We start from the raw sequence: 57671 nt of genomic DNA on the forward strand, positions 1-57671 counted from the left end.
TTAAATATGGTTTAAACATGGAACCGAATATTTCGCTTCCCGAGCATCCTATTGCCATTTTTACAGAATCCCATCATTCTTCAAAGACGAGGTCCATCATGTGTGCGTTATTCTTTTCACAGAAAAAAGGAGATAATGTTCGGATTACGATATATTTATCGATTACAACATTGATGTTAGATAGTTAGACGTATGATTATGGAACTAGCCATGATGTGAAGGAAAAACGAATATTTCGACCTTCTATGTCATATATATTAACACAATATAGCGGAATGGAATTGGTTTCATTAACAACTGAAAGAATTTTAAATAAATGATGTTAGTTATGTTGACACAAAAGGAAGAGCCACTCTATAATGAGATCACGAACATTGGAATGGTTTTACAAGGTAATGTTCGTCAATTCGATCGTATATTGGGGAGTGGGAGAATGAAGAAGAAAAAGAAAGCACCCATCTATCAGACAGCGATATTGCTTGTGGCCCTGTGCCTTGCATTAGCGGCATGTGGAAGTAAAGATGAGCCGGCTTCAACGGGATCAGGGAATGAATCGGCAGCAGGCAGTGGCGATACGATCAAGGTAGGCATTCTTCATTCACTAAGCGGTACGATGGCGATCAGTGAGGTTTCCGTGAAGGACGCGGAGATGATGGCGATTGATGAGATAAATGCGAAGGGCGGCGTGCTTGGCAAGAAAATCGAGCCGGTGATTGAGGATGGGGCATCCGACTGGCCGACTTTCGCCGAGAAAGCGCGCAAGCTCATTTCTGAAGATAAAGTTACGACCGTATTCGGTGGCTGGACATCGGCGAGCCGGAAGGCGATGCTTCCAGTGTTCGAGGAGCTTAACGGGTTGCTCTGGTACCCGGTGCAGTATGAAGGGCTGGAGCAATCGCCTAATATTTTCTATACAGGCGCAACGACAAACCAACAGATCGTGCCGGCTGTATCGTGGCTGCTCGAGAACCGCGGCAAGAAGTTCTACTTGCTCGGCTCGGACTATGTATTCCCGCGTACGGCGAACAAGATCATTAAAGAACAGTTGAAAGCCGAAGGCGGCGAGCTGGTGGGTGAAGAGTATACGCCGCTTGGCCATACCGATTACAGCACAATTATTACAAAAATCAAAGAAGCGAAGCCAGATGTCGTATTTAACACGATGAACGGCGACAGCAACGTAGCATTCTTCAAACAGTTGAAGGATGCAGGCATTACGTCGAAGGATCTGACTACGCTGTCGGTATCGGTAGCGGAGGAAGAAATTCGCGGTATCGGTGCAGATGTGTTAGCGGGCCATCTCGCGGCATGGAACTACTACCAAACGACGGATACGCCTCAAAATAAAACGTTTGTAGACAACTATAAGAAGAAATATGGCGCTGACCGTGTAACGGCTGACCCGATTGAAGCAGGTTACGATGCCGTTTACCTGTGGGCGGCTGCGGTTGAGAAAGCCGGTTCGACGGATGTCGATAAGGTTAAAGCAGCGGCGAAGGATCTCGAGTGGGATGCGCCAGAAGGCAAAGTGAAAATTGACGGGGAAACGCAGCACTTGTACAAAACGGTCCGCATTGGCGAAGTACAGGGCGATGGGCAGTTCAAGGAGCTGTGGGCTACGGGTGAGCCTGTGAAGCCAGACCCATATCTGAAAGGCTATGCGTGGGCCGCATCACTCAGCTCGGGCAACTAACATAAGAGTCGCAGCTTAATTGAGGGAAGTATTCGCTGCTCGGCTTCGAATGCTTCCCTTTCTCTGTTGTCCAAATGGGATTAGGTGGGGTGAGATTATGGAATTATACGTCACGCAGCTGTTTAATGGGCTCAGTGTTAGCTCGATTCTGCTGCTGATTGCACTAGGATTAGCGATTACATTCGGGCTCATGAACGTTATCAATATGGCGCACGGCGAGCTTATTATGATTGGGGCATATGCCACGTATGTGACGCAAAATATTTTCAAAAGTGCGCTGCCGGATTCGCTTTTTAATTGGTACTTCGTCTTAGCTATCCCGGTTAGTTTCGGCATTGCGTTCTTGTTTGGGCTATTGCTCGAAGCCTCGCTTATTCGGCATTTGTACGGGCGCCCGCTTGACAGCTTGCTCGCAACTTGGGGTGTAGGGCTCGCGCTGCAACAGCTCGCGCGCTCCATCTTCGGCGCGCCGAATGTCGGCGTGACTAGCCCGACTTGGCTCGATGGCGGGGTCACGATAATGGCGGGCGTGGTGCTGCCGTACAAACGGCTTTTTATCATCGGCCTAGTTATCATTTGCTTGTTTGCGATGTACCTGTACATTTATCGCAGCCATGCGGGACGCAATATGCGCGCCGTAATGCAAAATCGTGACATGGCCGCATGCCTCGGCATCTCGACCCGCCGGGTGGACGCGATGACGTTCGCCATTGGCTCGGGCATTGCTGGGATTGCAGGCTGCGCCCTGACGCTCATTGGCCCGATTGGCCCGTCGCTTGGCACTTATTATATCGTAGATGCCTTTATGGTCGTTGTTCTGGGCGGCGTAGGCAAGCTTGTCGGGACGTTGTTCGGAGCGCTCGGCATTGGCATGACGAATACGATGTTCGAGTATTGGACGAATGCCTCGCTAGGCAAGGTGCTTGTGTTCATCTGTATTGTTGCATTTCTGCAATGGCGGCCCAAAGGGTTCGTTGCCATGCGTTCACGTTCGTTGGATTAGGAGGGTGTTAAACGATGCTTACGCTTACGACGAAACAATGGACGCCAGCGCGTGTGTGGACACTCGTCGGCTATGCTGCTGCTTCGGCAGCGCTGTTCGCCGCACCGCTTTATTTAAGTGATTTTCGCCTAAACCTGCTTGCGAAGTTTCTCGCTTTCGCTATCGTGGCACTTGGCCTGGATCTCTTGTGGGGCTACACCGGCATTCTGAGCTTAGGCCATGGCGTCTTCTTCGGGTTAGGCGGCTATGCGATGGCAATGTACTTGAAGCTTGAGGCGAGTGGCGGCCGAATGCCGGATTTTATGGAATGGAGCGGTTTAACCGCACTGCCATGGTTTTGGAAGCCGTTCGAGTCACTAGGGTTCGCATTTGCCGCAGGCATTCTGCTGCCAGGTTTGCTCGCTTTGTTTCTAGGCTATGTAACGTTCCGTAACCGAATTCGCGGGGTTTACTTTACGATTCTGACACAGGCACTCGTTATCATAACAACGACACTGCTTATTGGGCAGCAAGCCTATACAGGCGGAACCAACGGCGTGACGGGCTATAGCCGCATTATGGGTTACTCCATTGCTAACCCTGATACGAAGCAAATGCTGTATTGGATAACGGCTGCTTTTCTGATCGTGGCATTCCTGCTGTGCCGATTTTTAGTTAAAAGCCGGTTCGGCAAGGTGTTGCGCGCGATTCGCGACGGTGAGAATCGCGTAAGGTTTATCGGATATAATCCTGCTTTTTATCAAATGACGGCTTTCGCAATTTCCGGTGCGCTTGCAGGCCTTGCAGGCATGCTGTTCGTGCTCCATGTGGGCATTATATCGCCTTCCATGATGGGGATTGTCCCATCGATTGAAATGGTATTGTGGGTCGCAATCGGCGGTCGCGGCACGATGGTCGGTGCAGCGATCGGCGCGGTGCTCATGAACTGGGGCAAAAGCGAAATCAGCGCGCAGTACCCAGATGCATGGCTGTTCTTTATGGGCGCTTTGTTTGTTGTTGTCGTCGTATTCCTGCCTAACGGCGTGGCCGGCTTGTTTGGCCGAATCAAAATTCGCAAGAGGAGGGTGACGGAACATGATCAAGATGCCGTCCGTAATCCTGCAGTGTGAAGGCATTACCGTCGAATTCGACGGGTTCAAGGCAGTTCAGGGCATGAATTTGACGCTGGAGCAAGGTGAGCTGCGGTTCCTAATTGGTCCCAATGGTGCGGGCAAAACGACCATGCTGGACGTTATTTGCGGCAAGACGCGGGCGACCTCGGGCAAGGTCATGTTTAACCGTGCGGATGGCATTATGGACATTACCCGAAAGAAGGAGCACCAGATTGCCGAGCTTGGCATCGGGCGCAAGTTCCAAGCTCCGTCTATTTTTCCGACGCTGACTGTATTCGAGAACTTAGAGATTGCTATGCGGCAGAAACGCAGTGTGTTCGCGACGCTGTTCGCGAAGATGGTGGTGGCGGACCGGGAGCGTATTGAGAAGCAAATGGCGTTAATTGGCCTGCAGGACAAAGCGTTATGGCGTGCCGGAGGCCTGTCGCACGGAGAGAAGCAGTGGCTGGAGATCGGCATTATGCTGATGCAGGAGCCGGATATTTTGCTGCTGGATGAGCCGGTCGCCGGCATGACTGACAAGGAAACGGATAAGACGGGCGAGCTGTTGAAGGAAATCGCCAAGTCCCGGACCATTGTCGTTGTGGAGCATGATATGGAGTTTGTCCGTAATTTCGCAAGCAAGGTTACCGTAATGCACGAGGGCAAGCTGCTCAAGGAAGGCACGATGGACGATGTGCAGAATGACGACCGCGTAGCGGAAGTTTATCTCGGAAAAAGGCGGGATGCTGATGTTAGCCGTTCAACAGCTTGAGGCAGGGTATGGCGAGAGCATTATTTTGCGCAATGTGTCGCTCAACGTTAAGCCAGGGCAGGTCGTCTGCTTGCTCGGGCGCAACGGTGTAGGAAAGACGACGCTGATGAAAAGCATTATGGGCGTATTGAAGGCCCGCCGGGGAGTGGTGTCGTACAATGGTGCAGATTTGACGAAGTCTGCGCCAGCGCGCCGGGCGAAGAGCGGTATCGGCTACGTGCCGCAGGGACGCGAAATATTCGGGCAGCTAACCGTGTATGAGAATATCTTGATCGGGTTGGAAGCGGCGCGGGAGAAGGTGCAAGAGGTCCCACCTGAGGCGATTGCGAAGTTCCCTGTGCTGCCTACAATGTATAAGCGCCGAGGCGGTGACCTCTCTGGTGGGCAGCAGCAGCAGTTGGCGTTCGCGCGGGCATTGGCGTCGGGGCCAGAGCTGCTCTTGCTTGATGAGCCGTGCGAGGGCATACAGCCGTCGATCGTCGATGACATTCGGGACGTAATCCGCTCCATTAAGGCGGATGGCAAGACGGCGATATTGCTCGTTGAGCAGAGCCTTGATTTTGTGAAAAGCGTCGGGGATTACTTCTACATTCTCGATAAGGGCGCTGTTGCTTGGGAGGGCGAACTGGAGAGCCTGAGCGACGAGGTTATCCGGAGGTATTTGACAGTGTAAGTGACGCAGTGGAATAGTTGTAAATGCATTATTGCATCATCTTATGCGAGGGGCACTCCCCCGTATTTGGTGGTGCTATTTTAATGCGGGGGGATATGATAAGATTTAACTTAACCGGTTAACCAAAATGGAGGTACATGTTGCGATGAGAATGCCCATCAAGTCTATTGCAGTTACAGGTTTTTTAATAACCGCGCTGCTCATAAGCGGATGCAGTGATAGCAAAGGTGAGCGTTCAGACGCAGATTTTTCTTCCGAAAGCTCGGTGTTGAACCTTGTATCCTATTATCATAGCCAGCCCAATGGCGCGGCGTTGCCGAACCACTGCAGCATTAAGACAACGGAGTATGAGGGGGAGACTAAGCTAGGCAATGGTGTTGTTTATATTTTAAATTGCGATTCAGAAGGCAATTCGACGTATGACAGGTTATTTGCATTAATTCCAATAGAGGGCGAAGATAAGGCGTATAGTTTGGATGTCCCCCTACTTCAAGAAGAGAACCGGGAGAATGATATAAAGAAAGTAATAAGCCTTCTAAAGTGAAAGCCTAAATAATAGGGTGAAGCACGGGAATAGCTATGCAGTGATGTATAAATTTGAGGTTAGCTAGCATGAACTAGGTGGCCTTTTTGTTGTGGTTTCGACAATAATAATCTAAAAATCTCCTAAAATATCATGAAAAGCTAGTCCTCGACAAGAAGTCATACTATAATTATCGTTATGGTTTACAAATGTAACCAACTAGAAGGGGGAAGTAGGAAGAAATGAGAAACAAAAAGAGTATTACAGCATTCATGCTAGCATTCATCATGCTCTTGACGATGCCGGTCTGGACGGCGAATGCTGAAGCAACAAGCGGTCCATCTGTATTTGTTAACGGCGTGAAGGTTAAATATGCGCAAGCCCCAGTTATCCGAGATGGCGCGACGCTCGTATCGGCGAAGGAAACGATCGAGAGCCTCGGGTTAAGCTTCACGTGGGATGCTTCCAATAAGCGAATTGTTGGATCAAACGGAGAGACGACGGTTACGTTCGTGGTTGGCCAGCTTTCGGCGACAATCAATGGCGTAACGGTATTCCTGAATACAGCGCCAGCGCAAGTTAACGGGCGTACGATGGTGCCGCTGAAGCCATTGCTGGATACGATGGGTGCAGTAGCGACTACGAAGACTGATTTGATCAGCATCAAAACCGGTGACCCGAGCAAAACGAAGTATTTCACAGGGCTGCCGCTCCAAGTTACGAATTCGTCGATTAAAAACCTCGGCGGCAATGCCGTTAATGTCGATTATGTGCAATACACTATGTATAACGGCGATGTGTACACAACTGACTATACGATGACGCTGGCAGCCGGCCAAAAAGGCGCTTTCGAGAACGCAACGAACGTGCCGGGCTATGCAATTGAAATTGACGGAGAAAACCATACGTTCCTCGGTCGTGCCATTCATGGCATGTCCAAGCAGGGCGAGGATATCCCAAGCAGAAGCTATCAGCTAACGGACCGGCTGTATGCGAGTGATGCATTCTACAAGGATATGTCCAACATGTGGAATAAAGTGTTGGCTGACTTCAAGAAACAATTGAAGCAAGAGCTTGTTAACAATAAGAACGTGCCAATTCAAATTCAAGCATCCGATATTTCTTACGATACAATGGGATATCCAGAAGCGAATATTCGCCTGAAAAACCTGACGGAAAAGAAAATCGTCGCATTCGAACTTTCCTTCAGCTGCTTCGATTCCTATGGTGATCCGGCAAAGGGTGGATACCCGTACAACAACCGTTTCTACGGCAAAGCTAACGATGCTGTAGGCTGGGGCGAGACGTATACGTTCACTTGGGACCTGTTTAGCTACTCGGACACGAGCAAGATTTCGAACATTACGATCGATAAAGTCGCGTTCTCCGACGGATCGGTATGGAAGCGCAAGAAATAAGAATGAAATAGGGGTGTCCCAAAGCCATAACGGCGGGGGACACCCCGTTGTTTTGCATATAAAAAGCTGTCCTAAAAGTCGATTGCAAATGCAATCACTTTTGAGACAGCTCTTTTTTTGGAACAATGCACGCTATGCTACGCCAAGCGCATCTTAAAATCTTCATAGCCGAATTCGCGAACAATCCGGCAATCGCCATTCTTATCTTGAACCGCAATGGCTGGCAGCGCCATGCCATTAAAGGTGTTGGTCTTCACCATGGAGTAGATGGCCATATCGCCGAACACGAGCCGATCGCCGCATTGTAACGGCTGGTCGAACGAATAATCACCGATGACATCGCCCGTTAAGCAAGTTTGGCCGGTCAGCCGATAGGTGAACGGTTTTTCCCCAGGCTCGCCCGTTTCCATAATAGGTGGGCGGTATGGCATTTCTAACACGTCCGGCATGTGGCATGTTGCGGAAGTATCCAGAATCGCGATATCGACGCCATTCTTATGGAGATCCAGAACGGATGCGATTAAGAAGCCTGCGTTGAGTGCAACGGCTTCTCCCGGTTCCAAGTAAACTTCTAAACCGTATTTGTCCTGCATGCTTTTAATGCAGGCTTCAAGGGTAGCGATATCATAATCATCCCGTGTGATATGATGGCCGCCGCCAAAATTGATCCATTCCATCTGTGGCAGCCACTCGCCGAACCGGGCTTCTACTGCCTGCAGCGTAGTCTCCAGGTCATCGGAGTTTTGCTGGCAGAGGGTGTGGAAGTGCAGGCCGGTTACGCCGTCGAGCAACTCCGGGCGGAAATCCTCTTGTTTGGCGCCAAATCTGGAGCCAGTCGAACAAGGGTCATAAATCTCATGCCCAACTTGCGTGGAGCATTCCGGGTTGACGCGAAGGCCAATCTTTCTGCCGGCTTGAAGCGCCCGGTCTTTAAACTTCTCGAGCTGCGAGAAGGAGTTAAAAATAATGTGATCGCAAATCGAGATGATTTCATCAATCTCATCTTCGCGGTAAGCAGGGGCAAAGACATGTGTTTCTTTGCCCATTTCTTCATAACCCAGCCGTGCTTCGAATAAGCCGCTGGCGGTCGTGCCGCTTAAATATTCACCAATGAGGGGGTACATGGTTGTCATGGAGAATGCTTTTTGGGCCAAAACAATCTTTGCTCCTGTACGTTGCATAACACCGCTTAGGATTTTAAGATTTTTCTCGATGAGTGCCTCATCGACGACAAAACATGGTGTAGGCAGTTCGTTGAAGCGCATCTTACCGAACCAATACCGGTTGTTTCTTCGTCGACGGCTTGCCGTCAACCAGTACTGGATTAAAATCTTCTACCCATGGAAGTCCCCATTTGTTCAACTCTTCCATGAACGGATCTGGATCAAACTCTTCAATGTTGTACACGCCAGCTTTATTCCATTTGCCAGTCAGGATCATAGCAGCGCCGATCATGGCAGGAACGCCAGTTGTGTAGGAAATAGCTTGGGAGCCTACTTCTTTATAGCACTCTTGGTGGTCGCAAACGTTGTATACATAGTACGTTTTATCTTGGCCGTCTTTTTTGCCTTGGAAAATGCAGCCGATATTCGTTTTGCCAACCGTACGCGGTCCGAGCGATGCTGGGTCAGGCAATACAGCTTTCAAGAATTGAAGCGGAATGATTTTTTTGCCTTCGAATTCAATCGGCTCAATGGAAGTCATTCCTACGTTCTCCAGCGCTCTGAGGTGAGTCAGGTAGCTTTGGCCGAACGTCATGAAGAAGCGGATACGCTTCAGCCCCGGCATGTTAACAGCAAGGGATTCCAGCTCTTCATGGTAGAGCAAGTACATATCTTTCTCGCCAACTTCAGCGAAGTTGTATACGCGTTTGATTTCCATCGGCTGCGTTTCGATCCATTCGCCGTTCTCCCAATATCTGCCGTTAGCAGAAACCTCGCGAATGTTGATTTCTGGGTTGAAGTTCGTTGCGAACGGATAGCCGTGATCTCCGCCATTGCAGTCCAGAATATCGATATATTCAATTTCGTCAAAATAATGCTTGAGTGCATAAGCGGAGAATACACCTGTTACGCCCGGGTCAAATCCACTGCCAAGAAGGGCCGTAATGCCGGCTTTCTCGAAACGCTCGCGGTATGCCCATTGCCAGCTGTACTCGAATTTTGCTGTATCTTCAGGCTCGTAATTTGCTGTATCCATGTAATGGGTTTTGGTCGCCAGGCAGGCATCCATGATCGTCAAATCTTGGTATGGAAGGGCTAAGTTCATGACGATATCCGGTTTCACTTCTTCAATTAAAGCGATGAGTTCGTCCACGTTATCGGCATCCACTTGCGCAGTCGTAATTTTTGTTTTGCCGCCGTCTAATTTTGCTTTTAATTCATCGCATTTGGATTTCGTGCGGCTTGCGATACAAATTTCTTCAAAAACCTCGCTATTTTGAACGCATTTGTGAATCGTAACAGATGCTACCCCGCCACAACCAATGATTAACGCTTTTCCCATTTCTCAATCTCCCTTACTTCTAAATTAGTTGATGTTCGCCGTGCTTTGTTGGGTCCAGATGATTGCGATCGGTTTTTGCGCACAAAAAAAACAAGTGAGCAAAAACGCATCATCGCGTATCACAACTTGTTTAGATATAATAAAGGAATATTAAAATGTCGCCATTAATATTCAAATATATCGATAACGAATCAGAGTCTATATAGCAAATAATCACTTTTACCACTCTTATTGATCGTTTCACAAGTTGATGTGCGATACAATGCACCGGTCGTAAAGAAACCAAACTTATAAAATTTGAGCTGTTAGCTCAATCAATAAGGCAACTAAAGTTGCCAGTCGGCATTTGACCCGGCTGTCCGTATGGCCTTTACTTCCTGAAGGTGGATGTGGTCAAAAATTATCTGCTTGGAAAGACTCTATATATATTTGAATTATTGCTTTCCAAAAGTAACGCATTCTTATACTATCATAAACTCTCCAAATATCAAGAAATTTATTTAAATTGTTAAGATGAATTTTGTTAGCAATTTCTACTAGGCAAATTGGCGGGTCTGGCAACCTGCTAGAAGGCCAATCAGATAAACCCTGCCTTCGTCTTTTTGTTCTTTCCTACGATGGAATAAGAACAAACCTCACATTTCGGTTCGCCTCTCCCTCTTTTTCCCCGACGAACTTATTGCGTTTATCCGGCTTTACTCCCCATCCTATTTCCGGACAATGTACGGATTTCATCAATTCCCCAATTATCTATGTAATAAAACCTAACATATATGTTGACACATCCGAACGTTCGCAATAAACTACAGGTAAACGTCAGGTTTCATAACAAAACAAAATATAGTTCTCATCTGGCAAAAATGAAAGTTGTTAGCAGATTGATGAACGAAAAAGCTGTCTAGGGTTCCGCTGGTTCAACCAAGAGCGACATCAATGCGCGTCGTGGGAGAGTCAGGCCAGGTCCGAGAGATGGCGTGCGATGCATCCATGCAGCTGCAGCAAGCGGCCAGCCGGACATGCGCATACACGGAAGGATAAAAGCCTGGGAGATTACTCTCCCGGGTTTTTTCTTATATTTTTTTACGAAAAAGAGGGAGTGGAGTCGATGAGAAATGTTCGCAAATCCTTGCTTATTCTCGTTCTTGTATTCGTATTTACGGTAGTTGCAGGCTGTGGCGGATCGTCCAAGGAGACCGCTGCGGGAGGGTCTGATGAACCGATTACAATCGCGCTCAGCCCTTGGCCTGGCTGGTATATGTGGTATCTCGTCGAGCAGCAAGGGCTGTTCGAGAAGCATGGCGTGAACGTCAAGCTAGAGTGGTTCCCGGTGTATAGCGATTCACTCCAAGCGCTGGCGACCGGCAAGGTGGATGCGAACTCGCAGACGCTCAGCGACACGCTCGCTCCAATCTCGAAAGGAATCGGGTTAAAGGCTGTTTTGGTGAATGACAACTCCAACGGAGGGGACGCGATTGTCGCCAAGCCAGACATTGCGAGCGTGAAGGACTTGAAGGGCAAGACGGTTGCAACGGAGCTAGGGACGGTCGACCATCTGCTGCTGCTCACGGCGCTCGATCAGAACGGGCTTAAGGAATCTGATGTTAACTTTGTGAACATGACCGTCAACGATGCCGGGCCAGCGTTCATCACAGGCAAGACGGATGCATCCGTACTGTGGGAGCCATTCCAGACGAAAGCTGTCACCGAGGGCAAAGGCAAAGTATTGTTCTCCTCCAAAGATACGCCGGGGCTCATTCCCGATCTGCTGGTGTTCCGCGATAGTGTCGTGAAAAACCGCAAGGGCGATGTGCAGAAGATCGTTGATGCATGGTTCGAAGGCTTGGAGTACTTCAAAGCGCATCCAGATGAGGCGATTAAGCTGCTGGCCCAGAAGGCAGAGACGACGCCGGCGGACTTCAAGCTTGGCTTGGATAGCATTAAGCTGTTTACCCGCGAGGATAACGTGACGGCGTTCGGCACTCGCGAGGATTACTCTTCGCTGGCCTACACGGCGCAGAAAACAGCGGAGTTTCTGCAGAAGCTCGATATGGTCGATGACATTGACGATTACAGCGTAATCTTCGATTCCTCGTTCGTAGCCGGGCATTAAAGTGGGGAGGCGAAGCGGATGAGCAGTATTCCACCAGCATCGGCACAGCAACAATCTTCGTCGGCTGCTCCACAGCAAGCAGCGCCCGAGGGCGGCGCCGTGACAATGGGGTCCGGCGGACTGGCGGCACGCCGCAGGCGGAAGCCGCATCGGCTTCAGATTTTTAAAGATATCGGAACAAAGCCATTCGCGTTGACGGCAGCCTCATCTTTCCTTCTCTTGCTGCTCGCCTGGTCGGCGCTCAGCTACACGGAGGCGGTGAATCCAATATTCCTGCCGAAGCCGCACGATGTGCTGGCTGAACTAATTCATTTGCTCGGAACGGCAGATTATTGGCATCACATCGGCGTCAGCATTTTCCGCGTAACAGGCGGCTTCTTGCTTGCTTGTGCCATCGGCATTCCGCTGGGCGTGCTTGCAGGGACGTTCAAGTTCGGTGAAGCGTTCATCGAGCCGCCAATGGAGTTTATCCGGTATATGCCGGCTGTTGCCTTCATTCCACTCATCATGGTGTGGGCAGGGATCGGCGAATGGGCCAAAATCATGCTGATCTTTCTCGGCTGCTTCTTCCAGCTCGTGTTGATGGTAGCCGATAACGTGCGGCGCGTGCCGCAGGATTTGCTGCAAGCTTCCTTCACGCTAGGCGCGAGCCGCTGGAAAGTAATCGAGACAGTGCTGCTGCCGGCCATCCAGCCGCAGCTGATGCATACTCTTCGCCTCATTCTTGGCTGGGCGTGGACGTATTTGGTTGTAGCAGAACTGGTCGCCGTGAACAGCGGGCTCGGCTACGCGATTATGAAAGCACAACGGTATCTAAACACAGACCAAATTTTTGTCGGCATTATCGTCATTGGGCTGCTCGGGCTGATCAGTGACCGCATCTTCGCATTCATGAACAAGCGGTTCTTCCCTTGGGCCTGATCCGGCCGTAGCCGCCGCCCGTGGCCAGCCAAAACATTTATTTTAATGGGGGTAACGAATATGAACGCAATTTGGAATACGGCAATTCGTCCGGGCGGCAAGTGGTCAGGGACGATAGGTCGAGGCAAGCTGATTCGGTTTACGGCATTGGAGGCGGGAGCGAATGTTTCTATTCAGCTGTTTCACGCCCGTGATTTGACGGAGCGCTACAACATGCCGGATACGCTGAAAGCGCAGCATACGGCGCATCTAACCCGCGGGAACGTGCTAATGAGCGATAACGGGCGTGCGCTGGCCAGCATTGTGCAAGACAGCCTCGGCTGGCATGATCCGCTTGGCGGATACACCTATCGAGAGGCTACGGACGAGAAGTATGGCCATACGAATTACCAAGAGCTGCGCAATGAGTGGCTGCGCAGCGGGCAAGAAAACTTTGCAGTGGAGCTGGTGCGCTGCGGGCTCGGCATGCGGGATATGATGCCGGTTGTGAATTTATTCTCAAAAATCGCGGTGGATGAAACAGGGCGCATGCATTATGACGTGGCGCATTGCCCGGCGAATGCGACGGTGACGCTTCGGACGGAGATGGATACGGTGCTGGTGCTGTCGAACACGCCGAATCCTCTCGACCCGCGGACGGAGTATCCGTCGGTGCCGGTCAAAATTGAAGTGTTTGAGGCGTCGCCGGTCGATTCGCTCGACTATTGCGTGAATTATCGGCCGGAGAACCGGCGCGCTTACGAGAATACATGGGACTATTACGCGCTCATGGGCGTGTAAAGGGAAATAGGTGGGCGGCCGCGAAGCGGCTGCCCGCACGTTGATCGAGATGATAAGAGCGGCGGGGCGAGCCGAGATATTAGCTCGGTGAGCCGGTGCCGCCTGATGGCCATAGATGAAGATTCAACCATTTTGAACGTTCAATTAGGGGGTTTTACTTGTGTCCGTATTTAACCGAGTGGAGAGCACGCGCGTTGCGTCGGAAGCGATATATGAGGAAGTGGTGGCAGCAGGGGACGGGTGGATGCGTGAGCTGGAGCCGGGGCAGGTGCTGCGAATTGTAGATTTGGAAGGCAATCAGGCAGCTGACACGTTGTTCTATGATGCTGACAATCCGGAGGATCACTACAGTGCAGTAGCGACCATCGCAGGGCAAGGCAACATCTATCTGACGACGGGCTCAATCTTGCGTTCGGAATCCAGCAAGCCGCTGGTGCAAATCGTTGCAGACACATGCGGCCGCCACGATACGGTGGGCGGAAGCTGCTCGGCTCAGAGCAACACGGTGCGGTATGCGCATGAGAAGCTGCACATGCACAACTGCCGCGACACGTTCATGCTGGAGCTTGCGAAGCAGCGGGATGCGCGGTATACGAAGCGGGATTTGGCGCCTAACGTGAACTTTTTCATGAATGTGCCAGTAACGGAGGATGGCGGCTTAACCTTCGCAGATGGCGTATCGTCGCCAGGCGCTTATGTGGAGATGCAGGCGATTGCGCGCACGATGATGCTGTTGAGCAATTGCCCGCAGTTGAACAATCCTTGCAACGCCTATAACCCGACGCCGGTTAAGGTGTTGATCTGGGAGCGATAAGCTGAAGCGTAGCGGCTGCAAGTTAGCGCGATAACGACGAGGACGGGTTCAATCGATCACGGGTGAGTGGGCACACGGTTTGATCGGAGCAGACAGGAAGATATCGGTAACGGGGAAACGAAACGTAGAATGGCAATCCGGGGAGGAAACCAAGATGTTCACTAAAGTACTAATCGCCAATCGCGGCGCAATTGCTGTTCGAATCGAGCGCACGCTGCGCAAGCTAGGCATTGCATCTGTAGCTGTATACACGCAGGCGGACCAAGATAGCCTTCACGTCGATCAAGCTGACGAAGCGGTATTGATCGGCGAGGGCGCAGCGAAGGACAGTTACTTGAACGCTGAGCTGATTTTGCAGATTGCAGAGGAGACGGGCGCGCAGGCAATCCATCCGGGCTATGGCTTCTTGAGCGAAAATGCGGGCTTCGCGCGCGCTTGCCGCGATCGCGGCATTACCTTCATCGGGCCGACACCAGAGCAGATGGAGATGTTCGGTTTGAAGCACTCGGCGCGTGAGCTCGCGGAGAAGGCTGGCGTTCCAATGCTGCCGGGCACGCCGCTTATTACGGAACTGGAGCAGGCGGTCAGTGCGGCAGCGGGCATCGGTTATCCGGTCATTCTAAAAAGTACCGCAGGCGGTGGCGGCATCGGCATGCGCGTATGCGAGGAGGAGCAGGAACTGCGCTCTGCCTTCGAATCGGTGCGGCATTTGGCGGAGACGAATTTCAAGAACGGCGGCGTTTTCTTGGAGAAGTACATTGCGAAGGCGCGTCACGTTGAGGTACAGATTTTCGGCAATGCCTTCGGGGAAGTCGTCGCGCTTGGCGAGCGGGATTGCTCCATTCAGCGCCGCAACCAGAAGGTTATCGAGGAAAGCCCAGCGCCGAAGTTCGAGCAAGCCGTTCGTGAGCGGATGTTCGCAGCTGCGCGTAGCTTGGCGGCGGAAGCGGGTTATCGAAGTGCCGGTACGGTCGAGTTTTTGTATGATCCCCAGTCGACGGAGTTTTACTTCCTTGAAGTGAACACGCGGCTGCAGGTGGAGCATGGCGTAACGGAAGAGGTGCTCGGCCTTGACCTCGTGGAGTGGATGGTGAAGGAAGCGGCGAATGAGCTGCACAATCTGGAATCATTTGTCCCTGCACCGCAAGGGCATAGCATTCAAGCGCGTATCTATGCAGAGGATTGCCATCACAATTTCCGCCCTAGTGCAGGCCAGCTTGACCATGCGGCATTCTCGGCAGATGCGCGCAATGAAACGTGGGTGCGCGATGGCATTACGGTAACTTCGCTATATGACCCTATGCTGGCAAAAATCATCGTCCATGGCCGCGATCGCGCCGACGCGATTGCGAAGCTTATTAAAGCTCTCTCGGAGACGCGGATGTATGGCATTACGACGAACTTATCCTATATTCAATCGTTGCTGCAAGACCAAGCGGTTGTAGAAGGCGATGTATATACGCGCATGTTGAACGGGTATAGCCCTTCTGAGCTTGCAATTGAGGTGCTGGACGGCGGCGTTCAATCGACCGTGCAGGACTATCCGGGCCGGACCGGGCACTGGGATGTCGGCGTGCCGCCATGCGGCCCGATGGACCCGTTGTCGTTCCGAATCGGCAATAAGCTGCTTGGCAACGCCGACGATGCAGCAGGCATTGAGCTGACGCTTCGTGGCGGTTCATATACGTTCCGCAGTGATATCTGGTTCTGCTTAACAGGTGCAGATATGCAAGCAAAGCTGGACCAGGATGACGTTCCAACCTATCAGCCTGTTCTTGGTCGCCGTGGCCAAGTGCTCAAGTTCGGGGAGGCGCAAGAAGGGTTGCGCACTTACCTGCTTATCGCAGGCGGGCTCGATATGCCGCGCATTCTCGATAGTGCAGCGACGTTTACGCTTGGCGGCTTCGGCGGCCATGGCGGGCGTGCGCTCCGTACGGGCGATGTGCTTGGCGTGCATGCGGGCTTGGGTTCAAATAGCGTGGCGCCGATCAATCGAGTTGAGCTCGCGCTATCGGAGCGTCCGGCGCTAACGCGCGAATGGACGATTGGCGTTATTCCGGGACCGCATTGCTCTGCTGAGTTCTTGCTCCCAGCGTTTCTGGAAGAGCTTGCGGCGACTAGCTATGAGGTGCACTTCAACAGCTCCCGCACAGGCGTGCGCTTGATTGGGCCAGCGCCGCGCTGGGCGCGAGAAGATGGCGGCGAAGCGGGCTTGCACCCATCAAACATTCACGACAATGCCTATGCGGTCGGCACGCTTGACCTGACGGGCGATATGCCGATTTTGCTCGGTCCTGATGGCCCTAGCTTGGGCGGATTTATTTGTCCGGTAACGACGGCGTCGGCGGAGTTTTGGAAAATCGGCCAGCTGCGCCCCGGCGATAAAGTGCGCTTCCGCCTCATTACGCTCGAAGAGGCTGATAGGCTGCGCGACCAACAGACGCAATGGCTGAATGCTGTTGGAGAAGGGGAACGCGAATTTATTGCCCGGGCAATGGAATTGCCTGGTGAGCGCCCATTTGATACGGATTATCCGATCTTGGCGAAGGAAACCGAAGGCCGCGCATTCCCGATTACGATCCGCTGCAGCGGCGATGAGAATCTGCTCGTGGAATACGGCCCGATGGAGCTTGATTTGAAGCTGCGTTTCCAAGCCCATGCGCTAATGCAAGCGATTCAAGAGAGCGGCGCTGTACCGGTGCTGGATTTGACGCCGGGCATTCGGTCGCTGCAAGTGCATATCGACCGGACGCGAATTACGGTTCGCGAAGCTTGCGCAAAGCTGCTGGAGCTGGATCGCCAGCTTCCGCCGCTGGAGTCGATCCGCGTGCCTTCCCGTATCGTTCGATTGCCGCTGTCTTGGGATGATCCTGCAACGCAGCTTGCGATTGACCGTTACCAGCAGGGGGTTCGCCCTGACGCGCCGTGGTGCCCGAGCAATCTGGAGTTTATTCGCCGCGTGAATGGCCTTGATTCGATCGAGGACGTAAGGCGAATTGTTTATGATGCGAGCTATCTTGTGATGGGGCTTGGCGATGTGTACTTAGGCGCGCCAGTGGCAACGCCGATCGATCCCCGCCACCGTCTTGTAACGACGAAATATAACCCTGCACGAACGTGGACACCGGAAAATGCAGTCGGCATCGGCGGTGCCTACATGTGCGTGTACGGCATGGAAGGGCCTGGCGGTTACCAGTTCGTCGGCCGGACGATTCAGATGTGGAATCGCCTCCGTTCATCGACCGATAGCTTCCAGAGCGGCAAGCCTTGGCTGCTGCGCTTCTTCGACCAGATTCAATTTTATCCGGTAGAAGCAGATGAGCTGCTCCAACTGCGGGAGGACTTCCCGCGTGGCCGTTATGAGGTAAGCATCACGGAAACGACGTTTGATCTGGGTGAATACCTCCGTTTCCTCAACGAGATTGAGGAAAGTGCAGGCGAGTTCCGTGACAAGCAGCAGGCTGCTTTCCAAGCGGAGCGGGAGAGCTGGAAGGCGCAAGGGCTGGCGGAGTATGTTTCGGAGCCGGAGCAGGCGAAGCCTGCGGGGGACGATGAGCTGCCAGAAGGTGCGGAGGCGGTGCGCTGCAACATGCCGGGCAGTGTATGGAAGGTGCTCGTGGAGCCTGGCCAGCAGGTGAAAAAGGGTGAAACGCTCATCATCGTTGAGAGCATGAAGATGGAATTCTCGCAGCAAGCGCCATGCGACGGCTATATCGTAAATGCCAATTACGTCAAACCAGGCGATTCGGTACATGCCGGCCAATTGATCGTTGCGATGGCGCCATCAGAAACGGGGGTGTCGGTGTAATGCAGAAGACAACACTGCCTTCTACATTTACGATTGCATGGCTACAAGGCCAGTATGCGGGCAATGCGGTAACGCCAGAGGAAGTTATAGGCGAGATTATTCGCCGTGCCGATGCAGCCGCTGCGATGAATATTTGGATTACGCCGCCTTCGGCGGAATTGGTTGCTCCTTACTTGGAGCGCTTGAAGACACTTGATCGGGCAAGCTCTCCGTTGTGGGGAATCCCATTCGCGATCAAGGATAATATTGACCTTGCAGGCGTGCCAACGACGGCAGCTTGCGCGGAGTATGCATACACGCCAACTGAGCATTCCGCCGTCGTCGAACGTTTAATCGCAGCTGGCGCGATCCCTGTTGGCAAAACAAATCTCGACCAATTCGCCACAGGTCTCGTCGGCACACGCAGCCCTTATGGCGAAACGCATAATGCGCTTCGCCCGGAGCTCATAAGCGGCGGGTCCAGCTCTGGCTCTGCTGTTGCGGTTGCCCAAGGGCAGGCAGCCTTCTCGCTTGGCACGGATACAGCCGGTTCTGGGCGCATCCCGGCAGCGCTGAATGGGCTTGTCGGCTACAAGCCAAGCGTTGGCGCGTGGCCGCTCAAGGGCGTCGTGCCTGCTTGCGAAAGCTTGGATTGCGTCACGGTGTTCGCTGCCGATCTAACGGATGCTTATACCGTTGATGCAGTTGCGCGTGGCGTTCATGCTGCCGATCCGTGGTCGCGCAGCATCCCTGCACCGCAGCCGGCGCTGCCTGCACGGATTGTGCTGCCAGACCAAACGCCATCATTCTATGGGCCGTATGCGGCAGAATATGAGGCGGCATGGCACGCGGCGGTGGCTCAATTCGCGGCGCTGGGCATCACCGTTGAATTTGTCGACACAGAACTATTCTCAGCAGCAGCAGCGCTCCTTTATGAGGGACCATGGGTTGCGGAACGATGGGCGGGCTTGGGCGGCTTCATTGAGGCTCACCCGGACACGGCATTCGCGGTAACAGAGCGCATCTTGCGCTCGGGCGCTGCCGAGCAGCATACGGCGGCCTCCTTATTCCAGGCTATGCATCAACTCCAACGCTACAGAAAGCAGGCGTGTGAGCTGCTTCAGGGCGCGGTGCTCGTGCTGCCGACAGCAGGCGGCACATGGACACGCGACCAAGTGCGCGACAATCCGGTCGAGACGAATCGCGACATGGGGCGGTACACGAACCATTGCAACTTGCTGGACTTATGCGCTGTGGCTGTTCCGGCAGGCATAGCGCTTGCGGATACGCCGTTCGGCATTACGCTGTTCGGTTTGGCAGGCGAGGAAAATTACGTTCGCGGCGTTGCCGAGCGATTTGCGGGATTGGCCCCGCAGCAATCAACGGCATCGTTAGAATCGCAAACTGTGCCTTCAGCGCCAGCGGTGCCGGCAGTGTCTGGAGTGCCAGCAAACGCATCCTCCACAGCAGTGGAAACGACCCTTGTCGCCGTATGCGGCCTGCATATGCGAGGCTATCCGTTTGAGAAGCAGATGCAAGGCTGCGGTGCACGGTTTATTGAAGAAACAAAAACGGCGGCCCGTTACAAGCTGCTGCGTTTGGCGACGGTGCCAGCGAAGCCGGGGCTCATCAAGCAATCGGCGGGCAACGGCGGCGCTGCCATTACGCTTGAAGTATGGGAGATGCCATTGTCCGCTTTCGGCGGCTTCACGGCATCCATCCCTTCTCCGCTCGGGATCGGCAAGGTTGAGCTGGCCGACGGCAGAGAGGTGCCGGGCTTTATTTGTGAAGGGTATGCCGAGCAAGGCGCGGAGGACATTACAGCCTTCGGCGGCTGGCGGAACTATTTAGGCAGCTTATAAACGCTTGTAAACCGGATCTATTTTGTCATCTAAGGAGGCAAGGGCGATGGAACCTGTTAGGAATGGGTGGGCGGGATCGGCGGCAGCATCTGGCAATGGCCAGGCAGGAGAAGCTGCCAGCGGCCAGAGCCAAGGAAGGATTGAAATTCGCGGCCTGCAGAAGGTGTATGCTTCCGCGAAAAACAATTCGTTTGAGGCGTTGCGTGACATTAACCTGACGATCGAAGAAAACGAGTTTCTTACTATCCTTGGACCGTCCGGATGCGGCAAGTCCACGCTGCTGCGCATTGTTGCGGGGTTGGAGGATCCGACAGGTGGGGAGTTGTCCGTCGATGGCGAAGAAATTATCGGGCCTGGCGCGGACCGCGGCATGGTGTTCCAAGGTTACACGCTGTTCCCTTGGCTGACTGTTCGGGAAAATATAGAGTACGGGCCGAAGCTTAAAGGTGTTCCTACGTTAGTGCGGCGGGGCATTTCGAACCATTGGCTAAAAATCATTCGGCTGGAATCGTTCGCAAAGTCGTATCCGAAGCAATTATCTGGCGGGATGAAGCAACGGGTTGCGATCGCAAGGGCGCTCGCTAACCGGCCGAAAGTATTGCTCATGGATGAGCCGTTCGGTGCATTGGATGCGCAGACGAAGCTTGAGATGCAAGAAATGCTGCTGGAAGTTTGGGAGAAAGAGAAAACGACGGTGCTATTTATTACGCATGATATCGACGAAGCGATATTTCTATCGCAACGGATTGTCGTCATGGGCGCCAATCCGGGGCGGATCATTCGGGAGTTCCGCGTGAACCTTCCTGCGCAGCGGACTGCGGCTATGCGGGAGGAGCCGAGCTTCCTGCAGCTGAAGCGGGAGCTGGCGCAGCTGCTCAAGCACGAATAGCTTGTTCAGTGGCCTAGCCTGAAAAGGTGCTCGCGAGCTGTACTGCTTTTATTGCTTCCCTGATTCAATGTTGGACCGGATCTGCACGATTGGCGGAGTCCGGTCTTTTTGTACAGAAGTGGTTAACAAAGCGTGTGAAAAAAGAAACGTGTATTGCAATTGTTAACGTCTTGACGAATAAGTGGGGATGCCCGATAATGGAAATAACGTATGTTAGATAACCTAACACGAAAGTGGGGCGCATATGCATATTCCAGACGGATTTCTAGACGCCAAGACGTGGGTAACGACGACAATCGCTGGTGCTGGCGCTGTCGGCTATAGCTTGCGCAGAACACGGCTTGCGATGGAACCGAAGCAAATTCCGTTAATCGCACTTATTGGCGCATTCGTATTCGCTGCACAGATGATTAATTTTCCGATTGCTGGCGCGACCTCTGGCCATTTCCTCGGCGGAACGATGACCGCAATCTTGTTTGGGCCATGGATTGCTTCGATTGTTATGGCGGCTGTTCTGATCGTGCAAGCTGTCGTGTTTCAGGATGGCGGAATTACGGTGCTCGGCGCAAACATATTGTGCACGGGATTTATCGGCAGTTTTGTTGGTTATGGCATATACATGTCAGGTATTCGGCTGTTTAAAGGAAAGGGCCGCGCCTTTATTGCATGGCTTGCGGCTTGGGCATCGATCGTTGCGGCTTCCGCAGGGGTATCGATCCTGTTAGCGGTATCCGGTACGTTCGAGCTAGCGACTGCGTTGAAAGCGATGGTCGGCTGGCATATGCTGATCGGCATTGGCGAAGGAACCATTACAGCGCTGGTTACGGGCTATCTGATGGAGCGAAGCGCTCTAACGGCAAGAGGGGGTATTGCGCATGAGCGAATTACGAGTCACCGGGCATAAGCGCAGGTGGATCGTGATGGGAATCATCACGGTTGCCGTAGCAGGCGTGATGTCGCCATGGGCATCGCCCTCCCCAGATGGGCTGGAGCGAGTGGCAGAAGATCATGGTTTTCTGCATCAGGCAGGCGCAGTGAACCAGCTTGCATTGGTTCCTGATTACGAAGTGGCAGGCATTCCTTGGACGGCTGTTCGCGTAGGGCTAGCAGGCGTATTGGGCATTGCGATCATGGCGGCTGTGTTGTGGGGATTAACCCGTACATTGGCGCGAGATGGAGGGGATCGGGATGAATCAGGATCAATTGAAGTGGATGGAGTCCAGCGCTGAGCATGATGCAGCGCCGGGCCACGAGCAAACAAGCCGGCCAGAGAACAATGCTAGTAGCCGGACCACCAAGCGGCTTCTTGCTGTATTAGGTTTATTAGCGACGATGATGTTCTTCCGACATCCTGCAGCTCTCATGGGAGCTGCAGGTTGTTTTTTATTTGGAATGTTGTTGGCCGGGTTGCCGTTGCTCCAGATTTTGCGCAGGTTGCTGCTCATTATTCCATTTGCGCTTGGCGCTATCGTATTCGTGCCGTTCCAGCATGCCCAGGGAGGGACGGAACTGTTCCGCCTATTCGGATGTGTGGCGACCGAGGAGGGGATGCGCCATTCTATCGTGCTGTTGCTCAAGGTCGTGAATGCGAACTTGCTTATTACTTATTTGCTGCTGTCCACACCGTTGTTTCAATTGATCAAAAGCTTGCGGGCCATCGGCATTCCCGCCGTGCTGCTTGAGATTATCGGGCTCATGCTTCGCTACCTCGCATTATTGAAGGAAGAGGCGCAGGGCATGGTGAAAGCACAGCGCTCACGGGGCTTGCGGCTAGAAGGATGGATGTGGAGCCGCAGTACATATCGAAGGTTTGGCGAGCTGCTGGGCGTTCTGTTTATTCGGGCTTATGCGCGCAGCACCAGAATTTATCAGTCCATTACGGCAAGAGGCGGATTCGGCGCTGGGATTGCGGGAGCACGGCGGCAGCAGACTATCGGACAGGAGGGTCCAAGCATGGCAATTGAGGTGCGAGGGGTAACTTATCAATATGGACAAATCCAAGCGCTTCGCGGCTTATCGTTCTCGATTAGGCAAGGGGCGAAGGTTGTCCTCATGGGACCAAATGGCGCGGGCAAATCGACGCTTATCTCGCTGCTCAATGGGCTCGAGCAACCGGCTTTGGGTGAGGTTAGGGTGTTTGGCGAGCGAATGGGGCGGGAAAATGCACTGCATTTGCGCCAGCGGATCGGCGTCGTTTATCAGGATCCTGACGATCAAATTTTCTCGACTACGGTCGAGGAGGATGTCGCTTTTGGCCCTCGTAACCTTGGCTTGGATGAGCTGGCTGTACAGGAACGTGTAACGGAAGCGCTGCGTGCGGTTGGAATGAGCGAGCTGCGCGGCCGTTCGCCTTTTGAACTGAGCTATGGGCAAAAGCGGCGTGTAGCGATAGCAGGCGTGCTCGCCATGAGGCCGGAGGTGGTCATTCTAGACGAACCGATGGCTTTCCTCGATCCGAAGAGCCGAGATGATTTGCAGACGTTGCTGGAGCGGATGCATGCGAGTGGCTTAACGCTTATCGTAGCGACGCATGATGTTGATTTTGCAGCAGAATGGGCGACAGATGTGCTTGTGTTGAAGGATGGCAAGCTGCTGGCTTCAGGAACAGCAGAGCTGTTGTTCGATGATCGCCTGCTTGAGCAAGCGGATTTGCATTTGCCCCGGCTTGTAAGGCCATTCCGGCTTTTGCAGAATGCGGCTGATACGCACCCACGTACAGTTCGGGAAGCGGCACAGGCGATCTGGCAGCTTATTATGAGAGGGCCAGATGATGCCCGCATGCGTTCGTCCAAAAGAATGGATGGAGAAACACGGAAACGGGAAGGATAAGTGCGCAGCCCACCGGGAGGCCAGAAACTTAGCTGCTACAGCGGAATTTGTTTCCTCCATGTTCGTCATTAGGGTGGCGTATAAGAAAATGGGAGGGGATGAATACTATGGTCAAGTTCCAAACAAACATCCCTTCTTCAATATAAGCGGACGTACGAATCACGCGGCGGTCTACAACGCTTATAGAGTTTTAACAAGAGCGGACGGCAGGAGCAATCCGGATGCCGATTCGCTGCTAAGCAACCTCCTTCACAATGCGATAACCGGCGGCAGGTATCCAGTGGACTTAAAATCTTCAGGGAAAGTGGGGCAACAAGACATGAAAGCAACTGGTATTGTGCGTCGCATCGACGATCTTGGCCGTGTAGTAATCCCGAAGGAAATCCGGAGAACGCTTCGTATTCGCGAAGGCGACCCGCTGGAAATTTTCGTGGATCGCGATGGCGAGGTCATCTTGAAGAAGTATTCCCCTATTGGCGAGCTCGGCGATTTTGCCAAAGAGTACGCTGAATCACTGTCCGAAAGCACAGGGCATGTGACGATTATCTCGGACCGAGATACGATCATTGCCGTCGCCGGCGCGTCCAAGAAGGAGTTTCTGGATAAGTCAGTCGGCTCTATTTTGGAAAATTGCATGGAGAATCGCAAGACGGTCATTGAAACCGGCGGCGGCTCTTATGAGCTCATTAAGGATGTCAGTGAACCATTCGCATCCTTCGTATCGGCTCCGATTATCGCTGGCGGCGATCCAATCGGCACGGTAGTGCTGCTCTCGAAGGAAGAGGGCTTGAAGATGGCCCAAATGGAACAGAAGATGGCGGAGACGGCAGCCGGTTTTCTGGCGAAGCAGATGGAGCAATAGAATTGAAAGCTGTTCGCAATTAATACAGGACAGCCTTCTCGTAACTGGAGCGATTGCGCTAGTTAAGTGAAGGCTGTTTGCTGTAGTGCTTCCTCTATGTATTGGCAATTGCAGAAGCGGGCAATGAAGAAGGGGCACAAAATAAAGAAGCCACACGCTTGAGGTGCGGCTTCTTTATTTTAAACATACATATACGCTGCCATCTATAATTTTGGGTGCGGATTTATCATACATTAGCTAGTTTTAATAGTATGATCCACCAAAAAAAGAATATGTTAGGCGGAGTTGCTGTTAAACTATTTAAATGTTCTGAACAACTAAAGCAATCGGAGTAGAGCGGCAGCCGCCTGCCGCAGAACTGGAGAGCGTAAACTCCCCAACTGAGACCTCGTTGCCAGTATGAGTGGCGTTAACCATCTCATATTAGTAAGGTGTAAATCATGGGTTGAAATACAACCCAAATCAAAAAATTATTTTTCTAATTTGTAACAACGTTTGTACCTTAAAATAAGAAAAACACCTCCAAGGAATCTTCCACATCTTACGATGCGGAGGCGTTCACTTGGAGGTGTTTCGATGACTTGTTTCATTAGCGTTCGTACTTAGGGTGTTTATGGGGACAACGTCCATAACCGCCACTGGCCCATCTGGACGAATACGATCCAGGCGAGGATGAATGTCAGGCCGATTGCCACCGTCTCAACGACGGCGGCGCTTGATTTGCCTGATCGCATGAGCGGAATGCATAGCTTCCACGGCAGCGGAGGCAGGAGCTGAACGCCTCGTTTGGACAAGGCGTCAGCGAGAAGGTGAAGCAAATACGATATCCCGCCGGCTTGCCAGACGCCGGGATTGTCATTCGCCATCCAGTAGAGGGCGAATGTCCATAAGCCTGTCGCATACAGCGTATGCGTGAAGCCGCGATGCGGCACTAGTGCGCATACGACGAGCGTCAGTCCAGCGGCGGCAAGCCGCGGATCATAGAGGACGCCGCCGACCGTTAAAGCCCCGCCGGTAATGAGCATCAGCAGCTGGCGCAGCCAGCGGGTGGAAGCGAAGGCAGCTAGCCCGACAACGGCGCCCGCCCCCCAGTTCCATGGGTACTGGGTACGCGTGAACCAGACTGCTGCTGCTGCTGCGAGCAGCAGGACGATCTGCAGCACGCGAATTGCGGGCTTCGGGAATGTCCGATTGGCGAGCAGGCCATTGGGCTCGTCGAGATCCGGCAGCAGGCTGCCAACCACAGCTGCAATAGCAGCTGCGGGCGTCAATGAAGTGTGAAGTAACGCGGTGACAGCCAGAGAGACGCCGGTGCTAATGACAAGATGCGAGGAACCCTTCAAACGGCGCACCGCCTTTCTAATTGTTACGAATAGAGTTGTTCTAATTGTAGAGCATTCTTAGTGAGTGTGCAAACATATGTTTGTATTTTGGTCAACTCGCTAAACCCAGGCGATGATGGGCGTGCCGAATCCTGAAGCTTTATGCGCCATGGCATTGGCCAATTTCCCCCGAAACTGAACAACCCAATCCGGCTCATGGTCCCACTTCTCTGCCGCAGTTCGCAGGCAACGCACATAGCTGTACAAGTTAGCGAAGCGGCGGCATTTTTTGAACGCAAAAAAAACCGCGAGGCTACGCCTGCGGTTTCTAAGTTCCTGTAGGAGCGCGGTCACCTTAATCGAATGAGTTGATTGATTAGCCCGGCGTTTCATGCCGATCACTCCCTCCGATTGTGCGTTGCCTTCATCATATACTAAAATGATAGAGTGTGGCATTAATTTCTATATATGGTTAGATGGATATAAGGTGTTTTCACTATCGCTATCGGAGGTCGACTATTCGTTGCCGGATTCAATTATATGGGTAGAGGATGAATTTAAGATATTAGAAGAAGGCAAGGCCATGCTTGAGAAAGAGGGGTTTGCCGTTCGAGGGTTTCAATCGTTTGAAGAAGCAAAGGATTCGCTGGCGGAAGGGAGTGCAGATATCGTAATTCTCGATTGGATGCTTCCTGGCATTTCTGGCTTGGACGCATGCAAGTGGATCGTGAATACGTTCGGCACTCCAGTCATTATGGTGACGGCAAGAAGCGATGAGTTCGACAAGGTGCTCGCGCTTGAAATCGGAGCCGACGATTACATGCCCAAGCCGTTCGGGATGCGGGAGCTAACCGCGCGCATACGGACCGTATTGCGGCGCAGCCGCAAGGCGCCGGTTGAGGCGGGCCCAAGCCCTGTCTTGTCGTTACGCGAGCTAACGATTGATACGGAAAAGCATGAGGTTCGGCTCCGGGGTGAGCTGGTGCCGCTCACGGCAACGGAATATAAGCTGCTTCTAGCGATGGCTTCCTGCCCCGGACGGGTGTTTACACGCAGCCAATTGGTTGAATCTTCAATGGGAGAAGCGTATTTTGGCTATGAGCGTACGCTCGACTCCCATATTCGCAACCTGCGGAAGAAGATTGAAGCGGATCCGAATAACCATGAATACATACTGACGGTCTATGCGGTAGGCTATAAATTTGGCGGGTCTGGGTTATGAAAGCCGAGTATCGAACAATTATCGCCCGGGCGCTGCTAGTTGCTGTCATCATTGCCTTCTTGGCTGGCGCAGCTGTATCTGTGCTGGTGCTCTATTTGAAACATCATGAACAAGCCAAGGAACAGGCGCTGCTTATCGCGCTTTGGCGCAATTATTTATATGCCTACTATAATGCTGCTGGCAATTGGAACAGCTTAGGGGATCAATTCGAGACCGTTATGGCCGGAGCGAATGCGATTCAGATTGCCCATTTTCATTTGGCTGATGCTGCCGGCCAATTGGTCTACAACTATGATCTTCGTGCCATTACCCCAACGTTACTGGCAACGCATGAGCCAATTCTCGTCCAAGGGCAGATTGTTGGTTATTTCGATCTAGCGTGGGCTTCCAAATCGGCCTATAGCGTGGCGATATGGATTTCATTGCTCGCAGTATTCATCGTATTCCTGCTCGCCTTTCCGCTTTTATACCGGTCTGCAAAACGCAGTTGGGCCCAGCACCAGCAGTTAACGCATATATTGGGCAAGCTGCAGCAGCCAGAGGCCGCATTTGATCTGGCTGCGGTAAACGCAATTCATAATGAAGCGTTGCAGAGCCGGCTAATCGAGGTTGGAAACTACATCCATAGGCTGGAAACGGTGAGAAGGCGGATGGTTGCAGACATCTCCCATGAGCTAAGAACGCCGATTAGCGTTATGAGGCTCGTCATCGAAGGTGGATTGGAGACGAATACTGCCATCTCTATCGAACAAGCCTGCAGCCTCCTCGAAGAACTCTATCGGATGTCGAGGCTTGTGCAGGATTTGCAGCAGCTGTCGTTGGCTGAGACGGGCAACTTAACCCTGCGCAAATCATGGATATCAATCAATGAGCTTATCGAAACAACGGTGAGTTCCCTGCTGCCGGGCATGGAAGAGCAACAGGTGATGGCATTTCGCAATCTTAGCAAAAACGTATCCGTGTATGTCGACCCGGACCGGCTCCAGCAGGCGTTAATTAATTTGCTCGGCAACGCGCTTCAGCACAGCAGGGGGACCATTGAGGTGCGCCACTCGCAGGACGAAGCGAACTTCTTTATTGAGATCGAAGATGACGGGATAGGGATAGAGGAAGATGAGCTTCCTTATCTATTTGAAAGGTTTTACCGCAGTTCAGGCACGGATAGGCATAACGGCTTCCGGGGCATGGGGCTTGGCCTCGCCATTACGAGAGGCATTGTGCAAGCGCATAAAGGCATGATCAGCGTGGAGAGCCGTTGGCAAGCAGGCACGACCTTCCGAATCTCGATGCCTATATTTACGGAATGATGAAAATCTGCTATCGTGCTAGCCTTAGGGCGAGCGAATGGCAGATTTTTTGCGTTAACATGCAATCTGCACAAGATCTGCAGAATTTGCTGATCAAATCTCGAGATTCGCTTGTTAAGATAAACGTGTTAAGTAATTGGGCAAATGATCCAATACATCAATGATGTTTGCGAAGGAGCGCTTCGATATGATAAACGTACGACAATTATGCAAAACACACGGGGCAGGGAATGCGGCGGTAAAGGCGTTGAAGGAGGTTAGCTTCTCCATCGAACAGGGTGAAATGGTGTCGATTATGGGAGCTTCCGGATCTGGCAAAACGACGCTGCTCCAAGTGCTATCTGGCATCGACCGTATGGATTCTGGAGAGATTTGGATCGGCGGCACGCCGATTCATGAACTAAAGGATAATCAGCTTTCGGAATTCCGCTTAAAACATATGGGCTTTATTTTTCAATCCTATCATCTCATTCCGGTGTTATCTGCAGCCGAGAATGTAGTCGTGCCGCTTCTCGCCAGAGGCGAGACGAGGAAGGCAGCGAAGGAAAAAGCGGCAATGGCGCTGCAGCAGGTCGGCCTTGGCGACAAATTGGACCGGCTGCCATCCGAGCTTTCTGGGGGGCAAAATCAACGGGTTGCGATTGCGCGCGCCATAGCCGGAAAACCAAGCGTCATTTGGGCAGATGAGCCGACCGGGGCGCTCGATAGTGAATCGTCAGCACAGATTATTGGGCTGCTCAGCATGTTGAATCAGTCGTTGAATACGACGGTTGTTATTGTGACGCATGATCCGAATGTGGCGAAAGCAACATCGCGGACAATCGTTATGAGCAATGGGAGAGTGATGGGTGGCGCCGGGCAGGAAGCAGGGGCTTTCCGCCATGCTTAGGTCAAGCCTAACGTGGAAGATGGCCGCCCTCCATCTGCGCAGGCAGTGGAAACAGGCGCTCCTTGCAATTATTGGCGGCAGCATTGGCGCGATTTTAATCGGACTATCTTTCTCCTTCTATTACTCGCTTGTCCATAGCGGCGACATGTACATAGAAGCACATTATGGCGCAATCGATTGGGAGCTGCAGCCGGACGGTTTGGGTTCGAACCAGCGGGAGGACCCCTTCTCGAACTCCTTCTCAAGCGAGCAAGCTGCCGAAATCGAAAAGCCATTGCATAACATGGCGTATGCGGTCCTTCCTATCGTCCGTTCTGACGTTCAAGCTAAGCTGGCCGCAGCGGGCGGCAATACAAAAGAGGGAATCGTTATTCCCCATTTACAGCTGCTCGGCTTTGACCCGGAGCGGGCGGCTGGGATGGAGCGAAACCAATTATTATGGTCGCTGCCGCTAAAGGATGATGACCTCATTATTGATCAGCCGACAGCGGATCAATACGGCATTGCGAATGGCCAGATTGTGCAGCTAACTGATAAAGGCGGAAAGCATTATTTGTTTCGTGTACACACGGCTAAGGAGCAGGGCTTAACGGGCTATCGCCAAGGAACGAACCAAGGGACGGCAATTGTTCAACTTAGCATGGCTAGGAAGCTTATTGGGCTGGCTGAGGGGAGATTTACTTCTGTTTTAGTTGCAGGGCCGCCTGTGGATGGGATCAATAGCGTGTATCCTGTGCCGCAATCAAAGAGAGACTTCTACCGGATGGAAAGCACGAAGCAAGATGCCTATAGCAAAATTCAAGATCTAAGAAGCTCTTACGGATTTATTTTTGTTTTGCTTGCTGGCGTTGCTAGCATTGGGGGCTTGTTGTTGCTCGTCCAGCTTTTAATGATGCAAGCAAGGTCACGCTCAGAAAACTATGGGATTTTGCGGGCAATCGGGTTATCACGGAACCAAGTAAGAGGACTATTTGTATCCGAATCATTCATGCTGACCGTACTCCAATCAATGGCGGGATCGCTAGTCGGCATAAGTGCAGGCTTAGTGCTTATTAAATGGTACGATGCCCGATATGGCGAAATGCTGGAGCACATCTCAGGCATTGTGGTTCCAATCCAGCCATACTTATCGTGGATAACCGTGCTTGAAGCGTTCGGCGCTATTATGTTCTTCCAATGCGCTGTTACGTTGATTGCGGCCTGGGTGGTTGGCAAGCAGGGCATCCTGCAGCTATTGGGCAAAGCTCCCGTATCCAAGCGGACGCACAGGTGGAGAAAAGGGTTGGATGCCGTCATAGTTGCTGTCTCGCTGCTCATTATCCTGCTGCACTTGTACTACGCGAACACGGATGCAGGCGTTAATTTGCTGCAAAGCCCCTCATTTATTTGGGTAAACTTAATCTGGTTGTTCGCTTGCTTTGCGCTCGTTCATCTAGCGATTCGATTCATGGCGTATTGGATACCCGCACTGGGAGCAGTGATGAGGCGGCTCGGTTGGCCGGAAACCGCCTTCTTCATGGCATCGCGTTATCCGAAACAAGAGCTGAAGCAGACGTATGCCGTAACCCTATTATTTAGCCTAATTGTATTGGCCATCACGTCGACCGTTATGATTACGGCCTATCAGAATCAATATAACGATGTGGATAAGACGAACCAGGCGATTCTGGGCTATGGGGGCCAATTGCCGTACAAGACGGAGCAAGAGAAGCAGCGGTATCTTGCTGTTGTCCAGCGAGATCCACTATTAGCTTCTTCTATAGCGAGTGTGGCCGACGTTGAAACCTATCAGCTTACGACAAGGGTGGGGGCAATTCCGAACGCAGTATTTCCGGTAACGGAGCAGCTGGTTAGGGAGGGGGATTTGCCGCTTGTTGCAAGGTCAACGGCGTACGCTAACGATCAAGAGGCTTGGACGGCAGTAAGCCGTGACAATTCTGCTATCATTTTGGATGAACGTTTCATGGAGAATAACACGGTTAATCTATATAAAAACGATCAGCGGAGGTATCATGTCGGGCAAAAAATAACGTTCCCGGTGTATGAAAACAAGCTGCGCAGCCTTACAGAAAAGCCGGTGCCCGTCACCCAAAAGACGTTTACGGTTATTGGGTTTGCCAGAGGAAACGCAGAGAAGTCGCTTTCCAACCAGTTTTATAACGCCACCTTCGTCAGCCGAAGCGTATTTGATGGATTAAAACCTTACGGATATAGCCATACAGAGAATAAGAACAAAGGTTATTTGCTGTTAAAGTTTGATTATAAAAATGTGGGGAAGGCACGAGCGATAGAGGGAGCATTGCTGAACCAGGGCATCAAGAATGGCATATTCCCGTACCTTCAAAACGGCTCCAAAAACGTGATGAACCAACAAATGGCCCATATTTTTATTGGGTTCATGGCCTTTACGGCGCTCATTGCGGTGTGTGGGCTAGCGATTATTCAAATGCGCGCGGTACAGGTTCGGTCGAAGCAGATTGCCATGCTGCGATGCATCGGCCTATCTAACAAGCTCTTGGTCCAAATGTTTCTGCTTGAAGGCTTCTTCATCAGTGCAGTAGGAATATCCATCGGTGCTGCGCTTGGCTCAACCGGCGGGTACATGTATCTTCGTGTCCTTAAGCTGAGTGCAATTTCGGCCCATCTGCAGGAAATGCCTTTCAACTATCCACAGGGCACTATTCTTGTGATCGTGGTTGGCATTGGCATGATCGCGGTGGCTATCAATTGGTTCCCAGCGAGAAAGGTGCTGGCCATCGCACCTGGTGAGGCTATGCGGGAAGCTGCTTAGCGAGGGCTCGTTTATTCGGCAGCGATAAGCTTTTCTTGATTACCGAGACCTGATCCTGCGGTATAATACACCATATCGTGTAACGGGGAAGGTAAGATTAGGTTGTATGAAGACGAATAGGGATGAGAAGGGCCGAAGCCGCAAAGCATGGAGCGGAGCACTCCTGTTGGCTGCTGCGATGGTAGTGTCGAAGCTAATCGGCGTATTGCAAAAAATACCGCTGCAAAACTTGGCTGGTGACCGGGTATTCGGCATTTATAATGCCGTTTATCCACTCTACCAACTGCTGCTAGTCGCAGCGACGGCCGGGCTGCCGCCGGCTGTAGCAATCGTCGTCGCCAGGCGGCTTGCCGATGGAGATCTTGCAGGCGCAAAGCATGCGAGGCACGCTGCGCTCTGGCTGCTTGGCGCCAGTGGCGCGGCTGGCTTTGCACTGCTTTGGCTCAGTGCGCCATGGCTTGCGGAAGCGATTGGCGATGAAGAGGCAAGGGGCGCGATTCGTTCAGTTGCTGTGGCGTTTTGGTTCGTGCCCGTATTGTCGGCCTTGCGCGGGTACGCACAAGGCATGAATGCGATGCAAGCATCTGCGGCTTCACAGGTTGCGGAGCAGGCGCTGCGCGTCGGGGTCATGGCAGCAATGCTGGCCTGGGGCATGTCGCAAGCTTGGGGAGATGCGGGCATCGCCGCAGGTGCAATGGCGGGGTCCGCCGCGGGTGCGGCTGGTGCGCTCCTTATGTTGGCATGGAGCCAACGACGCGGGCGGCAGCCGAATGGGCTGGCCGGTCAACCGGTTGTTGTTAGCGGGCAGCGGGACGGGGATGAAAAGGCGCGGATAGGGCTGTTGCCGCTTCTGGAGGAGATGCAGTCGCTCGGCAAGCTCGCTTTGCCGATGGCGCTTGGCGCGGTTGTTGTGCCGATGGTTGCCGTCGTAGACGCATTCATGGTGCCACGGCTGCTGATTGGCTCGGGCTTGTCCAGCGCAGAAGCAATGGCGCAATTCGGTGCGTATGGCCGGGGCCAGACGCTGGTGCAATTGGTTGCGATGGTGGGCGGCGCAGCCATATCAGCCATAGTGCCGTCGCTTGCACTTGCGCGTTCGCAAGGCAACTGGCTGGAAGCAAGGGAACAGGCGGGCTTCGCGCTGCGTGCCGCATGGTGGCTCGGCGGTGCAGGGGCGGCAGGGATCGCCTTGCTTGCAAGGCCGATCAATGTTATGCTGTTCGCCGATGACCAAGCGACAGGCGTATTCGCGCTCGTCGGCTTGACGGCTCTGGCTGCCGCCGTTTCGGCTGCAGCGGCTGCCGTGCTTCAAGGCTGCGGCAGCCTGCGCCTGCCGGCGCTGCTGCTGTTCGCCGGCGCAGCGGCCAAGGCCGTGCTTAACGCTGCGCTCGTGCCGCGCTACGGCATCACCGGCGCAGCCATCGCCGGCCTCGCCGCGCTCACAGCCGCTGCCCTTGCTGCCGCTTGGGCAGCCCGCGCTGCGCTCGCTAGCGCGAGCGCCGATGGCGGCGCGCATGGCCGCGCCGCCGCAAGCGCGGCTGCGCCCGATGGCGCAGCTGGCACCGGCGTGCCGCCGGCGCGCTCAGGCGCGGAACGCGCCTATAGCGCTGCGCAGCCTAGCGGCAGCAGCGCAGGGCGCAGCCCCGCCGCCGCCACGTTCGCGGCGGGGCTGCGCCTGGGCTTCGCGCTCGCGTGCATGGCCGCGGCGCTCGCCTTGGCCGAGCGCGGCATGCGCGCGCTCGACGGGCTGCCGCCACGGGCGGCAGCAACGCTGCAGGCGCTGGCCGGCGTAGCCGTGGGCGCCTGTGCATTTGCCGCCGCGCTGCTGCGCTGCGGCGGCATGGACGCGCGCCAGTGGCGCGCGCTCCCGGGCGGCGAAGCGATCGCCGCCCGGCTGGGGAAGCTGCGGCTGATCCCGCGGGCGCCGCAGCCCGAAGAACTTCGGAAGCCGCGCGAATAGCGGCACCGGTACGATGAGGAGGAACAATCGATGACGACGCAGTCCCGATTGACCGTCGTCGGGCTTGGCTCCGGCGATGCGGATCAACTGACGCTCGGCGTATGGCGCAGATTGCAAAATGCTTCGCGCTTGTTCGTTCGAACGGAGCATCACCCAATGATGGCTTTATTGCGGGAGAATGATATCGCTTATGAATCGTTTGACCGATTGTATGAACAGCATGACAATTTCCCAGACGTGTACGAGGCAATCGCCACGGAACTGGTTAGCCTAGCATTAGCGTCATCCAACTCCGAGCTTCCAGAGGGATTGGCAGCGCCGACCCATGCCGCCATCTCATCCAATCCTGGCATCGTATATGCGGTTCCGGGCCATCCGATGGTAGCGGAGCGTGCTGTTCAGCTGCTTCGCGAGCGTTGCGAAGAGGCAGGCGTAGCGCTTGAAATATTAGGTGGCGAGAGCTTCTTGGACCAAGCATTCGTCCGCTTAGGCTTTGACCCCATCGAAGGATTCCAGTTGCTCGATGCGGTGGAGCTTCAACCATCGCTTTTGCAGCCGCGGCTACATACCGTAATTGGGCAAGTGTACGATACGTTTACTGCTTCCGATTTGAAGCTGACGCTGATGGAACGGTACCCGGATGACTATCCGGTCGTCGTTGGCCATGCGCTCGGCGTGCAGGGCGAGGAGCAGATTGCGCATATACCGCTGTATGAGCTTGATCGAATTGATGGTTACGGCAACCTGTCCTTGGTATGGATTCCACGCTCCACAGACGAATCGTTGCAAAATCGTTCGTTCGACCGGCTGCATGAAATTGTCTCGATTCTTCGCAGCCCAGAGGGCTGCCCTTGGGATCGTGAACAAACGCATCAGTCAATTCGCAAAAACTTTATCGAAGAGCTTTATGAAGCGCTTGAAGCACTCGATAACGACGACCCGGACGGCATGCGCGAGGAGTTTGGCGATGTTATTTTGCAGGTGATGCTGCATAGCCAGATGGAGGAGGAAGTCGGTTCCTTCAGCGTATACGACGTCATTCAGACGTTGAACGAAAAGCTTATTTTCCGCCATCCGCATGTATTCGGCGACCGCGATGCCAATAACAGCGAAGAAGCGCTGGGCAACTGGGAGCAGATGAAGGCGGAGGAGAAGGCGCGCAATGGCACGGATAAGGACCGCAAATCCCAGCTCGATGGCATTCCCCGCGACTTGCCAGCGCTGATGACGGCTTACAAGATTCAGAAGAAGGCGGCCAAGGTCGGCTTCGACTGGGACGATCTTGGCCCGGTGCTCGCGAAGATCGAAGAAGAGCTGGGCGAGCTGCGCGAAGCGGCGTCCAGTGGCAGTGATGACGAGAAAATCGGAGAGCTGGGCGACCTTCTGTTCGCTGTCGTTAACGCAGCGCGATTCGTCGATGCGGACCCAGAGGAAGCGCTGGCTCGCACGAATGCAAAATTCAAACGAAGATTCTCTTATATTGAAGAGAGGCTTCGTATAGAAGGCAAAACTTTTGACCAAACTGATTTAATAGAAATGGACCGATTCTGGGAGGAAGCCAAGCGGCAAGAATAGTTCCCTGTTCGCCCCTATTCGCTAAAAACCGGCGCTATTCTGCATGATTCGCAAATTTTTTTAATTAATTAGCAGGATTTATTTAGCACTAGGCAGAAATACTAGGGAGCCAAACGGCAACAACCGCCCGCAACGCATCGACGTCCGGGGCCATTTCTATGATTCTGACTGACGAACTATAGGAGGCAATTACTAATGAACAAAACGGATCTGATTAACAACATTGCAACGAAGAGCGGTCTCACGAAACGTGATGTCGAGGCTGTCCTCAATGGCTTCCTCGGTGAAGTAACGGACGCGCTCGCAAGCGGAGATAAAGTGCAACTCATCGGTTTTGGCACATTCGAAACTCGTAAGCGTTCCGGCCGCACGGGCCGTAACCCGCAAACGGGCAATCCGATCGAGATTGCGGAATCCAAAGTCCCTGCATTCAAAGCTGGCAACAAGCTGAAGGATGCTATCAAGTAATTTATGCGTCTAGACAAGTTTCTCAAAGTATCGAGGCTGATCAAGAGGCGTACCGTCGCGAAGGACGTATCCGAGCAGGGGCGCGTCTGGCTGAACGGCCGAGAGGCTAAGCCTAGCAGTACGGTAAAGCTTGGAGATGAGCTAACGATTCAATATGGGACGAAGCTGGTAACGGTTCGCGTTGAGCGGCTAGCCGAATCGACCCGTAAGGATGAAGCTGGCGAGCTCTATACTTTGGTGAAAGAAGAGACACGCCAACCAGACGAGAAAGTCTGGGAATAATACGGAGAGACCGTTTCGCCTACTGGCTTCATAGCTGGCAGGCGAAACGGTCTTTTTTGTGTTTTTATGAAGAGCCTCCACATATGCTGATCCGTATAACGCCACTGGCCTATCCGCAAATGATGTGCCAATCATCCAACAGCACGCTTCATTATATAAGGCTTGCCGTGGGAGGCATGCATAATGCGCGGACCGCGATAGCCTCTTCGGCGCAGCTCCCGCTGCAAAACGAGCAGGAATGCGCCGTGCGACACAAGGAGCACACGTTTTTCCCCGCCATACCTCATGAGTTGGTCCGCTAGCGCTGCTGCACGCGTTCTGGCTTGCTTCTTGGACTCCGGTTGTGATTGATGTGACGCATACCAAGCGGCTCTTGCAACGGCAGCCCATAACAGCAGGGGCAGCCGCAAGCGCGTGTTCCAGAAAGGCGCCAGCTCAATTTCACGCAGTTTATTCGTAAAGACAATGCCGCCTTTTTCTCCATAAATATGCTGGGCAGTGGCAACGGCCCGCCTCATATCGCTTGATAGGCAAGCATCCCATTCCGTTGCCCCCACTGATGGGAAAGCTGGCAGCTTTACTGCCGCACTGTTATACCTGTCGCACCAGCCAGCGAACTGCTCAGCGTCACATCGCCTGGGCCGGAGCGGCAACTGCACGGGATAGTGCCGTACCAGTCCGATGGTGTGTGGCAAAGCATGAGGCGCATGTTGCCGGCTTCCGGGCAGATTGCGTTCTTTTTTTAATCTAATCTTCGCGATTGACGCGAAAACTAACCGTAATCGGCTGGGCATGACCACACATAACCTCCATATAGGGCTGATAAATATAGTATACAGATCGGATATTTTATAGCCAAATTTTATGCGATATGCTAGCATTAAAAAGTAGTAAAATATTACTAGTTTTATATGCGCTAATTGTAAGAATTCCCCAACAGACACCATTGCATACGTGCATACATTTATATCACTTTAGGAGGTTAATTATGAAAGGACGTTTAGCAAAATGGCTGTTAGCCGCGATGTTTGTCGCGGTCATTCAGCCGCTGCTCGTTCCGCAGAAGGCGGAGGCAGCCTTACCACCTGTTTTTGGAGAAAAGATTGATGCAACAGAAGACAAGTCGTATGACAATGATGGGGACTATAATAACGGTGTAGAGCTCAATACCCATATTGTTGGATACCAACGTGATTCTGGACACGAATATGGCAATTCGATCCTCGCGATCAAGTTTCCACTTACCGCTATCAATTCTGCCAGGACGATCGAACAGGCTTTGCTATATCTCAGCCTTAAGTCCGTCGATACTGATACGGATGTGCCGGATGCCCAGGAAACCTACAAGATATTTACATCCACGGACCTTTCCTGGGGGGAGAGCAACGGCATCCATGTTAATGAGGCATCGTTAACACCCGTTGGTGTATACGGAATTGATGTCTTCCAATCCAACGTAACAGTTAATTTCGATATAGCCAGCAACTTGAACGCCTATCGTGCCGCCAACCCAGGCGCGACTGCGATAACGATTGTTGTCAAAGGACCACTCGCAAGTGATCTTGGCGGGGAAACGGCAAATGGCAAATCAACATACACTAATGCGGTTATTTATGACCGAACTTACAGTGATGCTAGTAAGCGCACGCATCTCGATATTTACTATGCGGCTAACTCAGCACCTACGGACATCGCGCTTTCCAACGCAAGCGTGAATGAGAATCTCGCAAGCGGTACGACGGTCGGAACCCTTTCTGCCACGGATGTAGATGCAAGCGAAACATTCACGTACAGCTTAGTATCAGGAGCAGGCAGTGCAGATAATGCAAGCTTCACGATTGACAACAATCAGTTGAAGACTGCTGCTACTTTTGATAAAGAAACAAAGGACAGTTATTCGGTTAATGTTCAAGTGAAGGACTCAGCGAACAATACCTACGAAGAGCCGTTCACGATAACCGTCAACAATGTCAATGAAGCGCCAACGGGCACCATTAACATTAATGCAGGCGCTGCTTCGACGGGAAGCACGAACGCGACGCTCACGTTAACAGCTAGCGATCCAGATGCAGGCGATACGCTAACGATGAGCTTCTCCAATGACGGCACAACATGGTCAACGCCGGTTCCTTATGCAAACAGCGCATCACATACACTCTCCGCTGGGGCTGGAACGAAGACGGTGTACTACAAGCTGACAGATGCGCTCGGCCTGACGTATCAAACGTCAGATACGATTGTATTAGATACGGCTGCACCGACAGGCTCAGTTTCCATTAACGGTGCTGCTGCATTAACGAATAACGCCAGCGTAAACCTTACGGTAGCTGCATCGGATCCAACTGCGCCGATCCAAATGCAGTTCTCCAATGATGGCTCATCGTGGTCTGGGTGGGAGACATACAACGCCTCCAAATCGTGGACGCTCGCTATTGGAGATGGTACCAAAACGGTTTCGATGCAGCTTCGCGACGGGGTAGGGAACGTATCTACCTTTACGGATGACATTACGCTTGATACGACAGCACCAGTAGGTACGGTTGTTATTGCTTCTGGGGCAACAGCAGTTAATACAACGGCAGTGCAATTGCAAGTAGGAAATGCCGATGCGACAGCAGTTGAAATGCAATTCCGCAATGAGAGCGGCGTTTGGAGCAGTTGGGTATCGTTTGCAGCGACAAGCAGTTGGGTGCTAAGCCCAGGCGACGGAACCAAAACCGTATCTGTTCAGTTCAAAGATGCAGCAGGTAACGTGTCTTCGGCAGTAAACGATACGATTACGCTTGATACGGCAGCTCCGGTTGTGACGGGCGTTACAGCTGGTGGACTTTACAACACGAACAAAGTAATCACTTTCTCTGACGGTACGGGCGTACTGGACGGCGGTGCATTTTCTAGCGGTGATACGGTTACGGCAGAGGGGGCACATACGCTCACAGTGACAGACGCCGCAGGCAATGCAACCGTTATTACATTCACAATTGATAAAACGCCGCCTGCCGGAGATTTAACAATCAACAATGGCGACACGGGAACGAATTCGACAAGCGTGTCCCTAGCTATTGCGAATGCAGATAGTACGGCAGTTCAAATGCAATTCTCCAACGATGGCACGACGTGGAGCGGTTGGGAGGCTTATGGAGCGTCCAAATTGGGCTGGGGACTTAGCAACGGCGATGGCAGCAAAACGGTCCATGTTCAGTTGAAGGATGCAGCAGGCAATGTGTCTTCGGCAACGGACAGCATCATGCTTGATACGACGCCACCGGACGGTTCGGTCGTTATTAAAGGCGGAGCAGCGTATACGAATGATACGGCCGTGCAGCTGACGATAGCGAACCCCGATGGCTCGGCCGACTTGATGCGCATTCAGAATGCAGGAGGCTCATGGAGTGGCTGGCAAGCTGTCGACACAACGGTTGATTGGTCGTTGAGCACAGGCGATGGCTTGAAGACAGTTAACATTGAGCTGAAAGATGCGCTGGGCAATGTGTATGCAACAAGTGACACCATTACGCTGGACCAGACTGCCCCGACGGTTACAGGAGTAGCAGATAACGGGCTTTATAACATGGACCGAACGATTAGCTTCCTGGACGGCAGCGGATTGCTGAATGGTTCTCCAATATCGAGCGGAGCGATTGTGTCGAGTGAAGGCGTGTATACGCTGGTTGTAACAGACTTGGCGGGCAATCATACAGATATCTCTTTTGAGATCGATAAGACGCCGCCTGCCGGAACAATCACGATTAACAGCGGTGCTGCAAAAACCAAACAGTTGGCTGTATCGCTGGCATTAACCAATGCAGATGGCACAGCTGTTGAAATGCAATTCTCCAACGACGGCACGACGTGGAGCGGTTGGGAAGCTTATGCGGCTGTCAAATCGGGCTGGTCGTTAACCGGCGGTGATGGCAGCAAGACGGTTCATGTGCAACTGAAGGACGAAGCAGGCAATATTTCTTCAACAACGGATAGCATCACGCTTGATACGACACCACCGGATGGTACGGTTGTAATCGAAGGCGGAGCAGCGTATACGAATAATACGGCTGTGCAGCTTACGATAGCGAACCCGGATGGTTCGGCCGACACGATGCGAATCCAAAATGCAGGCGGAACATGGAGCAGCCCGCAAGCAATTGGCACAACGGCTGCTTGGACGTTAACAACCGGTGAAGGCCTGAAGACAGTCAATGTTGAATTGTCGGATGAGCTTGGCAACGTGTATATTGCCAGCGCGACGATTACGTTAGACCAAACGGCACCGACAGTAAACGGCGTTACAGATAACGGGCTCTATAATACGGATCGGTTGATTACTTTCTCAGATGGCATTGCGTTGCTGAATGGCTCGGCGTTTTCTAACGGTACAACCGTTTCGAGTGCGGGCACTTATACACTGGCCGTAACAGATGCGGCGGGCAATCATACGGATCTTTCTTTCGAAATTGATAAGACACCGCCTGCTGGGACGATAACGATTAACAGTGGGGCGGCAACAACCAACCAGTTGACTGTATCGCTATCCTTAACGAACACGGATAGCACGGCGGTTGAGATGCAATTCTCTAACGACGGAACGACATGGAGCGGTTGGGAAACATATGCGGCTGCTAAATCAGGCTGGACACTAAGCAGCGGCGATGGCAGCAAAACGGTCCATGTTCAGCTGAAGGATGCAGCGGGCAATGTCTCTTCGGCAACGGACAGCATCGTTCTGGATTCGACGCCGCCGAACGGCTCGGTTGTTATTGAGGGTGGAGCAGCGTATACGAATACTACGGCTGTACAGCTTACAATAGCGAATGCGGACGGTACGGCTGATCGGATGAGGATTCAAAATGACGGCGGCACATGGAGCAGTTGGCAAGCGTTCGATACGGCTGCTGATTGGACATTAACTGCGGGCGAAGGCTTGAAGACGGTTAATGTTGAGCTAGAGGATGACTTGAACAATGTGTTTACCGTTAGCGCGACGATTACGTTGGATCAAACTGCGCCGACGGTAAGCGGTGTAACAAACCATGGGCTATATAATACGGACCGGACGATTACTTTCTCAGACGGCAGCGGATTGCTGAATGGTTCATCGATCTCTAGCGGTGCAACGGTTTCAAGTGAAGGGACTTATACGCTAGTTGTAACGGACTTAGCGGGCAATCATACGGATCTTACTTTTGAAATTGATAAGACGGAATCGGATGGCACAGTAACGATTAACAATGGCGATACTTACACTACGGATACGGATGTCGACCTCACGATAACGAATCCTGACGGCACAGCAGTTCAAATGCAATTCTCCAACGACGGAACAGCATGGAGCGGTTGGGAAACCCTTGCATCGACGAGCGCTTGGACGCTTGATTCGGGCGACGGCAGCAAGACGGTTTCCATCCAGCTCAAGGACGCGGCTGGCAATGTGTACACGACGAGTGATACGATTACGCTCGATACGACACCGCCGGATGGAACGTTAGTCATTAACAGCGGAGAAACGACAACTAATGCAACAAGCGCTAATTTAACGATTAGTAACCCGGATCACTCTGCCGTGGATATGCAGTTCCAGAATGACGGCGGTACATGGAGCTCGTGGGAGCTTCTTAACGTGACGAAAGCATGGACGCTGCCAGCTGGCGAAGGGTTGAAGACGATCAATCTGCGTTTGAAGGATGCGGCGGGCAATGTCTATGAGACCAGTGCATCGATCACGCTCGATACTACAGCGCCAATTGGTGCTGTAACGATTAACAACAATGATAGCTTTGCATCTTCCTTATCGGTCCAGTTGGATATGACATCCGATGGGACGGCCACCCAGATGAGGTTCTCGAATGATGCTTCATCCTGGAGCTCGTGGGAATCGTATCAGGCAACTAAGGCTTGGACGTTGCAATCTGGGGACGGCACTCGCACGGTATATATGGAAGTTCAAGATGCAGTAGGCAACATCAACCGAGTTAGCGATGCCATTGTCGTTGATATGACTTCGCCAACTGGCACGGCCGCTGTGAATGGCGGAGCAGCCCTCACGACGGACGCTAATGTAACGATTGGCCTGACGGTGGACGACGGTGCCGCTCCTGCTTCTGGCGTGGCCGAAGCAAGCGTATCGGTGGACGGCGGTTCAACGTGGAGCAGCTGGGCGGCGATTACACCACAGCTTTCTGCGGCATTAACAAGCGGTTATGGAACGAAGACCGTACAGGTAAAAGTAAGAGACGCAGCAGGCAATGAGAGCGCTGCGTTTTCTGACAGCATTGAAATGCGTTCTGTGCCGGTTCTTGCTGATCGTGCTGCAAACGGTACAGAAGATACAGTCTATACGTATTCCGCGGCCGACTTCGGCTACTCGAGTGCTGATGGCGAGGCGCTTTACCAGATCAAGATTTTGGCGCTGCCGGCGCACGGAGCATTGAAGCTGGATGATGTTGCAGTAACAGTAGGCCAGCAGATTGCTGCTGCTGATATTACGAAGCTGGCGTTTACGCCTGACAAGGATTGGAACGGCCATACTACGCTCAAATGGAGCGGTGGAGCCAATGGCGTGCCAGCGGCTGGCGAAGCCACGATTGATCTGGCAATTGCGGCAGTGAATGATGCACCAGTTGCACAGGACGGTGCCGTAACGGTGACGGGCAATGCGGAAGCCAAAGGAACGGTAAAGGCGACGGATATTGATGGGGACACGTTGACGTATTCTGTAGCCACCCAGCCAGCAACTGGCACATTGGCACTCGATGCTGCTACGGGAGCGTTTACCTTTAAGCCAGTTGTAATAGGTAAAGAGACGTTCACGTTCCGTGCATATGACGGCGTTGCTTATTCTGATCCTATGACGGTTACGGTTACGAACAATGCGTCGCCAATCGTGGTGCCGCCAGTTGTGCCAACGGAGCTTCCGATTTCAGTTACAGGAACAGACGCAACGAAGCTGAAAGATCGGGTAAAAACGGAAGTTGGCTCCACTGACCTAGGCAAGACGGTAACGGCCGAGCTGGGAGGCGACAAATGGAAAGGCAATCTTCCTGGCAAAACGGGTGATCCATTCGTAATCGTGATTAATCCTAAGCAAGATGCTGATGCCGGGGTACTAAAACTTGACCCTTCGATGGCTAAGCTGCTGGGCGATGACAAACGCGATTTGGTTTTGGAATTGGATGGACGGACGATCCGGGTATCTGCGGACATGCTGAAAGCTTTCGCTAGCCAGATGACAGACCCATCAGACGTATTGCGCATCGAGCTTGCACCTGCCTCAGAAGCTGATGCTAACAAAGCGGCTGCAGCTGTTAAGAAAAGCGGTGCTAAGCTTGCTGCGATTCCAATGCACTATCAAGTTTACATTGACCGTAAAGGCAAACGGATTGACTTAGCGAAAATCAAAGGCTACGTCGCGGTTAGCTACCGTCCGGAAGAGTTGACTGCTGAACCGACAACGGCTGCACTCTTGCTGCCGAACGGCAAGCTTAAATCGCTTCCAACAAGATTCGTGAAACACGACAAACAAACCGAAATTCGCGTGCATGGCCTTACGCAAGGCACGTTCGTACTCATTAGCATGAACGGCAAGTTCACGGATACGCCGAAGCACTGGGCGGAACAGTCGATCAACGGATTGGCGAACCGGTTAATTATTAGCGGCGTAGGCAATGGCTTGTTCGATCCGAACCGGACGGCAACGCGTGCGGAGTTCTCTTCCATTCTGGTTCAAGCATTTGGCTTGTATGGATCGGCTTCGAACACTGCATACTCCGATGCCAATCCGAATGCTTGGTATGGCGAATCGCTAGCCTTCGCTAGCGGAAGCGGGCTCATCACTGGTTATGCAGATGGCACATTCCGGCCGGACGCAACGATTACGCGTGAGGAAGCAATGGTCATTCTCGCCCGTGCCGCAGAGTTGGTTGGTTTGGATACGAAGCTGACAGCAGCGCAAACGGGGCAAGCATTAAGCAGCTTTAGTGATGCGGCAGCACTGCATAGCTGGTCGCGTGACGCAGCGGCATTGTGCGTATCTTTAGGCATTGTGAACGGAATCGGAGGCGGCCTGCAGCCAGGACAGCCAATTACACGTGCCCAACTTGCTGTAATGGTGGAGAATTTGCTGAAGAAAGCCGATTATATCTAAATGAACGAACAAATTCTTCCTTTTGCTAGCCATTCTTCAATAGGGCTGCTGCTTGTCGATTCGGAAGACCCTTTCATGCTGGCGGTTTATCTGTCCGTTCGCATGGAAGAGGTTGCAGCATGGGGATGGGATGAGGCGGCTGCGCACTCGTTCCTCCGCATGCAGTATGACATGCAGCAGCGTTCCTATCGCACCTACTATGCGGAATCGGAGCTGTATGCGATAACGTTAGATGGGGTGCAAGCAGGCAAGCTGCATGTGTCAGAGGCATCTGATGGGTTGACGCTTGTCGACATTGCGCTGCTGCCGGAATTCCGGGGCCGAGGGATAGGGCGTCAGTTGCTGACGGACCTCCAGTATAGGGCGAAGGAAGCCGGCAAGCCGCTTCGGTTGACGGTAAGCAAGGGCAATCCGGCGGCAAGGCTGTACGAGCGATGCGGATTCCGCATTGTACAAGCTGATGAAATGAACGCAAGAATGGAATGGAACAGCTCGTTAGATTAACAGACACAAGACAGGAGGATTGACACAATGGAAAATTTTGTCGGAGAAATTCGGATGTTCGGCGGAAATTTTGCACCAGTAGGGTGGTTGCTCTGTGATGGCAGGCAGTTGCCAATCTCGGAATATGAGGTATTGTTTATGCTGCTTGGCACCACTTACGGTGGCGATGGCGTAAATACGTTCTGTTTGCCTGATCTGCGCGGCAGGCTCCCGGTTGGACAAGGGCAGCGCCCGGGCGCAAGCAATTATGTAATTGGCCAATCAGCGGGTTCGGAAAGCGTTACGCTGATCACGAATCAGATGCCAGCCCACACACATATCCCAAGGGCATCTGCGGCGGCTACTCAGAATACGCCAGCTGGTGCGGTATGGGGTACGGGAGAGATTGTAGGGTATGCACCGGCCGATGCTACAGGGCAACCCTTGAATGCAGCAGCGATTACTGCTGCTGGCGGCAGCCAGCCACATGATAACATGATGCCGTACTTGGCGATCGGATTTATTATCGCTACGGTGGGCATTTTCCCTTCACAAAGCTAGAAACCGCCATCAACGAGATGTATTGACATTATTTATTAGGAGGTATTCGAATGGAACCGTTTTTGGGAGAAGTCCGCGCGTTCGGTTTTGGCATTACGCCTAAAGGCTGGATGCCCTGCATGGGGCAATTGCTGGCCATCAATACCAACCAAGCCTTGTTTTCGCTTCTAGGCACTGCCTATGGAGGAAACGGAACTACGAATTTTGCATTGCCTGATTATCGTGGGCGCGTGCAAGTAAGTACGAGCAATACGATTCCGCTGGGTACGGTTGGCGGGGAAGAGAACCACACGCTGACGCTAAATGAGATGCCAGCCCACAACCATGGCGTTTTGGCTAATAGCGGAGATGCAACTTCAAAGACAGCGGCGGGCATGACCTGGGCAGTGCCTGGGAGCAAAGCTAACGCGTTTGCGACAACTATTGATAAAGCAATGTCAAGCGAGGCAATCAGTGTGACTGGCGGCAGCCAACCGCATAACAACATGCAGCCTTATTTGGTGCTTAACTATTGTATTGCAGTTCAAGGCATTTACCCGAGCAGAGGCTAATCAACGAGGAGGCATAATCGATGGCAGATCCATTTGTAGGCGAAATTCGCCAGTTTGCGGGCAGCTTTGCCCCGAATAACTGGGCATTATGCAACGGTCAACTTCTTCCAATCCAGCGATACACAGCTTTGTTCTCCTTATTGGGCACGATGTACGGCGGAGACGGCAAAAGCACGTTTGCTCTGCCTAATCTGATGGGGAGTGCTCCTATGCAATATGGACAAGGCCCCGGCTTGACCTTGCGTGATCAAGGCGAGCAGGCAGGGGAAGCAACTGTGACGCTTCTGCAAACAGAAATCCCTGCACATACGCATACAGCGAAGGGGGGGCAAGCGGCAACAACCACGCAACCGGATAATGCTGGCTGGGGCTCTTCTAGCCGGACCGGAACGCAGTTGTATACGGAGGCAGCACCGAATGCTGCAATGCACCCCCTTGCTTTGCAACCAACAGGCGGCACTCAGCCGCATAACAACATGCAGCCTTATATTGCTGTTAACTACATCATTGCTCTGCAAGGCATTTTCCCGCAACGTCCATAGCAGTTCTAATAGCGTCCCCTCCTTCATAGGCTAGTCTCGAAGGAGGGGACGCGGCTATGTTGGAGCAAGGGAAGGGGCCTAAGCGGCCAGAGCGGTCCGAGCGACAAGAGATGACGATGCACAATCGCAAGCTGCTTGAATTGACGGGTGTGCGCAATGTAGATAGTTTTGACAGCGAAGAGTTTTTGCTAGAGACAGATCTTGGGTTTCTGACGATTCGCGGCCAGAACCTGCATATGAAGCATCTTAGCCTAGAGCAAGGGCTTGTCGCTATTGAAGGGCTTATCCATTCGCTCGCCTATCTGGATGGAACGCCGCAGACGAAAACCAAAGGGCTGTTTGGGAAGCTGTTCAAGTGAATCTCACGCTTAATGAACAGTGGCTCACATTGGGACTGATGCTGCTGTCCGGCATCGGCATGGGGATCGTCTTCGACGGGTATCGCGTCGTATCGCATGAGCTTCGTTTCGCGAAGTGGACACTTCCCTTGTTCGACCTGCTCTATTGGGCGGCAGCAACGCTAGTCGTGTTTCAAGTCTTGTCCGCCGGCAACGATGGCGAGGTGCGGGCGTACGTGTTTCTAGGGCTTGTAATCGGCGTAGTCGTCTACTTCTTGATGTTAAGCCGTTCTGTTATCGCTTCCGTTCGTTGGCTGATTCAAGCGGTCCGGTATCTAATCGGCTTGGTTATCCGCTTGTTTGACCTATTCATCATTCGTCCGCTGCTTGTGTTGTACAAGCTGGCGAAGGTGCTGATTGGGTTTTTGGCAGCCCTCACTATTTTCTCTTGCAAAATTGTGATACAATTGATCCGTCCGTTCTGGCTTCTAGCGCGTTGGCTGTTCCGCCCACTGTGGCGACCTGTTGCCAAGCGCCTTCAACCCGTAATTGCAAGCTGGGAGCTTCAAGCGAAGGCATCTAAGCTTATCGGCCATGTAGCCGGGTGGTGGAAGCGAACGTTCGGCCGATCTTCCTGACGAAAGGTGGTGCAGTGTTCATGGCGAATGTGAGACAGCAAGCGGCTAGTGCGGCACCCGCCGGAACGAAGCGGCGCAAGCGGCTATGGCTTGCCTTTGTTATAATTTTCGCATGTTGGGCATTGTATACGCTAATCAACCAGGAGCATAGCCGAGGCGTTGCATCACAGCGTTTATCTGAAGTGAAGGTCAAGAAGGCGGCTGCTGAGAAGCAGTTGGCTGATCTCAAGCAAGAGATTGACCGGCTTCATGATCCCGAGTATATTGGGCAGCTGGCGAGCCAACAAGGGATGGTACGCGATGGCGAGAAAGTGATTCAGTTAGCAGAATAGTCGACGGCCCTTATAAATCGGGTTCTTCGTCTGTTGACCTTGCTTTCTACGTTACGTTATAATTACAGTAGTAAGGTCTCAATAGAGACCGTCATGTATATTCCTTAGGGAGGAACGTTTTCTTTTATGGCAATTGAAGTGGGCGCTAAGTTAGAGGGTAAAGTGACAGGCATTACGCATTTCGGAGCATTTGTTGATCTGTCTGGGGGCGTTACGGGGCTTGTACACATCTCCGAGATCGCCGACAACTACGTTAAGGACGTAAAGGATCACCTAAAGCTAGAAGACGTCGTCAAGGTGAAAGTCATTAATGTCGACAAAGACGGCAAGATCGGATTATCCATTAAGCAGGCTATTGATCGGCCAGAAGGCCAGCCAGCACCTCAGCAACGCGAACCGCGCGCAGGTGGATTCAATCGTGGCGGTGGTGGCGGTGGCGGACAAGACCGCGGCGGACGTCCTTTCAAGTCATCCTCTGGTAAAGCGCCGTACGGAAAACCGTCATTCGAAGACAAAATGTCGCGCTTCCTGAAAGACAGCGAGGAACGCATCTCTTCCCTCAAGAAGAACACCGAGGGCAAACGCGGTGGACGCGGAGCCAAGCGGGTATAATCAGCATCGAATGAATAGGCGAGTGAAAAGCAGAACCTTCGTGGTTCTGCTTTTTTTGCGTTTTGTGGCGTATTCCAAAAACTTTCCCCTGAAAGTCCAGTATTCCCGACAACAGGGAACGGTGATTCGCCATGCGGATGTCGGCGCTTTCCGCCAAGATGGCGAGTTGCATTGGTGGGGATCTAGGTGCTAAACCTAGACGGGGCTTGAAAGAACGCGTTCCCGACACGAGCGCGGCGCAGCGGACGTTTTGTCGGAAAAAACTTTTTGGTGGGAACGCTTTCTGACAAACTTCATGAGGACAGGCCTCTATAATGAAAAACACAATAACTCGGAAATGGTGGTGTGTCCCGTGAAAGAGAAGAACAAGCTGGTCATGTTTCCAAATGTTCAGCAAGCAGGCGCGGCAGCTATGCAGGAAGCCGTACGCAAAGGCCGCGACTGGGCGGCTGGACGCAAATTGATTCAGCTGCTTGCTGCTAAGAAGTGGACGATCCTTCTTCTAGTCGTCGGTTTCTTGCTTGGACGAGCTGTCATTCTTGAATCTTTGATGCCGTTTGCCGCTGCCTATTTCGCCGTCTTGTACTTTTTGCGACGGGATGTATGCTTTTGGGCGGGCGTAGCGCTCGTCGCTGGAAGCTTCTTCGCGGTCACTCCCTCACCGGGTCCCATCGCGATGGAGCTTGCGGTCGTCTTCTTGCTTCTGAAAGGGCTAGAAGCTTATGAGCGCGCAGAGTTATCGTACGCACCGCTTCTCGTCTTCACGTCAACCTTGCTTGTCCAGTTATTCGGGGCGTTTATCCATAACAGCCTCGGCTGGTACGATCTTATGATGATTGTCGTGGAGGCTTCATTATCCTTCGTCCTAACCCTTGTCTTCGTTCAAGCCATTCCGGTTCTCACCATGACGAAGAAAACGAGCGGGCTGCGGCATGAAGAGATTATATGCTTAATGATTCTCATGGCATCTATTATGACCGGCGCTGTCGGTTGGGGGGTGTATGGCTTATCCGCAGAACATGTGACGTCGCGGTATATGCTGCTGTTGTTTGCACTGGCAGGTGGGGCGCCTCTGGGCGCGTCGGTCGGGGTTGTTGCCGGACTGATCCTGAGTCTTGCTGATTTTAATGCCATCGTGCAGATGAGCTTGCTTGCATTCGCGGGAATGCTGGCAGGGCTAATGCGAGAGGGTGGCAAAATGGCTGTCGCATTCGGCATGCTGCTCGGCACATCGATTTTATCCGTATACATTGGAAGCCAAGCGGATGTAATGGCTTCCACGTATGAGTCAATCGCTGCCGCGGTGCTGTTCATGCTCACGCCGAAGATTATGATTCGAACGATCGCTCGGTTCGTGCCGGGAACGCAAGAGCATGTGAAGTCACAGCATGAATACGCAAGGCGGGTAAGGCAAGTGACAGCGGAGCGGGTGGAGCAGTTTTCGGAGGTGTTCCGCCAACTGTCCAAGAGTTTCGGCCAACTTAATGGCGCAGTGGAGGCGGTGAAGCGCGAAGAAGAATTTAACCATTTTATGAACGCAGTTGCGGAAAAAAGTTGCCAGACCTGCCACCGCCGAGGCATGTGCTGGGAAGCGAAGTTTTATCAAACCTATAAGCTGATGACTGATATGATGACCACAGTAGAGGAGGGGCGGAAGCCATCGACCAAAGAGATGCCCAAGTCGTGGACGGCGCATTGCGTCAAGCCGCAGCAGGTGCTCGGCGTTATGCAGCAGCAATACGAGCTATACAAAAACGACCGTCATTGGAAGAAGCAAATTATCGACTCCAGGCAGCTCGTCGCCGACCAGTTGTCCGGCGTGTCGCAGGTCATGGAGGACTTAGCGAAAGAGATTAAGCGGGAAGGCCAGACGCTTCATCTGCAGGAGGAGCAGATTCGTGAAGCGCTGGAGGGGCTCGGCTTGTCGATCCAGAGCATCGACATCATTAATTTGGAGGAGGGTAATGTAGAGATTGAGGTCTACCATACATTCGCGAGGGGGTATGACGAATGCCGTAAAATAATTGCGCCGTTGTTGACGGACATTTTGGGCGAACACATTGCCGTGAAAGCAGAGCGTTACCCAGAGCGGCAGGGATCGCCAGCACTCGTGACGTTCGGTTCCGCGAAAGAGTTCGAGGTGGAGACAGGTGTTGCTGGACTGGCCAAGGGCGGTGACTTGCTGTCGGGAGATAGCTTTAGCACCATTGAGCTCGGCAATGGCAAATTTGCAGTCGCGATCAGCGACGGTATGGGCAATGGCGAGCGTGCGCGGCTGGAGAGCAGCACGGCGCTAACCATTTTGCAACAGCTGCTGCAGTCGGGGATGGATGAGCGCCTTGCGATCAAATCGGTTAATTCGGTCCTGCTGCTGCGTTCGCCTGACGAGGTGTTCGCGACGGTGGATGTCGCATTGATCGATATGTACACGGCGAAGACGACTTTCCTTAAGATTGGCTCAACGCCGAGCTTCATTAAACGTGGACAGGAGGTTATTCCGGTTACGGCAAACAATTTGCCGATCGGGATTTTGCAAGATATTGATGTGGATCTCATTACGATGCAGCTCCAGCCGGGCGATACGCTCATTATGATGACGGACGGCATCTACGATGCGCCAGGGCATGCAGTGAACAAGGAGATGTGGATGAAGCGAATTATTCAGGAGATTAGTGTGACGGAACCACAAGAAATTGCAGATGCGCTGCTGGATCGGGTAGTGCGCCATCACGAAGGGGAGATTATCGATGACATGACCGTTGTTGTAGCGCGTGTGGACAAGCATCAGCCGGAATGGGCAACATTCCGTTGGACAGGCATTCCGCGCTTCGAGCGCCCGAGGACGGTGAGTTAAGTTGAGGGAGTGAACGGAAGTAGAGGCGCATGAGAGAAAAGATAACTAGAATTGCTGGTGCAAGGGGGACATAGAACGGACGTGTGTAAAGATACCTGTCGCCATGGCCAAGCGCGCCCATTCGCGTGCAAGCCAACTTATGCCATAAGGCTATGCCAATAAGCTCGCGACACGCTTTGGAATAAGGCGGTTGCAGAGTTTTATTGGCATGCCTTTATTGTTATTGGCCGGCTAACACATTGATCATGTAATTGAGGAGGAAGATGGCGAAAAACCAAACGGCGATCGTCGGGTGCCCGGCTGCATACAGTGCTAAGGCTGCGAGCGCGAATACGATGGCTATCATAAGTGCCTTCCATGCGCCTTCGACCGGAATCGAAGCTTTGGGCGATAGATACGTACCCCATACGAGGACCATGAGCGTTGGCGCACCAAGCCCTAATATAAGGCGTAGCGGCAGATTTGAACCTGCTTGAAAACCCCAGTACCCAAGCGCAGCAACGGCACATAGCTCTAGGATGAATGTAAGGCCGAGATTCAGGATGAGTAAAATAGCCAAAATAGTTCCTCCTCTATGCGAGTCGACAAAAAAACTAATGTTATTAGTTTTAATACAACTAATGACATTAGTTTTGTCAATGGGCAGCATTTGCGTCTAAAATCTGGCATTCCCGGCAAAACTGCTAGAGAGATGAATAGAGTCGCAAGGCACAGAGCTGTTGATGTTGCCCACTTTAACGGAGGAGGGAATCTTAGTGAAACAAATTCTACTTATTACAGACGGTTGCTCCAATGTCGGCGTTAGTCCAGTTGTGGCGGCAGCGCATGCACATGCGGAAGCGATAACGGTGAACGTTGTCGGCGTGGTCGACAGAGGCGATGTTGGCGATTTTGGCGCGACGGAGATTGAGGAGATTGCTCGGGCGGGCGGCGGCATGAGCCGGCTCGTTAACACAAAGCAGCTTTCGCAAACGGTGCAAATGATGACGCGCAAGACGGTTGTGCAGACGATACAGATGGCGGTGCAGAAGGAGTTAAAGCAGGTGTTCGGGCAAACGTCGATCGAATCGCTGCCGCCGGAGAAACGCGGGGAAGTCGTGCGCGTGATCGATGAGCTGGGCGAGACATCCAAGCTGCGTGTCGCATTGTTAATTGATGCGAGCGCGAGCATGAAGCCGAAGCTTGCGGCTGTAGAAGAAGCGATTCGCGACCTGATGTTAAGCCTCCAATCGCGGCAGGGAGCCAGCGAGCTGTCGGTGTTTCATTTTCCGGGATCGGCTTATGGCGAGGATTGTACGCTCGACCTGGATTGGACGGATAACCTCGGCGGTGTCCAATCGATCTTCCCTAAATTACAGATGCGCGGCACGACGCCGACCGGCCCGGCGATTATGTCCGTCATTGATTTTTACCGCCAAGGGGATTATGGTAGAAAGAGTAGAGATGAAACGGACGGGATGATGAGTGACTACGTCGTTTAAATTCACCCTTGGCCGCGGATCGGCCGTCACTGGCAAGTGGAAGGGCAAACATTATCGCATCGAGCGGATGCTGGGAGAAGGCGCAAACGGCAAGGTGTACCTTGTGCAGCGTGATAAAGAGTGGTATGCGCTGAAAGCCGGTGCAGACGCGGTCGACCTTCAATCCGAAATCAATGTGTTGCAGTCGCTGGACTTGCAGAGACGAATGAAACGGCCGGATACCGAGCCGTTTCTTGTCGATGTAGATGATTTGATTACGCCCGATGGGCAGGAGTTCCCTTTCTATGTAATGCGTTATGTACGCGGGGTGACGCTGGCCGGCTACTTGGCTAGAGAAGGGGCGGAGTGGTTCCCTTTAGTAGGGTATAATTTGCTGCGCAAACTGTCTGAGCTCCATGAAGCGGGCTGGTCGTTCGGCGATTTGAAAGTGGAAAATATACTCGTTGCCGAATATGGCCGGGTGGAGCTGGTTGATTATGGCGGCGTAACCGGGTTCGGCAAAGGGGTTCGCCAGTTTACCGAAATTTACGACCGAGGCTACTGGAATGCTGGCAAGCGCATGGCGGATAGCGGCTATGACCTATTCTCGTTCGCTGTGCTATGCATTCAGCTGCATGATAGCAAGCGCTTGCTGCAACTCTCGCATCAGCTTCTTCCCCAAAATCGCTCGCCGGAAGAACTGCTCCGGCTTGCACAGCTGCAGCCGGCGCTTCGCCCGTTCATGGGCTGGCTTAGCGATGCGATGGCGGGGCGCTTCGCGAATGCGCGTGAAGCGGCGGCTTCATGGCAGCGGCTGGTAAGCCGTTCGGGAACGATGAAGAGCAGCCCGCCTGTACCTGGTTGGATGAAAGGGCTATTCATGCTGTCGGCAGGCGTGGCAGGAGCGGCAATTATTTGGCTGCTATGGCTCGAATGGTAGGATGGCAGCAGCGATTGAAGGCGAATAGCAGAATGCGAGTCATGTTTGCCCGGAGCGGGCGTTTATTGAAGGAGTATGAGGGCAATGGATGAGTGGATGAAGCAATTGATCGCAGCGAGAGATGCAGATCATTTATGGCAACAAGGCGATGCTATTGTTGTCGCGGTATCCGGTGGCCCTGATTCCATGATGCTGCTTCACCTCCTGCATCGGGCCGCCGTGGATGATAGGCTGTCGCTTGTGGCCGCGCATGTGGATCATGGCTTCAGGGGCGCGGAATCTGCGGCTGAAGGGGAGCAGGTTCGTGCTTTCGCTTCAGAGCTAGGGGTAGCCTTCGAGTCGATTAAGCTGGATATGCCGACATATATAGAAGAAACAGGAATGAATGGCCAACTCGCATCGAGAGTGCGGCGTTATGAATTTTTGCACCAGATTGCCTCGCAGCATGGGGCGAAGCGGATCGCTCTTGCCCACCACGCCGATGACCAGGCAGAGACGGTGCTGATGCGTTTGCTGCGCGGAACGGGAACCGGAGGGCTCGCCGGCATGCAGCCAAAACGGCTGGATAAAAACGTGGAACTTATCCGCCCGATGCTGCGTATGTACAAGACGGATATTTTTCGTTACATCTCACACTACGGTATTCCCTATGTTACTGACAGCAGCAATGAGAGAAGGGACTATTTTCGCAACGAAATTCGCTTGGATGTCATGCCTTATTTGACCCAATTCAACCCGCAATTGCCGGCTTCGTTTAATCGGCTTGCTGAGCTGGCATCTGGAGAAGACCAGTGGATGCAAGGCGAGGCGGCACGTGTTTTTGGACAGCTGGTTACCTGCTCGAAGGGGACGGATTGCGAGGTGGATCGGGCGGATTTCATTGGTCTCCCCGTCGCTTTACAAAGAAGATTGATTAAACTAATATTAGATTATCTCACATTGGAAACAGCTGGCATGAAGCTGCCGGAGACGGCGGATTTTGAGCGGATTGAATCGATGCGAACCGCTGCTCTTGCGCTATCTCCTACGACTTGGCGTATGGATGCTGGCAATGGTACAGTCTTCGTGCGAACGTACGATGCATTGAGATGGTCAGGCTTGCATAGCAAGCAGCTAAGGCCTTGTCCGCCTTATGCGTACGGGATTTCAGGAGTGGAAGGAACGGTAAATGTTCCAGAGGGGGGAATGTCGTTTCGGCTGACGCTTTCAGCCGTAGCAGCAGAACGAGGGCCCTATCATGCCGCATTCGATGCGGATCAGCTTGTGTTCCCTCTAACCGTTCGCAATCGGCGTCCGGGCGACCGGATGCGCGTAATTGGACTAAACGGCACCAAAAAGGTGCAAGATATGTTCGTTGATCTGAAGGTGCCTTCCTCTGAGCGAGACCGAATTCCGCTGCTTGTCGATGCAGAAGGGCAGGTGCTCTGGATTCCGGGAGCGAGGCGGTCGGCAATCGCTTCGATAGGCGCGGCAACAATGAACGTTTTGCGCGTGCATGCATCACCAATTGAGACGAACATTGAATAAGCAGCCCTTGTACGATCATACATATAAGTTATAGGCCCAAGCCTAGGGCGAGGGACTGGAGCAGCTTATGCTGCGATCAGACGCATAATCAAAGCGTATGCTTACGAGGCAGCTTATGCTGCATATCTGGTCTAATATTGACCAGAGCAGACGCATAATCTTTAGGAGGATTCAATTTGCTAAAAGATATCCAGGAAGTATTGTTCGACGCAGAGACCATTCAGAATAAAGTCAAGGAACTGGGCGAACAGCTCAGCCAAGATTTTGAAGGGCGCAATCCTCTCGTTATCTGCGTTTTGAAAGGCGCGTTTATATTTATGTCAGATCTGGTTAAACAATTAAGCATCCCTCTAGAGATCGACTTCATGGCGGTCTCCAGCTATGGAGCTTCGACCAAGTCGTCGGGCGTCGTAAAGATCATTAAGGATCTCGACGTTACGGTTGAAGGGCGCGAGGTGCTAATCGTTGAAGATATTATCGACAGCGGCCTGACGCTCAGCTACTTGATCGACGTGCTGGAACGCCGCAACGCGAAGTCGGTTACAGTCGTTACGCTGTTCGACAAGCCCGCGCGCCGTACGGTTGATCTTGAAGCTGATTACAAAGGCTTCAGCTTGCCAGACGAATTCATCGTAGGTTACGGCCTCGATTACGCTGAACACTACCGCAACTTGCCATTCGTCGGCATTTTGAAGCGTGAAGTCTACACCAAGTAAGTCATTTTCTTAGCGATTCGCCTCTAGCATGGCGGCCTTCCCGCATTGTTGTGAAGGAAAGTCATGCTATGGTAAAATATTTAAAGCGTCTCGAGAGGAGGTTGGGGATGAATCGAATCATCCGAAACACTGGATTTTATTTACTCATTTTTTTGGTGACCGTGGGGATTGTCCAATTTATCAGCAGCCAAAATGACTCATCGTCGCAAATTCGATACGATGAGTTCCGGAAAGCACTCAAAACGGACAACATTGCAAGCTTAGAACTACAATTTGATGGCTACTCCTATTTGGTCACTGGTGAATATAAAAACCCGCCGGAAGCCAACGCAAAAAAATTCTATACCCGCACTAACGTTGATGAATTCGTAACGAAGGAAATCAACGAGCAAGCAGAGCAGCACAACATTCAAATCAAATATAAGAAGATGAAGGGCGAGAGCATTTGGCTCACGTTCCTGACATCGATCATTCCTTTCGTGATCATCTTTATCCTCTTCTTCTTCCTGATGAATCAGGCGCAGGGCGGCGGCGGCAAAGTGATGAACTTTGGCAAAAGCCGTGCGCGGCTGTACAACGAAGAGAAGAAGCGCGTCACGTTCGAAGACGTGGCGGGTGCGGACGAAGAGAAGCAAGAGCTTGTCGAGGTCGTTGAATTCTTGAAGGACCCTCGCAAGTTCGCAGCGGTTGGCGCCCGTATTCCGAAGGGTGTACTGCTCGTTGGCCCTCCAGGTACCGGCAAAACGTTGCTTGCACGCGCTGTTGCAGGCGAAGCTGGCGTACCGTTCTTCAGCATCTCAGGTTCAGACTTTGTTGAAATGTTCGTCGGGGTTGGCGCATCGCGTGTTCGCGACTTGTTCGAGAATGCGAAGAAGAATGCCCCTTGCATTATCTTTATTGACGAGATTGACGCTGTTGGCCGTCAACGTGGCGCAGGCCTTGGCGGCGGGCATGACGAGCGCGAGCAAACGCTCAACCAGTTGCTCGTCGAAATGGACGGCTTCGGCGCGAACGAGGGCATTATTATCGTCGCAGCGACGAACCGGCCAGATATTTTGGACCCGGCGCTTCTCCGTCCAGGACGTTTCGACCGCCAAATCACGGTTGACCGTCCAGATGTGAAAGGGCGCGAAGCGGTACTGAAAGTGCACGCACGCAATAAACCGATGGCCAAGGATGTTAAGCTTGACATTATCGCGAAGCGTACGACAGGCTTTACGGGTGCAGACCTTGAAAACCTGTTGAACGAAGCAGCGCTCCTTGCGGCTCGCCGCAATAAGAAAGACATCGCGATGGTCGAAGTTGATGAAGCAATCGACCGCGTTATCGTAGGTACTGAGAAGCGCAGCCGTGTTATCAGTGATCGCGAGAAGCGCATTGTTGCTTACCATGAAGCGGGCCATACAATCGTTGGTTACTTCCTGGAGCATGCGGATGCTGTCCATAAAGTAACGATTATCCCTCGCGGCAAAGCTGGCGGTTACGTCATCATGATGCCGAAGGAAGATCGGATGCTCGTCACGAAGCAAGAGTTGCTCGACAAAGTTACAGGCTTGCTTGGCGGCCGTGTAGCCGAGGAATTGTTTATCGGTGAAATCGGTACAGGCGCTTACAGCGACTTTAAGCAAG

Annotated in this window: 48 protein-coding genes and 1 riboswitch (1 of these 49 running past the window's edge); of the genes, 42 read left to right on the plus strand and 6 right to left on the minus strand. The window is 52.7% G+C overall.

The window, feature by feature from the left end; genetic code table 11:
• The 8 genes from GON22_RS26190 to GON22_RS18755 form a co-directional block, all read left to right on the plus strand.
• Positions 1-188, plus strand: a 188-nt coding sequence (locus GON22_RS26190; protein WP_237179241.1) for a hypothetical protein, incomplete at its 5' end; no start/stop codon positions are given.
• A 245-nt stretch (positions 189-433) separates the two neighbouring features.
• Complete coding sequence (urtA, locus tag GON22_RS18725; RefSeq protein WP_160397642.1) at positions 434-1693, plus strand: urea ABC transporter substrate-binding protein; 1260 nt, start codon at positions 434-436, stop codon at positions 1691-1693.
• A gap of 97 nt (positions 1694-1790) precedes the next feature.
• The gene (gene urtB / locus GON22_RS18730; protein ID WP_160397643.1) at positions 1791-2696 is read left to right on the plus strand and encodes an urea ABC transporter permease subunit UrtB; all 906 of its coding nucleotides are present in this window, start codon (positions 1791-1793) and stop codon (positions 2694-2696) included.
• Between the two features lie 14 nt (positions 2697-2710).
• Positions 2711-3805, plus strand: a complete 1095-nt coding sequence (urtC, locus tag GON22_RS18735) for an urea ABC transporter permease subunit UrtC (RefSeq protein ID WP_160397644.1) — start codon at positions 2711-2713, stop codon at positions 3803-3805.
• A complete protein-coding gene (urtD, locus tag GON22_RS18740) occupies positions 3771-4562 on the plus strand; it encodes an urea ABC transporter ATP-binding protein UrtD (RefSeq protein ID WP_160397645.1) in 792 nt (263 codons plus the stop codon). The genes urtC and urtD overlap by 35 nt, the downstream gene beginning before the upstream one ends.
• Complete coding sequence (gene urtE, locus GON22_RS18745) at positions 4540-5235, plus strand: urea ABC transporter ATP-binding subunit UrtE (protein ID WP_160397646.1); 696 nt, start codon at positions 4540-4542, stop codon at positions 5233-5235. The genes urtD and urtE overlap by 23 nt, the downstream gene beginning before the upstream one ends.
• Before the next feature lie 145 nt (positions 5236-5380).
• Complete coding sequence (locus GON22_RS18750) at positions 5381-5779, plus strand: hypothetical protein (RefSeq protein ID WP_160397647.1); 399 nt, start codon at positions 5381-5383, stop codon at positions 5777-5779.
• 221 nt (positions 5780-6000) lie between these two features.
• Positions 6001-7176 (plus strand): stalk domain-containing protein, encoded by a 1176-nt coding sequence (locus GON22_RS18755; RefSeq protein WP_160397648.1) that lies wholly within the window; start codon positions 6001-6003, stop codon positions 7174-7176.
• Between the two features lie 137 nt (positions 7177-7313).
• On the opposite strand, the gene nspC is transcribed toward GON22_RS18755, so the two are convergent.
• On the minus strand, positions 7314-8441 hold the full coding sequence (nspC, locus tag GON22_RS18760; RefSeq protein ID WP_160397649.1) for a carboxynorspermidine decarboxylase: 1128 nt from the start codon (positions 8439-8441) through the stop codon (positions 7314-7316).
• A gap of 1 nt (position 8442) precedes the next feature.
• A complete protein-coding gene (locus GON22_RS18765) occupies positions 8443-9681 on the minus strand; it encodes a saccharopine dehydrogenase family protein (RefSeq protein WP_160397650.1) in 1239 nt (412 codons plus the stop codon).
• 887 nt (positions 9682-10568) lie between these two features.
• Positions 10569-10732, plus strand: a riboswitch (guanidine-I (ykkC/yxkD leader).
• A 54-nt stretch (positions 10733-10786) separates the two neighbouring features.
• On the opposite strand from GON22_RS18765, the gene GON22_RS18770 reads away from it, so the two are divergent.
• The 11 genes from GON22_RS18770 (at position 10787) to spoVT (ending at position 24535) form a co-directional block, all read left to right on the plus strand.
• Positions 10787-11791, plus strand: a complete 1005-nt coding sequence (locus tag GON22_RS18770) for an ABC transporter substrate-binding protein (protein WP_160397651.1) — start codon at positions 10787-10789, stop codon at positions 11789-11791.
• A gap of 18 nt (positions 11792-11809) precedes the next feature.
• Positions 11810-12712, plus strand: coding sequence for an ABC transporter permease (locus GON22_RS18775; RefSeq protein ID WP_160397652.1), 903 nt, complete (start codon positions 11810-11812; stop codon positions 12710-12712).
• 60 nt (positions 12713-12772) lie between these two features.
• Positions 12773-13492, plus strand: coding sequence for an urea amidolyase associated protein UAAP1 (locus tag GON22_RS18780; protein WP_160397653.1), 720 nt, complete (start codon positions 12773-12775; stop codon positions 13490-13492).
• 160 nt (positions 13493-13652) lie between these two features.
• Positions 13653-14306 carry an urea amidolyase associated protein UAAP2 gene (locus GON22_RS18785; protein WP_160397654.1) on the plus strand — a complete coding sequence of 218 codons (654 nt, stop codon included), beginning with the start codon at positions 13653-13655 and terminating at the stop codon, positions 14304-14306.
• A gap of 154 nt (positions 14307-14460) precedes the next feature.
• Positions 14461-18114 carry an urea carboxylase gene (gene uca / locus GON22_RS18790; RefSeq protein ID WP_160397655.1) on the plus strand — a complete coding sequence of 1218 codons (3654 nt, stop codon included), beginning with the start codon at positions 14461-14463 and terminating at the stop codon, positions 18112-18114.
• Positions 18114-19955, plus strand: a complete 1842-nt coding sequence (gene atzF, locus GON22_RS18795) for an allophanate hydrolase (protein ID WP_160397656.1) — start codon at positions 18114-18116, stop codon at positions 19953-19955. The genes uca and atzF overlap by 1 nt, the downstream gene beginning before the upstream one ends.
• A gap of 46 nt (positions 19956-20001) precedes the next feature.
• Positions 20002-20844 (plus strand): ABC transporter ATP-binding protein, encoded by an 843-nt coding sequence (locus GON22_RS18800; protein WP_160397657.1) that lies wholly within the window; start codon positions 20002-20004, stop codon positions 20842-20844.
• A gap of 244 nt (positions 20845-21088) precedes the next feature.
• Positions 21089-21748, plus strand: coding sequence for an energy-coupling factor ABC transporter permease (locus GON22_RS18805; protein ID WP_160397658.1), 660 nt, complete (start codon positions 21089-21091; stop codon positions 21746-21748).
• Positions 21720-22073, plus strand: coding sequence for a PDGLE domain-containing protein (locus GON22_RS18810; protein WP_160397659.1), 354 nt, complete (start codon positions 21720-21722; stop codon positions 22071-22073). Before GON22_RS18805 ends, GON22_RS18810 begins: the two co-directional genes overlap by 29 nt.
• Positions 22033-23673, plus strand: coding sequence for a cobalt ECF transporter T component CbiQ (gene cbiQ, locus GON22_RS18815; RefSeq protein WP_160397660.1), 1641 nt, complete (start codon positions 22033-22035; stop codon positions 23671-23673). The genes GON22_RS18810 and cbiQ overlap by 41 nt, the downstream gene beginning before the upstream one ends.
• Positions 23674-23992: 319 nt before the next feature.
• Positions 23993-24535 (plus strand): stage V sporulation protein T, encoded by a 543-nt coding sequence (gene spoVT / locus GON22_RS18820; RefSeq protein WP_160397701.1) that lies wholly within the window; start codon positions 23993-23995, stop codon positions 24533-24535.
• Positions 24536-25146: 611 nt separating this feature from the next.
• On the opposite strand, the gene GON22_RS18825 is transcribed toward spoVT, so the two are convergent.
• Positions 25147-25878 carry a metal-dependent hydrolase gene (locus GON22_RS18825; RefSeq protein ID WP_160397661.1) on the minus strand — a complete coding sequence of 244 codons (732 nt, stop codon included), beginning with the start codon at positions 25876-25878 and terminating at the stop codon, positions 25147-25149.
• A gap of 99 nt (positions 25879-25977) precedes the next feature.
• A complete protein-coding gene (locus GON22_RS18830) occupies positions 25978-26250 on the minus strand; it encodes a hypothetical protein (RefSeq protein ID WP_160397662.1) in 273 nt (90 codons plus the stop codon).
• Positions 26251-26380: 130 nt separating this feature from the next.
• Here GON22_RS18830 and GON22_RS18835 point away from each other — a divergent pair, with 130 nt between their 5' ends.
• The 8 genes from GON22_RS18835 (at position 26381) to GON22_RS18870 (ending at position 36351) form a co-directional block, all read left to right on the plus strand.
• Positions 26381-27079 carry a response regulator transcription factor gene (locus GON22_RS18835; protein ID WP_237179242.1) on the plus strand — a complete coding sequence of 233 codons (699 nt, stop codon included), beginning with the start codon at positions 26381-26383 and terminating at the stop codon, positions 27077-27079.
• Positions 27076-28386, plus strand: coding sequence for a sensor histidine kinase (locus GON22_RS18840; RefSeq protein ID WP_160397664.1), 1311 nt, complete (start codon positions 27076-27078; stop codon positions 28384-28386). The genes GON22_RS18835 and GON22_RS18840 overlap by 4 nt, the downstream gene beginning before the upstream one ends.
• Positions 28387-28573: 187 nt before the next feature.
• A complete protein-coding gene (locus tag GON22_RS18845) occupies positions 28574-29275 on the plus strand; it encodes an ABC transporter ATP-binding protein (RefSeq protein WP_160397665.1) in 702 nt (233 codons plus the stop codon).
• Positions 29268-32066, plus strand: coding sequence for an ABC transporter permease (locus tag GON22_RS18850; RefSeq protein WP_160397666.1), 2799 nt, complete (start codon positions 29268-29270; stop codon positions 32064-32066). The genes GON22_RS18845 and GON22_RS18850 overlap by 8 nt, the downstream gene beginning before the upstream one ends.
• Positions 32067-32172: 106 nt before the next feature.
• A complete protein-coding gene (locus GON22_RS18855) occupies positions 32173-34026 on the plus strand; it encodes an oligosaccharide flippase family protein (protein ID WP_160397667.1) in 1854 nt (617 codons plus the stop codon).
• A 30-nt stretch (positions 34027-34056) separates the two neighbouring features.
• On the plus strand, positions 34057-35601 hold the full coding sequence (mazG, locus tag GON22_RS18860) for a nucleoside triphosphate pyrophosphohydrolase (protein WP_160397668.1): 1545 nt from the start codon (positions 34057-34059) through the stop codon (positions 35599-35601).
• Between the two features lie 195 nt (positions 35602-35796).
• Positions 35797-36069 (plus strand): HU family DNA-binding protein, encoded by a 273-nt coding sequence (locus GON22_RS18865; RefSeq protein ID WP_006038139.1) that lies wholly within the window; start codon positions 35797-35799, stop codon positions 36067-36069.
• A gap of 3 nt (positions 36070-36072) precedes the next feature.
• Positions 36073-36351: an RNA-binding S4 domain-containing protein gene (locus tag GON22_RS18870; RefSeq protein ID WP_160397669.1), complete on the plus strand. Its 279-nt coding sequence runs from the start codon at positions 36073-36075 to the stop codon at positions 36349-36351.
• A gap of 131 nt (positions 36352-36482) precedes the next feature.
• On the opposite strand, the gene GON22_RS18875 is transcribed toward GON22_RS18870, so the two are convergent.
• Complete coding sequence (locus GON22_RS18875) at positions 36483-37145, minus strand: histidine phosphatase family protein (protein ID WP_160397670.1); 663 nt, start codon at positions 37143-37145, stop codon at positions 36483-36485.
• A 194-nt stretch (positions 37146-37339) separates the two neighbouring features.
• Between GON22_RS18875 and GON22_RS18880 the strand changes: the two genes are divergently transcribed.
• The 10 genes from GON22_RS18880 (at position 37340) to spoIIE (ending at position 51399) form a co-directional block, all read left to right on the plus strand.
• Positions 37340-44488, plus strand: a complete 7149-nt coding sequence (locus GON22_RS18880; RefSeq protein ID WP_160397671.1) for an S-layer homology domain-containing protein — start codon at positions 37340-37342, stop codon at positions 44486-44488.
• Positions 44489-44992, plus strand: coding sequence for a GNAT family N-acetyltransferase (locus GON22_RS18885; RefSeq protein WP_160397672.1), 504 nt, complete (start codon positions 44489-44491; stop codon positions 44990-44992).
• A 27-nt stretch (positions 44993-45019) separates the two neighbouring features.
• A complete protein-coding gene (locus tag GON22_RS18890) occupies positions 45020-45532 on the plus strand; it encodes a phage tail protein (protein WP_160397673.1) in 513 nt (170 codons plus the stop codon).
• A 50-nt stretch (positions 45533-45582) separates the two neighbouring features.
• Positions 45583-46083: a phage tail protein gene (locus GON22_RS18895; RefSeq protein WP_160397674.1), complete on the plus strand. Its 501-nt coding sequence runs from the start codon at positions 45583-45585 to the stop codon at positions 46081-46083.
• 20 nt (positions 46084-46103) lie between these two features.
• On the plus strand, positions 46104-46625 hold the full coding sequence (locus tag GON22_RS18900) for a phage tail protein (protein WP_160397675.1): 522 nt from the start codon (positions 46104-46106) through the stop codon (positions 46623-46625).
• Between the two features lie 56 nt (positions 46626-46681).
• Positions 46682-46984, plus strand: a complete 303-nt coding sequence (yabP, locus tag GON22_RS18905; RefSeq protein ID WP_006038131.1) for a sporulation protein YabP — start codon at positions 46682-46684, stop codon at positions 46982-46984.
• Positions 46981-47601 carry a spore cortex biosynthesis protein YabQ gene (gene yabQ, locus GON22_RS18910; RefSeq protein WP_160397676.1) on the plus strand — a complete coding sequence of 207 codons (621 nt, stop codon included), beginning with the start codon at positions 46981-46983 and terminating at the stop codon, positions 47599-47601. Before yabP ends, yabQ begins: the two co-directional genes overlap by 4 nt.
• 20 nt (positions 47602-47621) lie before the next feature.
• A complete protein-coding gene (locus GON22_RS18915; RefSeq protein WP_160397677.1) occupies positions 47622-47933 on the plus strand; it encodes an FtsB family cell division protein in 312 nt (103 codons plus the stop codon).
• A 126-nt stretch (positions 47934-48059) separates the two neighbouring features.
• The gene (locus GON22_RS18920) at positions 48060-48545 is read left to right on the plus strand and encodes a S1 domain-containing RNA-binding protein (protein ID WP_160397678.1); all 486 of its coding nucleotides are present in this window, start codon (positions 48060-48062) and stop codon (positions 48543-48545) included.
• Positions 48546-48957: 412 nt separating this feature from the next.
• Positions 48958-51399 carry a stage II sporulation protein E gene (gene spoIIE / locus GON22_RS18925; protein ID WP_237179244.1) on the plus strand — a complete coding sequence of 814 codons (2442 nt, stop codon included), beginning with the start codon at positions 48958-48960 and terminating at the stop codon, positions 51397-51399.
• Positions 51400-51619: 220 nt separating this feature from the next.
• On the opposite strand, the gene GON22_RS18930 is transcribed toward spoIIE, so the two are convergent.
• Positions 51620-51958, minus strand: coding sequence for a YrdB family protein (locus GON22_RS18930; protein ID WP_160397679.1), 339 nt, complete (start codon positions 51956-51958; stop codon positions 51620-51622).
• Between the two features lie 196 nt (positions 51959-52154).
• On the opposite strand from GON22_RS18930, the gene GON22_RS18935 reads away from it, so the two are divergent.
• The 5 genes from GON22_RS18935 to ftsH all read left to right on the plus strand — a co-directional run.
• Positions 52155-52880 carry a VWA domain-containing protein gene (locus tag GON22_RS18935; RefSeq protein WP_006038125.1) on the plus strand — a complete coding sequence of 242 codons (726 nt, stop codon included), beginning with the start codon at positions 52155-52157 and terminating at the stop codon, positions 52878-52880.
• The gene (locus tag GON22_RS18940) at positions 52864-53799 is read left to right on the plus strand and encodes a protein kinase domain-containing protein (RefSeq protein ID WP_160397680.1); all 936 of its coding nucleotides are present in this window, start codon (positions 52864-52866) and stop codon (positions 53797-53799) included. Before GON22_RS18935 ends, GON22_RS18940 begins: the two co-directional genes overlap by 17 nt.
• A gap of 84 nt (positions 53800-53883) precedes the next feature.
• Positions 53884-55326 carry a tRNA lysidine(34) synthetase TilS gene (gene tilS / locus GON22_RS18945; protein ID WP_160397681.1) on the plus strand — a complete coding sequence of 481 codons (1443 nt, stop codon included), beginning with the start codon at positions 53884-53886 and terminating at the stop codon, positions 55324-55326.
• A 176-nt stretch (positions 55327-55502) separates the two neighbouring features.
• Positions 55503-56042 (plus strand): hypoxanthine phosphoribosyltransferase, encoded by a 540-nt coding sequence (gene hpt / locus GON22_RS18950; RefSeq protein WP_160397682.1) that lies wholly within the window; start codon positions 55503-55505, stop codon positions 56040-56042.
• Between the two features lie 107 nt (positions 56043-56149).
• Positions 56150-57671 carry the 5' portion of an ATP-dependent zinc metalloprotease FtsH gene (gene ftsH, locus GON22_RS18955; protein WP_160397683.1) on the plus strand. 500 nt of this gene lie beyond the right edge of the window, so 1522 of the gene's 2022 nt are visible here — the first part of the coding sequence; the start codon lies at positions 56150-56152; its stop codon lies beyond the right edge, outside the window.

Origin of the sequence: Paenibacillus sp. MMS18-CY102, from assembly GCF_009789195.1 — a bacterium.
GTDB lineage: Bacteria > Bacillota > Bacilli > Paenibacillales > Paenibacillaceae > Paenibacillus_T.

Bases quoted from the DNA above. Each gene is read 5' to 3' on its own strand.
- urtA (WP_160397642.1), top strand. From the start codon at position 434: ATGAAGAAGAAAAAGAAAGCACCCATCTATCAGACAGCGATATTGCTT.
- urtB (WP_160397643.1), top strand. From the start codon at position 1,791: ATGGAATTATACGTCACGCAGCTGTTTAATGGGCTCAGTGTTAGCTCG.
- urtC (WP_160397644.1), top strand. From the start codon at position 2,711: ATGCTTACGCTTACGACGAAACAATGGACGCCAGCGCGTGTGTGGACA.
- urtD (WP_160397645.1), top strand. From the start codon at position 3,771: ATGATCAAGATGCCGTCCGTAATCCTGCAGTGTGAAGGCATTACCGTC.
- urtE (WP_160397646.1), top strand. From the start codon at position 4,540: ATGTTAGCCGTTCAACAGCTTGAGGCAGGGTATGGCGAGAGCATTATT.
- GON22_RS18750 (WP_160397647.1), top strand. From the start codon at position 5,381: ATGAGAATGCCCATCAAGTCTATTGCAGTTACAGGTTTTTTAATAACC.
- GON22_RS18755 (WP_160397648.1), top strand. From the start codon at position 6,001: ATGAGAAACAAAAAGAGTATTACAGCATTCATGCTAGCATTCATCATG.
- nspC (WP_160397649.1), bottom strand. From the start codon at position 8,441: ATGCGCTTCAACGAACTGCCTACACCATGTTTTGTCGTCGATGAGGCA.
- GON22_RS18765 (WP_160397650.1), bottom strand. From the start codon at position 9,681: ATGGGAAAAGCGTTAATCATTGGTTGTGGCGGGGTAGCATCTGTTACG.
- GON22_RS18770 (WP_160397651.1), top strand. From the start codon at position 10,787: ATGAGAAATGTTCGCAAATCCTTGCTTATTCTCGTTCTTGTATTCGTA.
- GON22_RS18775 (WP_160397652.1), top strand. From the start codon at position 11,810: ATGAGCAGTATTCCACCAGCATCGGCACAGCAACAATCTTCGTCGGCT.
- GON22_RS18780 (WP_160397653.1), top strand. From the start codon at position 12,773: ATGAACGCAATTTGGAATACGGCAATTCGTCCGGGCGGCAAGTGGTCA.
- uca (WP_160397655.1), top strand. From the start codon at position 14,461: ATGTTCACTAAAGTACTAATCGCCAATCGCGGCGCAATTGCTGTTCGA.
- atzF (WP_160397656.1), top strand. From the start codon at position 18,114: ATGCAGAAGACAACACTGCCTTCTACATTTACGATTGCATGGCTACAA.
- GON22_RS18800 (WP_160397657.1), top strand. From the start codon at position 20,002: ATGGAACCTGTTAGGAATGGGTGGGCGGGATCGGCGGCAGCATCTGGC.
- GON22_RS18805 (WP_160397658.1), top strand. From the start codon at position 21,089: ATGCATATTCCAGACGGATTTCTAGACGCCAAGACGTGGGTAACGACG.
- GON22_RS18810 (WP_160397659.1), top strand. From the start codon at position 21,720: ATGAGCGAATTACGAGTCACCGGGCATAAGCGCAGGTGGATCGTGATG.
- cbiQ (WP_160397660.1), top strand. From the start codon at position 22,033: ATGAATCAGGATCAATTGAAGTGGATGGAGTCCAGCGCTGAGCATGAT.
- spoVT (WP_160397701.1), top strand. From the start codon at position 23,993: ATGAAAGCAACTGGTATTGTGCGTCGCATCGACGATCTTGGCCGTGTA.
- GON22_RS18830 (WP_160397662.1), bottom strand. From the start codon at position 26,250: ATGAAACGCCGGGCTAATCAATCAACTCATTCGATTAAGGTGACCGCG.
- GON22_RS18840 (WP_160397664.1), top strand. From the start codon at position 27,076: ATGAAAGCCGAGTATCGAACAATTATCGCCCGGGCGCTGCTAGTTGCT.
- GON22_RS18845 (WP_160397665.1), top strand. From the start codon at position 28,574: ATGATAAACGTACGACAATTATGCAAAACACACGGGGCAGGGAATGCG.
- GON22_RS18850 (WP_160397666.1), top strand. From the start codon at position 29,268: ATGCTTAGGTCAAGCCTAACGTGGAAGATGGCCGCCCTCCATCTGCGC.
- GON22_RS18855 (WP_160397667.1), top strand. From the start codon at position 32,173: ATGAAGACGAATAGGGATGAGAAGGGCCGAAGCCGCAAAGCATGGAGC.
- mazG (WP_160397668.1), top strand. From the start codon at position 34,057: ATGACGACGCAGTCCCGATTGACCGTCGTCGGGCTTGGCTCCGGCGAT.
- GON22_RS18865 (WP_006038139.1), top strand. From the start codon at position 35,797: ATGAACAAAACGGATCTGATTAACAACATTGCAACGAAGAGCGGTCTC.
- GON22_RS18870 (WP_160397669.1), top strand. From the start codon at position 36,073: ATGCGTCTAGACAAGTTTCTCAAAGTATCGAGGCTGATCAAGAGGCGT.
- GON22_RS18875 (WP_160397670.1), bottom strand. From the start codon at position 37,145: ATGCCCAGCCGATTACGGTTAGTTTTCGCGTCAATCGCGAAGATTAGA.
- GON22_RS18880 (WP_160397671.1), top strand. From the start codon at position 37,340: ATGAAAGGACGTTTAGCAAAATGGCTGTTAGCCGCGATGTTTGTCGCG.
- GON22_RS18885 (WP_160397672.1), top strand. From the start codon at position 44,489: ATGAACGAACAAATTCTTCCTTTTGCTAGCCATTCTTCAATAGGGCTG.
- GON22_RS18890 (WP_160397673.1), top strand. From the start codon at position 45,020: ATGGAAAATTTTGTCGGAGAAATTCGGATGTTCGGCGGAAATTTTGCA.
- GON22_RS18895 (WP_160397674.1), top strand. From the start codon at position 45,583: ATGGAACCGTTTTTGGGAGAAGTCCGCGCGTTCGGTTTTGGCATTACG.
- GON22_RS18900 (WP_160397675.1), top strand. From the start codon at position 46,104: ATGGCAGATCCATTTGTAGGCGAAATTCGCCAGTTTGCGGGCAGCTTT.
- yabP (WP_006038131.1), top strand. From the start codon at position 46,682: ATGTTGGAGCAAGGGAAGGGGCCTAAGCGGCCAGAGCGGTCCGAGCGA.
- GON22_RS18915 (WP_160397677.1), top strand. From the start codon at position 47,622: ATGGCGAATGTGAGACAGCAAGCGGCTAGTGCGGCACCCGCCGGAACG.
- GON22_RS18920 (WP_160397678.1), top strand. From the start codon at position 48,060: ATGGCAATTGAAGTGGGCGCTAAGTTAGAGGGTAAAGTGACAGGCATT.
- spoIIE (WP_237179244.1), top strand. From the start codon at position 48,958: ATGCAGGAAGCCGTACGCAAAGGCCGCGACTGGGCGGCTGGACGCAAA.
- tilS (WP_160397681.1), top strand. From the start codon at position 53,884: ATGGATGAGTGGATGAAGCAATTGATCGCAGCGAGAGATGCAGATCAT.